The sequence below is a fragment of the Streptomyces sp. NPDC015139 genome (assembly GCF_043079785.1).
GTDB lineage: Bacteria > Actinomycetota > Actinomycetes > Streptomycetales > Streptomycetaceae > Streptomyces > Streptomyces albidocamelliae.
In genome coordinates, this window is the sequence record NZ_JBIBUW010000008.1 from 289,739 (window position 1) to 346,471 (window position 56,733).

General features: G+C 73.2%; 51 protein-coding genes, 1 tRNA gene and 1 pseudogene (1 of these 53 running past the window's edge). 26 read left to right on the forward strand and 27 right to left on the reverse strand.

Annotated elements, in window-relative coordinates:
• Positions 1-637, reverse strand: a 637-nt coding sequence (locus ACF08B_RS23450) for a HAMP domain-containing protein (protein ID WP_392319161.1), incomplete at its 3' end; no start/stop codon positions are given.
• Positions 638-1,199: 562 nt separating this feature from the next.
• Between ACF08B_RS23450 and ACF08B_RS23455 the strand changes: the two genes are divergently transcribed.
• A complete protein-coding gene (locus tag ACF08B_RS23455; protein ID WP_392319162.1) occupies positions 1,200-2,237 on the forward strand; it encodes a 4Fe-4S dicluster domain-containing protein in 1,038 nt (345 codons plus the stop codon).
• A gap of 179 nt (positions 2,238-2,416) precedes the next feature.
• On the forward strand, positions 2,417-3,319 hold the full coding sequence (gene nrfD, locus ACF08B_RS23460; protein WP_392319259.1) for an NrfD/PsrC family molybdoenzyme membrane anchor subunit: 903 nt from the start codon (positions 2,417-2,419) through the stop codon (positions 3,317-3,319).
• 77 nt (positions 3,320-3,396) lie between these two features.
• Here the strand turns inward: nrfD and ACF08B_RS23465 are convergent, their stop codons facing one another.
• Complete coding sequence (locus ACF08B_RS23465) at positions 3,397-4,137, reverse strand: haloacid dehalogenase type II (RefSeq protein WP_392319163.1); 741 nt, start codon at positions 4,135-4,137, stop codon at positions 3,397-3,399.
• Positions 4,138-4,347: 210 nt separating this feature from the next.
• On the opposite strand from ACF08B_RS23465, the gene fdh reads away from it, so the two are divergent.
• Positions 4,348-7,608, forward strand: coding sequence for a formate dehydrogenase (gene fdh, locus ACF08B_RS23470; RefSeq protein ID WP_392319164.1), 3,261 nt, complete (start codon positions 4,348-4,350; stop codon positions 7,606-7,608).
• A gap of 16 nt (positions 7,609-7,624) precedes the next feature.
• Here the strand turns inward: fdh and selD are convergent, their stop codons facing one another.
• A complete protein-coding gene (gene selD, locus ACF08B_RS23475) occupies positions 7,625-8,632 on the reverse strand; it encodes a selenide, water dikinase SelD (RefSeq protein ID WP_392319165.1) in 1,008 nt (335 codons plus the stop codon).
• A 34-nt stretch (positions 8,633-8,666) separates the two neighbouring features.
• On the opposite strand from selD, the gene ACF08B_RS23480 reads away from it, so the two are divergent.
• Positions 8,667-8,759, forward strand: a tRNA-Sec gene (locus tag ACF08B_RS23480).
• Between the two features lie 35 nt (positions 8,760-8,794).
• Here ACF08B_RS23480 and ACF08B_RS23485 read toward each other — a convergent pair.
• Both ACF08B_RS23485 and selA read right to left on the reverse strand, forming a co-directional pair.
• Positions 8,795-10,585 (reverse strand): annotated as a pseudogene (locus tag ACF08B_RS23485) (SelB C-terminal domain-containing protein); the annotation flags it as partial.
• 5 nt (positions 10,586-10,590) lie between these two features.
• The gene (selA, locus tag ACF08B_RS23490; protein WP_392319166.1) at positions 10,591-12,051 is read right to left on the reverse strand and encodes an L-seryl-tRNA(Sec) selenium transferase; all 1,461 of its coding nucleotides are present in this window, start codon (positions 12,049-12,051) and stop codon (positions 10,591-10,593) included.
• A 133-nt stretch (positions 12,052-12,184) separates the two neighbouring features.
• Between selA and ACF08B_RS23495 the strand changes: the two genes are divergently transcribed.
• A complete protein-coding gene (locus ACF08B_RS23495) occupies positions 12,185-12,544 on the forward strand; it encodes a hypothetical protein (protein WP_392319167.1) in 360 nt (119 codons plus the stop codon).
• Positions 12,545-12,577: 33 nt separating this feature from the next.
• Here ACF08B_RS23495 and ACF08B_RS23500 read toward each other — a convergent pair whose 3' ends face one another.
• The 4 genes from ACF08B_RS23500 to ACF08B_RS23515 form a co-directional block, all read right to left on the reverse strand.
• Positions 12,578-13,591, reverse strand: coding sequence for an MASE1 domain-containing protein (locus ACF08B_RS23500; protein WP_392319260.1), 1,014 nt, complete (start codon positions 13,589-13,591; stop codon positions 12,578-12,580).
• Between the two features lie 105 nt (positions 13,592-13,696).
• Entirely contained in the window at positions 13,697-14,524 is an 828-nt protein-coding gene (locus ACF08B_RS23505) for a PP2C family protein-serine/threonine phosphatase (protein WP_392319168.1), read from the reverse strand.
• A 119-nt stretch (positions 14,525-14,643) separates the two neighbouring features.
• On the reverse strand, positions 14,644-14,964 hold the full coding sequence (locus tag ACF08B_RS23510; RefSeq protein WP_392319169.1) for a hypothetical protein: 321 nt from the start codon (positions 14,962-14,964) through the stop codon (positions 14,644-14,646).
• Positions 14,965-15,093: 129 nt separating this feature from the next.
• Positions 15,094-16,320 carry a hypothetical protein gene (locus tag ACF08B_RS23515; RefSeq protein ID WP_392319170.1) on the reverse strand — a complete coding sequence of 409 codons (1,227 nt, stop codon included), beginning with the start codon at positions 16,318-16,320 and terminating at the stop codon, positions 15,094-15,096.
• A gap of 155 nt (positions 16,321-16,475) precedes the next feature.
• On the opposite strand from ACF08B_RS23515, the gene ACF08B_RS23520 reads away from it, so the two are divergent.
• Positions 16,476-17,921: a glyceraldehyde-3-phosphate dehydrogenase gene (locus ACF08B_RS23520; protein ID WP_123439009.1), complete on the forward strand. Its 1,446-nt coding sequence runs from the start codon at positions 16,476-16,478 to the stop codon at positions 17,919-17,921.
• 75 nt (positions 17,922-17,996) lie between these two features.
• On the opposite strand, the gene ACF08B_RS23525 is transcribed toward ACF08B_RS23520, so the two are convergent.
• Together ACF08B_RS23525 and ACF08B_RS23530 are read right to left on the reverse strand one after the other, a co-directional pair.
• The gene (locus ACF08B_RS23525) at positions 17,997-19,952 is read right to left on the reverse strand and encodes a collagenase (protein ID WP_392319171.1); all 1,956 of its coding nucleotides are present in this window, start codon (positions 19,950-19,952) and stop codon (positions 17,997-17,999) included.
• A 147-nt stretch (positions 19,953-20,099) separates the two neighbouring features.
• The gene (locus ACF08B_RS23530) at positions 20,100-21,053 is read right to left on the reverse strand and encodes a LysR family transcriptional regulator (RefSeq protein WP_392319172.1); all 954 of its coding nucleotides are present in this window, start codon (positions 21,051-21,053) and stop codon (positions 20,100-20,102) included.
• A 177-nt stretch (positions 21,054-21,230) separates the two neighbouring features.
• On the opposite strand from ACF08B_RS23530, the gene ACF08B_RS23535 reads away from it, so the two are divergent.
• Entirely contained in the window at positions 21,231-21,809 is a 579-nt protein-coding gene (locus ACF08B_RS23535) for a TetR/AcrR family transcriptional regulator (protein WP_392319173.1), read from the forward strand.
• Between the two features lie 23 nt (positions 21,810-21,832).
• Positions 21,833-22,999 carry a GDSL-type esterase/lipase family protein gene (locus tag ACF08B_RS23540; protein ID WP_392319174.1) on the forward strand — a complete coding sequence of 389 codons (1,167 nt, stop codon included), beginning with the start codon at positions 21,833-21,835 and terminating at the stop codon, positions 22,997-22,999.
• A 21-nt stretch (positions 23,000-23,020) separates the two neighbouring features.
• Here ACF08B_RS23540 and ACF08B_RS23545 read toward each other — a convergent pair whose 3' ends face one another.
• Together ACF08B_RS23545 and ACF08B_RS23550 are read right to left on the reverse strand one after the other, a co-directional pair.
• Complete coding sequence (locus ACF08B_RS23545) at positions 23,021-23,692, reverse strand: class F sortase (RefSeq protein WP_392319175.1); 672 nt, start codon at positions 23,690-23,692, stop codon at positions 23,021-23,023.
• A gap of 149 nt (positions 23,693-23,841) precedes the next feature.
• The gene (locus tag ACF08B_RS23550; protein WP_392319176.1) at positions 23,842-24,477 is read right to left on the reverse strand and encodes a hypothetical protein; all 636 of its coding nucleotides are present in this window, start codon (positions 24,475-24,477) and stop codon (positions 23,842-23,844) included.
• 417 nt (positions 24,478-24,894) lie between these two features.
• On the opposite strand from ACF08B_RS23550, the gene ACF08B_RS23555 reads away from it, so the two are divergent.
• A complete protein-coding gene (locus ACF08B_RS23555) occupies positions 24,895-25,773 on the forward strand; it encodes a hypothetical protein (protein ID WP_392319177.1) in 879 nt (292 codons plus the stop codon).
• A 75-nt stretch (positions 25,774-25,848) separates the two neighbouring features.
• Here the strand turns inward: ACF08B_RS23555 and ACF08B_RS23560 are convergent, their stop codons facing one another.
• Both ACF08B_RS23560 and ACF08B_RS23565 read right to left on the reverse strand, forming a co-directional pair.
• Complete coding sequence (locus ACF08B_RS23560; protein WP_392319178.1) at positions 25,849-27,060, reverse strand: cytochrome P450; 1,212 nt, start codon at positions 27,058-27,060, stop codon at positions 25,849-25,851.
• On the reverse strand, positions 27,057-27,767 hold the full coding sequence (locus ACF08B_RS23565) for a tRNA-dependent cyclodipeptide synthase (protein WP_392319179.1): 711 nt from the start codon (positions 27,765-27,767) through the stop codon (positions 27,057-27,059). The genes ACF08B_RS23560 and ACF08B_RS23565 overlap by 4 nt, the downstream gene beginning before the upstream one ends.
• Before the next feature lie 188 nt (positions 27,768-27,955).
• Between ACF08B_RS23565 and ACF08B_RS23570 the strand changes: the two genes are divergently transcribed.
• From ACF08B_RS23570 to ACF08B_RS23585, 4 genes are all read left to right on the forward strand, one after another.
• On the forward strand, positions 27,956-28,822 hold the full coding sequence (locus tag ACF08B_RS23570; RefSeq protein ID WP_392319180.1) for a fructosamine kinase family protein: 867 nt from the start codon (positions 27,956-27,958) through the stop codon (positions 28,820-28,822).
• 243 nt (positions 28,823-29,065) lie between these two features.
• A complete protein-coding gene (gene tgmA / locus ACF08B_RS23575) occupies positions 29,066-29,257 on the forward strand; it encodes a putative ATP-grasp-modified RiPP (RefSeq protein ID WP_392319181.1) in 192 nt (63 codons plus the stop codon).
• Positions 29,258-29,274: 17 nt separating this feature from the next.
• On the forward strand, positions 29,275-30,258 hold the full coding sequence (gene tgmB, locus ACF08B_RS23580; protein WP_392319182.1) for an ATP-grasp ribosomal peptide maturase: 984 nt from the start codon (positions 29,275-29,277) through the stop codon (positions 30,256-30,258).
• A 35-nt stretch (positions 30,259-30,293) separates the two neighbouring features.
• Positions 30,294-31,181: a Gfo/Idh/MocA family protein gene (locus tag ACF08B_RS23585; RefSeq protein ID WP_392319183.1), complete on the forward strand. Its 888-nt coding sequence runs from the start codon at positions 30,294-30,296 to the stop codon at positions 31,179-31,181.
• Positions 31,182-31,256: 75 nt separating this feature from the next.
• Here the strand turns inward: ACF08B_RS23585 and ACF08B_RS23590 are convergent, their stop codons facing one another.
• The gene (locus ACF08B_RS23590; protein WP_392319184.1) at positions 31,257-32,153 is read right to left on the reverse strand and encodes a GNAT family N-acetyltransferase; all 897 of its coding nucleotides are present in this window, start codon (positions 32,151-32,153) and stop codon (positions 31,257-31,259) included.
• A 241-nt stretch (positions 32,154-32,394) separates the two neighbouring features.
• Here ACF08B_RS23590 and ACF08B_RS23595 point away from each other — a divergent pair, with 241 nt between their 5' ends.
• Entirely contained in the window at positions 32,395-33,510 is a 1,116-nt protein-coding gene (locus ACF08B_RS23595) for a PP2C family protein-serine/threonine phosphatase (RefSeq protein ID WP_392319185.1), read from the forward strand.
• 27 nt (positions 33,511-33,537) lie between these two features.
• Here ACF08B_RS23595 and ACF08B_RS23600 read toward each other — a convergent pair whose 3' ends face one another.
• Together ACF08B_RS23600 and ACF08B_RS23605 are read right to left on the reverse strand one after the other, a co-directional pair.
• The gene (locus ACF08B_RS23600) at positions 33,538-33,978 is read right to left on the reverse strand and encodes an Lrp/AsnC family transcriptional regulator (protein ID WP_073894237.1); all 441 of its coding nucleotides are present in this window, start codon (positions 33,976-33,978) and stop codon (positions 33,538-33,540) included.
• A 40-nt stretch (positions 33,979-34,018) separates the two neighbouring features.
• On the reverse strand, positions 34,019-35,368 hold the full coding sequence (locus ACF08B_RS23605) for a transaminase (protein WP_392319186.1): 1,350 nt from the start codon (positions 35,366-35,368) through the stop codon (positions 34,019-34,021).
• Positions 35,369-35,707: 339 nt separating this feature from the next.
• On the opposite strand from ACF08B_RS23605, the gene ACF08B_RS23610 reads away from it, so the two are divergent.
• Positions 35,708-36,175 (forward strand): hypothetical protein, encoded by a 468-nt coding sequence (locus ACF08B_RS23610; RefSeq protein WP_392319187.1) that lies wholly within the window; start codon positions 35,708-35,710, stop codon positions 36,173-36,175.
• A gap of 45 nt (positions 36,176-36,220) precedes the next feature.
• Here the strand turns inward: ACF08B_RS23610 and ACF08B_RS23615 are convergent, their stop codons facing one another.
• A complete protein-coding gene (locus ACF08B_RS23615; protein ID WP_392319188.1) occupies positions 36,221-36,403 on the reverse strand; it encodes a hypothetical protein in 183 nt (60 codons plus the stop codon).
• 244 nt (positions 36,404-36,647) lie between these two features.
• On the opposite strand from ACF08B_RS23615, the gene ACF08B_RS23620 reads away from it, so the two are divergent.
• Positions 36,648-37,889, forward strand: coding sequence for a serine hydrolase domain-containing protein (locus ACF08B_RS23620; RefSeq protein WP_392319189.1), 1,242 nt, complete (start codon positions 36,648-36,650; stop codon positions 37,887-37,889).
• Positions 37,890-38,007: 118 nt separating this feature from the next.
• Complete coding sequence (locus ACF08B_RS23625; protein ID WP_392319190.1) at positions 38,008-39,240, forward strand: cytochrome P450; 1,233 nt, start codon at positions 38,008-38,010, stop codon at positions 39,238-39,240.
• Between the two features lie 137 nt (positions 39,241-39,377).
• Here the strand turns inward: ACF08B_RS23625 and ACF08B_RS23630 are convergent, their stop codons facing one another.
• Complete coding sequence (locus ACF08B_RS23630; protein WP_392319191.1) at positions 39,378-40,919, reverse strand: helix-turn-helix domain-containing protein; 1,542 nt, start codon at positions 40,917-40,919, stop codon at positions 39,378-39,380.
• 318 nt (positions 40,920-41,237) lie between these two features.
• Between ACF08B_RS23630 and ACF08B_RS23635 the strand changes: the two genes are divergently transcribed.
• From ACF08B_RS23635 to ACF08B_RS23645, 3 genes are all read left to right on the forward strand, one after another.
• Positions 41,238-41,858: an L-threonylcarbamoyladenylate synthase gene (locus tag ACF08B_RS23635; RefSeq protein ID WP_392319192.1), complete on the forward strand. Its 621-nt coding sequence runs from the start codon at positions 41,238-41,240 to the stop codon at positions 41,856-41,858.
• Between the two features lie 117 nt (positions 41,859-41,975).
• On the forward strand, positions 41,976-42,731 hold the full coding sequence (locus ACF08B_RS23640; protein WP_392319193.1) for a dienelactone hydrolase family protein: 756 nt from the start codon (positions 41,976-41,978) through the stop codon (positions 42,729-42,731).
• Between the two features lie 196 nt (positions 42,732-42,927).
• On the forward strand, positions 42,928-44,127 hold the full coding sequence (locus tag ACF08B_RS23645) for a glycoside hydrolase family 64 protein (protein ID WP_392319194.1): 1,200 nt from the start codon (positions 42,928-42,930) through the stop codon (positions 44,125-44,127).
• Positions 44,128-44,193: 66 nt separating this feature from the next.
• Here ACF08B_RS23645 and ACF08B_RS23650 read toward each other — a convergent pair whose 3' ends face one another.
• The 3 genes from ACF08B_RS23650 to ACF08B_RS23660 all read right to left on the reverse strand — a co-directional run bounded on the left by ACF08B_RS23650 (position 44,194) and on the right by ACF08B_RS23660 (position 47,833).
• Positions 44,194-46,512: a M4 family metallopeptidase gene (locus ACF08B_RS23650; RefSeq protein ID WP_392319261.1), complete on the reverse strand. Its 2,319-nt coding sequence runs from the start codon at positions 46,510-46,512 to the stop codon at positions 44,194-44,196.
• Between the two features lie 414 nt (positions 46,513-46,926).
• On the reverse strand, positions 46,927-47,346 hold the full coding sequence (locus tag ACF08B_RS23655; protein WP_392319195.1) for an SRPBCC family protein: 420 nt from the start codon (positions 47,344-47,346) through the stop codon (positions 46,927-46,929).
• Between the two features lie 34 nt (positions 47,347-47,380).
• Positions 47,381-47,833, reverse strand: a complete 453-nt coding sequence (locus ACF08B_RS23660; protein WP_392319196.1) for a MarR family winged helix-turn-helix transcriptional regulator — start codon at positions 47,831-47,833, stop codon at positions 47,381-47,383.
• Between the two features lie 166 nt (positions 47,834-47,999).
• Here ACF08B_RS23660 and ACF08B_RS23665 point away from each other — a divergent pair, with 166 nt between their 5' ends.
• Positions 48,000-49,229, forward strand: a complete 1,230-nt coding sequence (locus ACF08B_RS23665) for a low temperature requirement protein A (protein ID WP_392319262.1) — start codon at positions 48,000-48,002, stop codon at positions 49,227-49,229.
• 70 nt (positions 49,230-49,299) lie between these two features.
• Here the strand turns inward: ACF08B_RS23665 and ACF08B_RS23670 are convergent, their stop codons facing one another.
• The gene (locus tag ACF08B_RS23670; RefSeq protein WP_392319197.1) at positions 49,300-49,587 is read right to left on the reverse strand and encodes a DUF1905 domain-containing protein; all 288 of its coding nucleotides are present in this window, start codon (positions 49,585-49,587) and stop codon (positions 49,300-49,302) included.
• 172 nt (positions 49,588-49,759) lie between these two features.
• On the opposite strand from ACF08B_RS23670, the gene ACF08B_RS23675 reads away from it, so the two are divergent.
• Both ACF08B_RS23675 and ACF08B_RS23680 read left to right on the forward strand, forming a co-directional pair.
• On the forward strand, positions 49,760-51,262 hold the full coding sequence (locus ACF08B_RS23675) for a metallophosphoesterase family protein (protein WP_392319198.1): 1,503 nt from the start codon (positions 49,760-49,762) through the stop codon (positions 51,260-51,262).
• An 81-nt stretch (positions 51,263-51,343) separates the two neighbouring features.
• A complete protein-coding gene (locus ACF08B_RS23680) occupies positions 51,344-52,372 on the forward strand; it encodes an LLM class flavin-dependent oxidoreductase (protein ID WP_392319199.1) in 1,029 nt (342 codons plus the stop codon).
• A gap of 31 nt (positions 52,373-52,403) precedes the next feature.
• Here ACF08B_RS23680 and ACF08B_RS23685 read toward each other — a convergent pair whose 3' ends face one another.
• A complete protein-coding gene (locus ACF08B_RS23685; protein ID WP_392319200.1) occupies positions 52,404-53,378 on the reverse strand; it encodes a TauD/TfdA dioxygenase family protein in 975 nt (324 codons plus the stop codon).
• A gap of 115 nt (positions 53,379-53,493) precedes the next feature.
• On the reverse strand, positions 53,494-54,354 hold the full coding sequence (locus ACF08B_RS23690) for a helix-turn-helix domain-containing protein (protein ID WP_392319201.1): 861 nt from the start codon (positions 54,352-54,354) through the stop codon (positions 53,494-53,496).
• A gap of 148 nt (positions 54,355-54,502) precedes the next feature.
• Between ACF08B_RS23690 and ACF08B_RS23695 the strand changes: the two genes are divergently transcribed.
• The 3 genes from ACF08B_RS23695 to ACF08B_RS23705 all read left to right on the forward strand — a co-directional run bounded on the left by ACF08B_RS23695 (position 54,503) and on the right by ACF08B_RS23705 (position 56,594).
• Positions 54,503-55,366 (forward strand): oxidoreductase, encoded by an 864-nt coding sequence (locus ACF08B_RS23695; RefSeq protein ID WP_392319202.1) that lies wholly within the window; start codon positions 54,503-54,505, stop codon positions 55,364-55,366.
• A gap of 59 nt (positions 55,367-55,425) precedes the next feature.
• Positions 55,426-56,037 (forward strand): DNA polymerase ligase N-terminal domain-containing protein, encoded by a 612-nt coding sequence (locus ACF08B_RS23700; protein WP_392319203.1) that lies wholly within the window; start codon positions 55,426-55,428, stop codon positions 56,035-56,037.
• Between the two features lie 122 nt (positions 56,038-56,159).
• Positions 56,160-56,594, forward strand: coding sequence for a cupin domain-containing protein (locus ACF08B_RS23705; RefSeq protein WP_392319204.1), 435 nt, complete (start codon positions 56,160-56,162; stop codon positions 56,592-56,594).
• Here ACF08B_RS23705 and ACF08B_RS23710 read toward each other — a convergent pair whose 3' ends face one another.
• On the reverse strand, positions 56,595-56,733 hold the 3' end of the coding sequence (locus ACF08B_RS23710; RefSeq protein WP_392319205.1) for a SpoIIE family protein phosphatase. It continues 2,201 nt past the right edge of the window; 139 of the gene's 2,340 nt are visible here — the last part of the coding sequence; its start codon lies off the right edge, out of view; it ends in the stop codon at positions 56,595-56,597.

A 56,733-nucleotide genomic window follows, 5' to 3' on the forward strand; every position in this document is an offset into this window, starting at 1 on the left:
CCACCGCGGTGGTCACCTGGGCGACGTTGCGCACCTGCGCCGTCAGGTTCCCGGCCATGAAGTTCACCGAGTCCGTCAGGTCGCGCCAGACACCGGCGACCCCGGGCACCTGCGCCTGACCCCCCAGGCGGCCCTCGGTGCCCACCTCGCGCGCCACGCGGGTCACCTCGTCCGCGAACGCGGAGAGCTGGTCGACCATCGTGTTGACGGTCTCCTTCAGCTGAAGGATCTCGCCGCGTGCGGGAACGTCGATCTTCTGCGACAGGTCGCCCTTGGCCACGGCGGTGGCGACCTGGGCGATGTCACGGACCTGCGTGGTGAGGTTGCCCGCCATCGCGTTGACGGAATCGGTCAGATCGGCCCAGGTCCCGGAGACGCCCGGCACCTGCGCCTGGCCGCCGAGGGTCCCCTCGGTGCCCACTTCCCGGGCCACGCGGGTGACTTCGGAGGTGAACACCGACAGCTGGTCCACCATGCCGTTGAAGACGGTGGCGATGTCCCCCATCAGTCCGGTGGAGTCGTCCGGCAGTCGGGTGCCGAAGTCTCCGTCGCGCACCGCGGTCAGTCCCGCGAGCAGTCGTCTCAGTTCCTGGTCACCCGGGACAGCGTCGATCGTCCCGGTAGCCTTGCCGGCCATGCGCACCCTCGTTCCGCTCCCCAGGAGCCCTCGTGCCAAGGGCTCGGAACCATTGCCGGGCACGCGGCCTGACCCGGCTAGTGGTGTGTGCATTTCCGCAGTTCACGGATTTGCACGATGAGAAAAATACGTCGCAGGTTAACCCACCTTCACGTCCCTGGACAAAGCATTCGGCCAACCGTTGACGATCATGAAAATCGGCGGTCGGGACAGGCATGAGGGCCTGCCGACCGGGTACTCGCGAGGGTTTGCCCAGGACGACGGCGGTGGCGTCCTTCGCCGCCCCGGGCCGTACGGAGGGACCGGTCCGCGCCGGCCGCGTACACGGGCCCCGGCCCTGCCCGGGCACCGGGTAGCCGCCCCGCGCCGGACGCAAACGGCCCGGCCGTGCGGACCGCCGACCGCCCCGGTCGTTTCGGGCGCGCGGCGGTGGGGCACCCGTGCCAGGCTCGACGAGCGGGCACGAGGAGCGAGGGACCCGGCACCGGGCGGAGGGCGAGCGCACGGCGGCCGTGTCCGCCGAGCGGCGGTCGTCTCCCTTCGCGCCGGGAGGAGGCGCGGCATGAGCGGGACCACCAGGCACGGCACGAGCGGGGACGGGGCCCACCGCAATCAGCTGTACGGCCCGGAGCCGGACGTGGCCGGCGCGTCCGGCTATCCGGACGCTCCGGCGCGGATGGGATTCTTCACCGACACCTCGGTGTGCATCGGCTGCAAGGCGTGCGAGGTGGCGTGCAAGGAGTGGAACGCCGTCCCCGAGGACGGGCTCGAACTGACCGGCATGTCGTACGACAACACGCAGGGGCTCGGCGCCGACACCTGGCGGCACGTCGCCTTCATCGAGCAGCGCAAGCCGTTCGGCGGGCAGGAGCCGGGGGTGGCGCACGACGACGTCGACGTGTTCGCGGCGGCCTCCCGGCTCGGCACCGACGCCGCGTCACCCGGGCCGGGCGCCACCGCTCCCCCGCCGGACGAGGCTCCCCCGGGCGCTCCCGCCGGCGAGATCTCCCCCGTCTCCCCCGACGGCCGCACCGAGCTGCGCTGGCTGATGGCCTCGGACGTGTGCAAGCACTGCACGCACGCCGCCTGCCTGGACGTCTGCCCCACGGGTTCCCTGTTCCGCACCGAGTTCGGCACGGTCGTCGTGCAGGAGGACATCTGCAACGGCTGCGGGTACTGCGTGCCCGCCTGCCCCTACGGCGTCATCGACCAGCGCAAGGACGACGGCCGGGTGTGGAAGTGCACCCTGTGCTACGACCGGCTCGGCGTCGGCATGGAACCCGCCTGCGCCAAGGCCTGCCCGACGGAGTCCATCCAGTTCGGCCCGCTGGACGAACTCCGCGAGCGCGCGCGGGCCCGGGTGGGGCAGCTGCACGCGGCCGGTGTCACCGACGCCCGCCTCTACGGCGAGAGTCCGGACGACGGGGTCGGCGGCGACGGAGCGTTCTTCCTGCTGCTGGACGAGCCCGAGGTCTACGGGCTGCCCCCGGACCCGGTGGTCACCACCCGGGACCTGCCCGACATGTGGCGGCACGCCGCGCTGGCCGCCGTGTCGCTGACCGCGCTCGCCGTGGGCAGTTTCCTGAGGAGGCCGCGATGAGCCCCGAACCCGCGAGCGGCGCCGAGGAGCCCCGGCAGGGCCGCGACGACGCCACGACGACCGGATCCGATGTCACCCGTGAGGGTGTGCGGGGCGCGCGACCCGGTCGCGAGGCGCTCACCGGCGCGCAGGCGGGCCGGCGTGGGCGCCGGCGCGGTCGCGGGCGCGGTGAGCAGCCCATGGTCCCGGACGCCGCGTTCTCGTCGTACTACGGCAAACCCGTGCTGAACAAGCCGACGTGGAAACCGCTCGACATCGCCGGTTACCTGTACCTCGGCGGGCTGGCGGGCGCCTCGTCGCTGCTGGCGGCCGGGGGCCAGGTGACGGGGCGGCCGGGACTCGCCGCGCCCGCGAAACTCGGGGCGGCGGGGGCGATCTCCCTCTCGCTGGCGGCACTCGTGCACGACCTGGGCCGGCCGGCCCGCTTCCTGAACATGCTGCGGGTCTTCAAGCCCACCTCCCCCATGAGCGTCGGCTCCTGGGTGCTGAGCGGGTACGCACCGCTGGCCCTGACCGCCGCGGCCACGGAGGTGGCGGGCCGCTACCGGCTGCTGGGCTCGGCCGCCACGGCGGCGGCCGCCGTCCTCGGTCCGGCCGTGGCGACGTACACCGCGGTGCTGCTCTCGGACACGGCGGTGCCCTCCTGGCACGAGGGGTACCGGGAACTGCCGTACGTCTTCGCGGGATCCGCCGCCTCCGCGGCGGCCGGACTGGCCCTCGTGACGGCTCCGGCGGCCGAGGCGGGCCCCGCGCGCCGCCTGGCCGTCCTGGGCGCGGCCCTGGAGCTGGGCGCCTTCCGGACGATGAAGCGGCGCATGGGCCTGCTCGCCGAGCCCTTCGACCGGGGCAGGCCGCGCACCCTGCTGCGCGCGTCCGAGGCCCTGACGGCCGGCGGCGCGGCGCTGGCGCTGCTCTCCGGCACCCTGCGCGACCGCCGCCTCGCCGTGGCCGCGGGTGCCGCCCTGCTCACCGGCTCGGCGGCGCTGCGCTTCGGCGTCTTCCACGCGGGCGTGGCCTCGGCCGAGGACCCGAAGTACACGGTCGTACCGCAGCGGGAGCGGATGGAGGCGCGCGGCCGCTGACCCTCGGGGGGCGTTCCGTCGACCTTTCAGGGGCGTCCCCGTCCGACCCATCACGGGCGGCGCCCCCGTCCGACCCCTCAGCGGCGGTCCGCGTCCTCCCCGTCTCCGCCCGGGTCCAGGAGTCGCCGCTCGGCGTCGAGCCGGTGCGCGAGATCCGTCAGCCCGGTCGCCTCCAGGGCGGCGGGGAGCTGGGTCGCCGGGTAGGGCTGGGGGGTGCGCCGCAGCCAGGCGGTGGCGAGACCCGCCCGGGCGGCGCCGTCGATGTCCCAGGGGTGCACCGACACCAGGACCGCCTCGTCGGGCGGCACGCCGACGGTGTCGAGCGCGTGGGCGTAGGCCTCCCGCGCGGGCTTCCAGCGGCCGACGCCCTCGACGTCGAGGTGCGCCTCGAAGCAGTCGGTGAGGCCGGCCCGGTCCAGGACCGCACGGGTGGTGCCGGCCGAGCCGTTGGTCAGGGTCACCAGGCGGTATCCGGCGGTGCGCAGGGCGCGTACGCCGTCGGGCACGTCCGGGTGCAGGGGCAGCAGGGGAAGTCCCGCCAGGACGTGGTCGGCGGCCTGTTCGGGGTCGGTGCCCGTCCCCGCGCGGGCGGCGAGCGTCCGCAGCCCGTCGCGGGCCACTGCGGCGAAGGCCGCCTCGCCGCCGGCCAGGGTCAGCGCCACTCCGTCGCGCAGCACACCGGCGAACCAGGCCGGCAGCAGGTGGTCCGGCAGGCCGGCCTCCGCCAGGCGGGCGGCGAGCGGGGACAGATCGGTGAGCGTCTCGTTGACGTCGAGAACGAGCACGTGGGGACGGCCGTCACCGGGCAACGTGATCACCTCCACTCGGGTTCGGTGTCCGCGGGCGCGCCCGCTGGGTCCGTACGCCGGCGCGCCGCAGCGGCGGAGTCCCCCCGGACGGGCCGCCTCACACCTGCCGCGCCGGTTTGGCCCCTGGGGGACGGGGGTACTCCGCGGCTCGGCACGGCGAGTGACGCCGGGCCGGTGGGACCGCGGGACAATGTCGGGTACGGAGTGTGAGGAGCGGCCGTGGGCGTGCGCACCTGGATCGACTCCTGGCCGGTCTACCGCCAGCTGACGGGCACGGACCCGCTGGGCCGGGGGGCCGCCGCCAAGAGCGGGCACAGCGAGCGGCTGGAGCCCCGGGTGGCGACCGCCGACCGGGTGGTGAAGTCCGTCTGCCCGTACTGCGCGGTGGGCTGCGGCCAGAACGTGTACGTGCAGGACAAGCGGGTCACCCAGATCGAGGGCGACCCGGACTCGCCGATCTCGCGCGGCCGGCTGTGCCCCAAGGGTTCGGCGAGCCTACAGCTGACCACCGGGGACGCCCGCGAGCACCAGGTCCTCCACCGGCGCCCGCACGGCACCGAGTGGGAGCGGCTGGACCTCGACACCGCGATGGAGATGATCGCCGACCGGGTGATCGACGCCCGCCGGGCGGGCTGGGAGTGGGAGGTCGACGGGACCCGCACCCGGCGCACGCTCGGCATCGCCAGTCTCGGCGGGGCCACGCTGGACAACGAAGAGAACTACCTGATCAAGAAGCTGTTCACCGCCCTGGGAGCGATCCAGATCGAGAACCAGGCGCGTGTTTGACACTCCTCCACCGTTCCCGGTCTGGGAACCTCGTACGGCCGCGGCGGCGCGACCACCTTCCAGCAGGACCTGCAGAACGCGGACTGCATCGTCATCGAGGGCTCGAACATGGCCGAGTGCCATCCGGTCGGGTTCCAGTGGGTGATGGACGCCAAGGCGCGGGGCGCGAAGGTGATCCACGTCGATCCGCGGTTCACCCGCACCAGCGCGCTCGCCGATGTGCACGTGCCGCTGCGGGCGGGTTCGGACATCGCCTTCCTCGGCGGGATCGTCAACCACGTGCTGCGGGAGGAGAAGTACTTCCGCGACTACGTCGTGGCGTACACCAACGCCCCGGTGATCCTGCGGGAGGACTTCCGCGACACCGAGGACCTGGCCGGGGTCTTCTCCGGTCTGGACACCGAGAGCCGCTCGTACGACAACAGCAGCTGGCAGTACGAGGGCACCGAGATGCAGGCGGCCTCCGGTGAACGCGACCTGGAGTACGACAAGCGCACCGAGGCCGGCAGTTCGGTGACCGAGGCGGCACGCGGCGAGGCGCACGGCTCCGGCGGCGCGGTGATCGGCGAGGGCGAGCCGGAGCGGGACGAGACGCTGACCCACCCGCGCTGCGTGTTCCAGGTGCTCAAGCGGCACTTCGCCCGGTACACGCCGGAGATGGTCGAGCAGATCTGCGGGGTGCCGCAGGACCGGTTCCGCCAGGTGTGCGAACTGATCACGGAGAACTCCGGGCGTGAGCGGACCACCGCCTTCGCGTACGCGGTCGGCTGGACCCAGCACACGGTGGGCGTGCAGTACATCCGCACCGCCACCATCCTGCAGACCCTGCTCGGCAACATCGGCCGCCCCGGCGGCGGCATCCTCGCGCTGCGCGGACACGCCTCCATCCAGGGGTCCACGGACATCCCGACCCTGTTCAACCTGCTGCCGGGCTACATCCCGATGCCGCACGCCCACCAGCAGCAGGACCTTGAGGCCTTCATCGAGGCGGAGGCCGCGCACAAGGGCTACTGGGGCAACATGCGCGCGTACCTGGTGAGCCTGCTCAAGGCGTACTGGGGCGACGCGGCGACGGCCGAGAACGACTTCTGCTTCGACTACCTGCCGCGGCTGACCGGTTCGCACTCGACGTACGAGACGACGATGGCCCAGCTGGACGGCGTCTGCAAGGGCTACTTCCTGGTGGGCGAGAACCCCGCGGTGGGGAACGCCAACTCCAGGCTGATGCGGCTCGGCATGGCGAACCTGGACTGGCTGGTGGTCCGCGACTTCTCGCTGATCGAGTCGGCGACGTGGTGGAAGGACGGCCCGGAGATCGAGACCGGGGAGCTGCGCACGGAGGACATCGGCACCGAGGTGTTCTTCCTGCCGGTCGCCGCGCACACCGAGAAGGACGGCAGCTTCACCAACACCCAGCGGCTGCTCCAGTGGCATCACAAGGCGGTCGAGCCGCCGGGCGAGGCACGCAGCGACCTGTGGTTCTACTACCACCTCGGACGCCGGCTCCGGGAGAAGCTGGCCGGGTCCACCGACGAGATGGACCGGCCGCTGCTCGACCTGACGTGGGACTACCCGACCAAGGGGCCGCTCGCGGAGCCCGACGCCGAGGCCGTGCTCGCGGAGATCAACGGCCATGACGCGGAGGGCGGGCCGCTCTCCTCGTACGAGCAGCTGAAGCCGGACGGCTCGACGGCCTGCGGCTGCTGGATCTACTGCGGTGTCCACGCCGACGGCGTCAACCAGGCGGCCCGCCGCAAGCCGGGACGCGAGCAGGACTGGGTGGCGGCCGAGTGGGCGTGGGCCTGGCCGGCGAACCGGCGGATCCTGTACAACCGGGCCTCCGCCGACCCGCAGGGCCGGCCGTGGAGCGCGCGCAAGGCGCTGGTGTGGTGGGACGCCGACAGGGGCGAGTGGTCCGGGCACGACGTGCCCGACTTCAAGAAGGACAAGTCCCCGGACCACCGGCCGCCGGAGGGCGCCACCGGTCCGGACGCGCTGTCGGGCACGGACCCGTTCATCATGCAGGCGGACGGCAAGGCCTGGCTGTACGTGCCGTCCGGGCTCACCGACGGGCCCCTGCCGGCGCACTACGAGCCGCAGGACTCCCCGTTCCCGAACCTGCTGTACGACCAGCAGCGCAATCCGGTACGGCAGTTGCTGCCGTCGACGCCGGACAACCGCTACCAGCCGAGCGGTGACGAGCCCGGCTCACAGGTCTTCCCGTACGTGGCCACGACCTACCGGCTCACCGAGCACCACACGGCGGGCGGCATGTCCCGCTGGCAGCCGTATCTGGCGGAACTGCAACCGGAGTTCTTCTGCGAGGTGTCCCCGGAGCTGGCCGACGAGCGCGACCTCGCCCACACCGGGTGGGCGACGATCGTCAGCGCGCGGGGCGTGATCGAGGCACGGGTACTGGTCACCGACCGGATGGCGCCGCTGACCGTGCAGGGGCGCAGGCTGCACCAGGTGGGCCTGCCCTACCACTGGGGTCCGAACGGCTACAGCACCGGTGACGCGGCCAACGAGCTGCTGCACCTGTCCCTGGACCCGAACACCCACATCCAGGAGGCGAAGGCGTTCGCCGTGGACATCCGTCCGGGCCGCCGGCCGCGGGGTCCGGCCTCGCTGGAGCTGGTGCGGGCGTACCGGGCCCGGGCGGGCATCGACGAGCACACCGGGACCGAGGCGTGAGAGGGCCGGGCGGGTCTCAGCGCAGCACGACGGAGTGGGTTCCGCGCGGCACCAGTTCCCCCACGACCGGCGCTCCGGGCACCTCCCCGGCGACGAGGAGGCCGCCGGAGGTCTGCGCGTCGGCCAGCAGCAGCCGGATGTCCTCGTCGGCCGCGCCGAAGTCGGTGTGCGGCGCGACCCATTCGAGGTTGCGCCGGGTGCCGCCGCTGACGTAGCCGTCGCGTACGGCCTCCCGGGCACCGTCGAGGTAGGGCACGGCCGCGGTGTCGATCACGGCGGTGACGCCGGAGGCCCGGGCCAGCTTGTGCAGATGGCCGAGGAGGCCGAACCCGGTGATGTCCGTGGCGCAGTCGGCTCCGGCGTCCAGTGCCGCCTCGGACGCCTCCCGGTTGAGGGCCACCATGGTGGCGACGGCGTGCTCGAAGCGTTCACCGGTGGTCTTGTGGCGGTTGTTGAGCACGCCGAGGCCCAGCGGTTTGGTCAGGGACAGCGGCAGGCCGGGCCGGCCGGTGTCGTTGCGCAGCAGCCGCCGGGGGTCGGCGATGCCGGTGACGGCCATGCCGTACTTGGGTTCCGGGTCGTCGACGCTGTGCCCGCCGCCGACGTGGCAGCCCGCCTCGGTGGCGACGTCCAGTCCGCCGCGCAGCACCTCGCGGGCCAGGTCGAACGGGAGCCGGTCGCGCGGCCAGCCCAGCAGGTTGACGGCGAGCACGGGCCGGCCGCCCATGGCGTACACGTCGGACAGGGCGTTGGCGGCGGCGATGCGCCCCCAGTCGTAGGGATCGTCGACGACCGGGGTGAAGAAGTCGGCCGTGCAGACGACGGCCGTGCCGTGGTGCTCGACCACGGCCGCGTCGTCGCCGGTGGCGAGCCCGACGAGCAGCGGGGTGTCGCCGGCGGCGGCCGACGGCCGGCTGAGCCCGGCGACCACGTCCTCCAGTTCGCCGGGCGGGATCTTGCAGGCGCAGCCGCCGCCGTGGGCGAACTGCGTGAGGCGTACGGTTGCTTGGCGGGTCGGTGTCATACCGGTCTCCTGGGGCAGTAGCCTGACGAGCGGTGGAGGCGTGTGGGTGCCTGGTGGCCCTCCCGGTCTTCAAAACCGAGGTGCCCGAGGATCTCGGGCAGGCGGGTTCGATTCCCGTCCGCCTCCGTCCCCCGCCCCGGCCCGGCAGCGCCGCCGCTGCTCGTCGACGCGCTCCGTGCGGCCCCGGGCGTCCAGGAACTCCAGCAGCGGTACGGCCACCCGGCGGGTGGTGTCGAGCGCGCGCCGGGCCTCGCTGAGCGTGAACGGCTGGGGCAGGGCGCGCAGTACGGCGACGGCGTCCGCCTCCGCGCCGGGCAGCAGCACGATCCCCTCGGCGATCCGCAGCAGGCTGCCCGCGGTCACGGCGGCGGCCAGTGCCCTTCGGTCGAGCCCCAGTTCGGCGAGGCGGCCGGCCTCGGGTGCGCGGAACGGCGCCCGCGCCAGGTCCCGGCGTACGGCGTCGACGGCGGCGCGCACCGGCAGGGGCAGGGCGGGCCCGGGGCTGTCGGCGGGGTACAACCGGCCGTGGCGGGACCGGAGTCGGGGTGTCGTCCCGGCGAGGGCGTCGACCAGGGCGCGGTCGGGCAGGCCGAGCAGCCGGCGGGCCGCCTCGGTGGGCAGGCCGGGCTCCAGCGGGTGGGCGCGGGCGTGCCGTCCGGCCTCGGCGGCCAGCCGGTCCTTCAGGGTGTTCCAGTACGCCGCGTCGGCCAGCCAGTCCCCGGCGACGTCGACGACGGGGAACCGGTCCGCTCCGGTCCGTGGCCCGTTCCCGGGCGCGGGCGCGGGCGGTGGGACGCCCATCGCCCGGAGGTCGGCGCGCCGGATCAGTCTTCGGCGCCGCAGCTCGGCGGTGGCGTCGGGACGGCCGGTCATGCCGGCGAGTTCGGCCGCACGGGCGCGGCCGGCACCGCGCCGGGCCAGCCGGGGCGGCTGTACGTCGAGGACGGTGACGGCGCACGGTGTCCGGCTGCCGCCGGGTTCGCGCAGCACGGCGCGGTCGCCGACGCGCAGCGGCAGGCCCCGGCCGAGGGTGAGCCGGGCGGTGTCCTCGCCGAGCGGGCGCACGGTCACCGGAACGGCGGCGGTGCCGATGTGCAGGGTGAGGGACCGGGGCAGGTCGGCCGCCGGCTCACCGGTGATCCGTACGTCGATCACCTTGCTGTGCAGCCAGCGGTCCGGGGTGAGCAGCACCTGGCCGCGGCCCAGGGTGCCGTCGCCCTGACCGCGCACGTTGACGGCCACGCGGGCCACCCCGCTGACGGTCTCCAGGTCCTCGTGCAGACTCTGCAGCCCGCGCACCCGCAGCACGGCCGTGCCGTCCGCCGTGGTCAGCCGGTCGCCGACGCGCAGGGTGCCCGCGCCGAGCGTGCCGGTCACCACGGTGCCGTGACCGCGGACGGTGAAGGCCCGGTCGAGCCACAGGCGGACGTCGGCGCGCGGGTCGGCGGGCGGCAACTCCTCGGCGATCCGTGCCAGTTCGTGGCGCAGCTCGTCCAGCCCCGCACCGGTGACGGCGCTGACCGCGACGGACGGCACCTTGCCGAGGGAGGTCGCGGCCAGGCGTTCGACGGCGTCGGCGCGTACGGGTTCCGGGTCGGCGAGGTCGCTGCGGGTCACCGCGAGGACCGCGTGGCGCACACCGAGCGCGTCGAGGATCGCCAGGTGCTCCTGCGACTGGGGCTGCCAGCCCTGGTCGGCGGCGACCACGAACAGCACGGCGGGCACCGGGCCGACCCCGGCCAGCATGGTCGCGACGAACCGCTCGTGCCCGGGTACGTCCACGAAGGCGAGGTGTTCGCCGCCGGGGACGACCTGGGTCCACACGAAGCCCAGGTCGAGGGTGAGGCCGCGGCGGCGCTCCTCCGCGTACCGGTCGGGTTCCATGCCGGTGAGGGCCCGCACCAGGGCGGACTTGCCGTGGTCGACGTGCCCGGCGGTGGCGAGGACGCGCATCACGGTCACCTGCCTTCCGCGCCGGCCGGGGCCGACGGGCCGCCGTGCCCCGGGGCGGCCGACCGGACGGCCTCGGCGAGGCGTTCGTCGTCCTCCTCCGGCACCGCCCGGAGGTCCAGCAGGCAGCGGCCCGCCTCCAGGCGTCCGACGACCGGGACACGGACGGTGCGCAGCGCCTCGGCGTACGGCTCGGGCAGGGACAGTGCCGCGCTGGGCAGGGTGACACCGGGGGCGCCTCCCCCGCCGACGGTGGCACGGGAGCCGACGGCCAGGACGTCGATCCCGTCGGCGGCGAGGGTGCTCGCGAGCCGGTCGGCGCGGGCCGCCAGGCGTGCCGGGTCGGCGGTGAGGGCGAGGGCGGTCGGGGTGGGCGGGCCGGTGAGAGTGGCCTCCAGCGCGGCCAGGGTCAGCTTGTCGACGCGCAGGGCGCGGGCCAGCGGGTGCCGGGCGAGGGTGCGCACCAGGTCCGCGTCTCCGAGCAGGAGTCCGCACTGGGGGCCGCCGAGCAGTTTGTCGCCGCTCGCGGTGACGAGTGCGGCGCCGGCGCGCAGCTGGGTGTCGGCGTCCGGTTCCTCGGGCAGGCCGGGGTGCGGGGCGAGCAGCCCGGAGCCGATGTCGGCGACGACGGGGACACCGAGACCGGCGAGTTCGGCGACGTCGGCGGCCCGGGTGAAGCCGGTGATGCGGAAGTTGGACGGGTGCACCTTCAGCACGAACCCGGTGTCGGGGCCGATCGCGTCGGCGTAGTCGGCGGCCGTCGTCCGGTTGGTCGTGCCGACCTCGCGCAGTCGCGCGCCGGTGGACACGAGCAGGTCGGGCAGCCGGAAGCCGTCCCCGATCTCCACCATCTCGCCGCGGCTGACGACGATCTCCCGGCCGGCGGCGAGTGCGGTGGCGGCCAGCACGAGTGCGGCGGCTCCGTTGTTGACGACGTGCACGGCACCGGCGGACGGCACCCGCTCGTGCAGCGCGGCGAGCGCGGAGCGCCCGCGGCGCGCCCGCACACCGGTCGCCAGGTCGAGTTCCACGTCCGTGGGCCCGGCGGCCTCCTGGACGGCCTGCCGGGCGGCCGCCGACAGCGGGGCGCGGCCGAGGTTGGTGTGCAGCAGCACGCCGGTGGCGTTGAGCACCGGGCGCAGTCCGCCGGCCGTACCGGGCAGCAGGGCGAGGGCCGTCTCCGCCACCCGCTCCGGGGCGACGCCGCCCCGCCGGGCCTGGTCCTGCGCCTGCCTGACCGCGGCCTTGACCACACCCGCGCCGAGCCGCCGCACGGCCTCGGACAGCCGGGGGTCGCGCAGGAGCAGGTCGGTGCGCGGGACTCGGCGGCGGACGTCGCCGGTGCCGCCGGGCGGCCGTACGGTCTCCCCGGCGCTCCGGTCGTGCGTGACCGCCTCCTCGGCCGTCCTGGCCCTGTCCGCCCGTCCGTCCGCCGCACCCGCCGTGCGCGGTGCCGCCCGCTGTTCCATGCCGCCCCTGTTTCTCCGGTAGGGCCCGTGCCTGTACAGGCTCCGCCCATCGTCTCCCAGTGCCCCGGGCCGCACGATCGACACGCCGGGACGGGACGTTGGCCCCGGCGCCCGCCCGGGTACCCGCCGCCGCATGAGCGACCCCGAAGGAAACACGCAGGATCGCGGCCGCCGGCGGCCGGACGCGACGGACGACGAGCCGGCCGGGCGTGCCGGGGCCGAGCCGTCCTGCCCGCCGCTCCCGGAGCACCTGGACGGGCCGCCCCGGACCAGGCGCCACAGCGGCGGGGGCCAGGCCGTGGCGGACGTGCCGCCGGGGATTCCCGGTGGTTACGGAACGACCGGTGGGGGCCGGCCGGGCGCCGCCGGCCACGCCCGCCCGCCCCTCCCGGAGGTGCCGCCCGAGCCGCCCGTCCGCTCGGACCGGGACACCGGCGAGGCGGCCGTGGAGCCGGGAGACGACGACCGGCCGGTGGGCCGCCCGGACGCGTGAGCGGGCGAGGCCGGCGGACCGGCTCCGGCGCGCTCAGGGGGTTCCGGTGGGCGAGGGCCGGTCGTCGGTGTCGTCCTCGCCCGGCGGCTGCCGGGGTGGTGGGGCCTGGCCCGCGTTGAGGTGCTCCAGCACCTCGACCAGTTCCTGGCAGGCCTTCTCCACCGAGCGCCGGGTGTTGCGCTGCTCGGTGATCACGGCGGACAGGAGCAGCGCGGTCAGGGCCATCGCGCCGTTGAAGGCCTGCAACTGCACCATGACCTCGACGCGGGTCAGCCTCGCGAAGACCCCGACACCGTTGGTCGCGGCCACGGTGGCCACGACGGACGTCAGCAGCGCGCACAGGACGCTGCCCAGGAGCTGGAAGCGCAGGGCCGCCCAGATGAGCAGCGGGTAGACGATGAAGAGCAGGCTCATGGAACTGTAGGTGGCCAGCGGTACGAGCGCGCAGGCGGCGACGGCCAGCGCGGTGGCTTCCTTCCAGCGGCCGATCGGCGGCGGCCAGCGGACCCGGTACAGCATCAGCAGCAGCGGGGTGACGATCAGGACGCCCATCGCGTCGCCCACCCACCAGGCCAGCCAGACGAGCCAGAAGCTGTGCCCGGCCAGTCTGTTCGACAGGACCAGCAGTCCGACACCGAGGGTGGCGCTGATCATCATGGCGGCCAGGGCGGCCAGGAACACCAGTGAGAGGCCGTCGCGCAGCCTGCTCAGGTCGCTGCGGAAGCGTGCCCGGCGCAGCAGCAGCGCGGCGCACAGCGGCGCGGCGGTGTTGCCGACGAGGACGCCGAGCACTTCCGGGCTGGGGGTGGTGAGGGACAGGACGACGAAGAAGGCGCCGAGCATGATGCCGGGCCAGCAGCCCAGGCCGAAGACCAGCAGGGCGGCGACGGCGACGCCGGTCGGCGGGTAGATGGGGGTGACGACGGCGCCCTCGACGGACAGCTCGCGCAGCAGGCCGAGCCGGCCCGCCGCGAAGTAGCAGACCGCGACGGCCAGCACCTGGACGGCGTAGCCGCCCGGCCGGCGCGGTTCCTCGTCACCCACCACAGCAGCCATCTCACACCGGTGGCCCCGGGTCGGCGAGGCGAGAGGCGGCGCGGTGCGGCCGACGGCCGGACGGCGGCCCGGTCGCGCGGCGCCGTCCGGGCCGGCTCACGGGCCGCCCGGCGCGTCCAGGCCCACGACGAGCACGGCGGCGTCGTCCTCGTGTCCGACGCTCTCGGCGCCCTTGATGACCGCGCCGGCCAGCGCGTGGGCCTCCAGGCCGGCGACGGCCGCGATGCCCGCGAGGCGCATCACCGTGTCGAGGCCGTCCTCGACGTGCAGCGACGGCCCCTCCACCACTCCGTCGGTGACCAGGACGAACACCCCGCCGCCGGTCACCCGGTGCCGGGTCACCGGGTACCGCACGCCGTGCTGGACGCCGAGCGGCGGGCCGCCCTCGTCCTCGACGATGCCGGACTTGCCGTCCGCCGTGGCCCAGACGAAGGGGATGTGGCCGGCCCGGGCGCTCTCCAGCACGCCGCTGGCCGGGTCGAGCCGCATGAAGGTGCAGGTGGCGAAGAGATCGCTGCCGAGGGAGAGCAGCAGGTCGTTGGTGCGGGTCAGGAGTTCACCGGGCTCGCCCGCAACCGAGGCGAGGGCACGCAGCCCCGCCCTGACCTGGCCCATGAAGGCGGCGGCCTCGATGTTGTGTCCCTGGACGTCGCCGATGGAGAGCCCGATCCGGCCGTCGGGCATGGCGAAGGCGTCGTACCAGTCGCCGCCGACGTTGAGCCCGAGATTGGCGGGTGCGTACCGCACGGCGAGGTGCACGCCCGAGGCGCTGGGCAGGTCCCTGGGGAGCATGCCGCGCTGGAGGGCGATGGCCAGTTCGACCTGGGTGCGTTGCAGCTCCGCGCGCTGGCGCGCCTGGGCGGTGAGCGAGCCGAGTCTGACCAGCAGCTCGTCGCCGTCGTCCGGGGAGCGCTTGCGGGGCATCGATCACTTCCGGCGGGGCGGTGGCCGCGTCGGTCGGCCGCCCGCATGTTCGGCAAATGCCTAGATTTTACCCATTAAGGATGATCTCGCCGCAGGGGCGCCCCCCGGTGCGGCCCGGGTCAGCGGACCTCGGAGTCGATTCCGGTGATCACGGCGGGTCCCAGAGGTGCGCTTCCCTCGTCCAGGCCGGCGTCGCGCAGGGCGGAGTCCGCGACCCGGCGGGCCTCCTGCTCGGCGTGCGGGCCGGTGTCCGCGTCCACGGTCAGGCGGAGGGTGAAGGTGTTGTCCTCGTTGACGCTGAGCACGTCCAGGTCCTCGGCGCTGCCCATGCGGGTGCCGTGGGGGTCCGCGGGCCGGAGCGCCCGGGCGAGCCGGCCCCGGGTGTCGTCCGCGATCCCCGTGGTGAAGGTGCCGGGGACGCTGATCACGTAGGTCGTCATGACGATCCTTTCCTCGGGCCCCCCGCCTACCCCGATTCGCCGACTTCGCACCGTGGGCGCGGGCGGCCGGTCCGGGTGCGCGAGGGCGGACGGACAGCGAGCGCCTCACGGGCTCACCGCCTCACCGCCTCACAGCGGGGAGTGGGCGACCGCCACCACATAGGCGCCGTACAGCAGGGACACGGCGGCGAGGGCGCCGTAGACGAGCACCGCCGAGGCCCGGCGCAGCCGCCAGGTCCGGGCGAGGGCCCGCGCCATCGGGATGAGCAGGGGGAAGGCCGGCAGCAGAAAGCGGGGTTTGGACGAGAAGGAGCCCGCGCCGCCGGCCACCAGCAGGATGAGCACCCCCGCGAAGACCACCAGGCACAGCGGGGCGCGGTCCAGGCACAGCAGCCCGAACAGCAGGACCGCGGCGGCGACGATCAGGAGAGCCGCCGGGTAGACGACATGCCCGCCGTGCAGCAGCAGGGCCCGCAGGAAGCTCAGCGAGCCGGCGCCGAGGTCGAAGCGGGAGTCCCAGGCGCTCTGGACCTTCAGATAGCCGCCGAGCAGATCGCCCGAGCGGTCCCCGACCCACAGCACGTAGCCGAGCCAGCCCATCGGGGCCAGTGCCGCGCCGGCCCACAGGCTCGCCGGGACCCGGCCGCGCCGGCGCAGCGCCTCGTGGGCGGCGGCGAGGACGACGGCGACGGCCACGGCGAATCCGCTGGGCCGGGAGAGGCCCGCCAGCGCCGCGAGGGCGCCGGCCCACAGCCAGCGGCACTTGAGCACGCAGTACAGGGACCAGGCGGCGAGCGCGGCGAACAGCGACTCGGTGTAGGCGATGGTCAGCTCGACGGCATGGGGCAGGGCGGCCCACAGGGCGACCAGCGCGGTGGCGACACCACGGCCGTACAGGTGGTGCCCGACGGTGAAGACGCCGTGGGCGGCGACGCCCGCCGCGACCCAGCCGACGAGCATCGCCCCCTGGGCCGGGGTCAGCGGCAGGACGACGGTCGCCGCGCGGATGAGCGCCGGGTACAGGGGGAAGAACGCCCAGTCGCTCTGGACGGCGCCCTCGGGGGTGATCCAGATGAGCCGGCCGTAGCCGTGGGCGGCGATGTGCAGGTACCAGCGGGAGTCCCAGGAGTGCGCGAGGTTGCGGACGAGCGGGTGGCCCCTGAGGTCGTTCGTGAGGATCACCAGCAGGACCCCGGCGAGCCGGACGGCCGCGAACAGGGCGAGGGCCGGGAGCGCCCCCTCGGGAACCCCGCGCCGGGCCATCCGCGGCAGGGACGGGCGGCGGGCGGTACCGGACGGTGCGGCGGGCTCGGGCCGGGGTACGGAGGAGGTGCTCACGCCGTCGACCTTGGGCACGCCCGTGAGCGGGTGCAATCGCGACCCGGCTTTCTCGCCGAGTTCCACCCTGATTCAGGAACGGGCTCCGTGAGGGCCCCGAGGACGGGCCCCCGGAATGATCGAAACAGGGTGCGGTTAGCATATGAGCGCTGCCTAGCTCGAAAGATGGATCTGTGACTGTCAACGACGACTCGTTCACCAACTGGAAGATCCGCGAGGAGATCGCGGAGTCGATGATCCCGCTCATCGGGAAGCTGCACCGCGAGCAGGACGTAACCGTCCTGCTGCACAGCCGCTCCCTGGTGAACAAGTCGGTGGTCAGCATCCTCAAGACGCACCGCTTCGCCCGGCAGATCGCGGGCGCGGAGCTCTCGGTCACCGAGACCATGCCGTACCTGGAGGCCCTGACCGCCCTCGACCTCGGCCCCTCCCAGATCGACCTCGGCATGCTGGCCACCCTGCACCAGGCCGACGACCGCGGTCTGAGCGTGGCGGAGTTCACCGCCGAGGCCGTCGCCGGCGCCACCGGCGCCAACAAGATCGAGCGCCGCGAGCCGCGGGACGTCGTCCTGTACGGCTTCGGCCGCATCGGCCGGCTCGTCGCCCGCCTCCTGATCGAGAAGGCCGGCTCCGGCAACGGGCTGCGGCTGCGTGCCATCGTCGTGCGCGGCGGCGGTGCCCAGGACATCGTCAAGCGTGCCTCGCTGCTGCGCCGCGACTCCATCCACGGCCAGTTCCAGGGCACGATCACCGTGGACGAGGACAGCAGCACGATCGTCGCCAACGGCAACGAGATCAAGGTGATCTACGCCGACGACCCGTCGCACGTGGACTACACCGAGTACGGCATCCGCGACGCCATCCTCATCGACAACACCGGCAAGTGGCGCGACCGCGAGGGCCTGTCGAACCACCTGCGTCCCGGTATCGAGAAGGTCGTGCTGACCGCGCCGGGCAAGGGCGACGTCCCGAACATCGTGCACGGCGTCAACCACGACACCATCAAGCCGGACGAGCAGATCCTGTCCTGCGCCTCCTGCACCACCAACGCGATCGTCCCGCCGCTGAAGGCCATGGACGACGAGTACGGCGTGCTGCGCGGTCACGTGGAGACCGTCCACTCGTTCACCAACGACCAGAACCTGCTGGACAACTACCACAAGTCCGAGCGCCGGGGCCGTTCCGCGCCGCTCAACATGGTGATCACCGAGACCGGTGCCGCGTCGGCCGTCGCCAAGGCCCTGCCGGACCTGAAGGCGAAGATCAGCGGCAGCTCGATCCGCGTCCCGGTGCCGGACGTCTCGATCGCGATCCTCAACCTGCAGCTGGCCCGCGAGGCGACCCGTGAGGAGGTCCACGACTACCTGCGCGAGGTGTCGCTGACCTCCCCGCTCAAGCGACAGATCGACTTCATCACGGCGCCCGACGCGGTCTCCAGCGACTTCATCGGCTCGCGCCACGCCTCGATCGTGGACGCCGGCGCCCTCAAGGTCGACGGCGACAACGCGATCCTCTACCTCTGGTACGACAACGAGTTCGGCTACTCGTGCCAGGTCGTCCGGGTCGTCCAGCACGTCTCCGGCGTGGAGTACCCGACGTACCCGGCGACGGCGGTCTGATCCGCCCGCTGCGCGTACACGTACGGCCGCCGACCGGGGTTCCGGTCGGCGGCCGTTCGGTTGCGGGCGCGTGGGTCAGGCCGCGGCCGGCCCGGCGCAGGCGCCCGCGGCGCACGCCGTGAGCCACTGGTCGAAGTCGGCGTCGTAGCGGGTGCCGATGCCGTCGTGGTAGACGGCGTATCCGCCGGCGTAGTCACCGACGCGGAAGCGGGCGAGCATCCGCTGGACGTCGTCGGGATGCCGCTCCAGCATGTAGCGCACGGCGAGGTAGCCCCACGGATAGACGCGGGTGGTGTCGCTGTTGTCGTACGTGTTCTCGAACAAGGTGCTCAGCCGGTAGGTGTGCCGGCCGGCCTCCTGGACGGCCTGGTCGTCGGCGATGCCGCGGTAGCCGTAGGAGACGTACTCGGCGACGCCCTCGATCCACCACACGTCCGGCACCGATATCTGCCGGCCGAAGTCGCCCTTCATGTCGTCGCGGCCGTCGAGGAAGTGCGTGTACTCGTGGTTGAGGTTCCAGACGCGGGCCGGGAAGCCGTCGTCGTAGTCCTTCTGGTACATGATCGACATGGGCCGGTTGGCCGGGTCCGACGGGTCGCCGCCCAGCGTCATGCCGCCGTTGTCGGTGCTGATGCCGTACATCGCGCCGGCGTACATCTGGTAGTCCGCGCGGCTCGCGAACACCACGAGCCGGAGGGTGGAGGCGTACTGGCCGGGTATGGGACCGCCGGCCCGCACGACCGAGCGGAAGTAGGCGTCCTGGCGCAGCACACTGGCGCAGGCGGCGTCGAGGTCGGCGGCGGTCAGCGCCTGGGCGCGGACGCTGATGTCGCCGTCGCAACGGTGGGTGACGGGCAGGACGGCCTTGTCGAGCTTGTCGGGGAGGCCGCAGACGTCGTAGTAGGCGCAGTCGGCGGCGTCGTAGTAGGCGGCCTGCGTGGCCACCGCCACCCACAGCCCGGCCGTGGGACCGGTGATCGCCGTCCGCTCCAGCAGATCCTTGGCCAACGGGCCCGCCAGGTCCCGCAGTCCGGCGTGCTCGACGTAACGGGCCACGTTCATCCCGGCGTTGGAGTCCAGGAAGGCCAGACTCGTGCCGAGCTGGTCGGTGTTGGCCAGCGCGAAGTCGTACAGGGTGTCGATGACCCGCGGGTCGGCCTCGACCGCCTGGACGTACGCGGGGTTCCAGTTGCCGCGCCACAGGGGCGTGTAGACGTCGTTGACCGCCCTGACCATGCTGTCGAGCGGGTCGTAGGAGCTGTCGTAGTCGTCGAGCAGCCGCCGGTACACGTACAGGTAGCGGCCCTGCTGGTCGGCGCTGTCGGTGAGGACGACCGTCTCGCCCAGGATGTCGCCGTTGGCAGCGCTGACGTCACGGGAGCGGGGCCGGGCGAAGAAGGTGTCCAGGCCGGCCGTGACGGCGCCGGTGAGCCGGGAGGTGTACGGGCCCACGTCCGCGGGGTGGTTGAACTGCACGTAGTAGCCGGCCCGCAGGAACAGGACGAGTTGCTCCAGGCTGCCGGAGTTGTCACCGCGGTACCGCGCGGCCGTGCTCGTGTACGCGTTCGCCACGGTCAGCATCTGCGCCTGCCGGAACACGTCGTGCCCGCTGCTGCCGGTGACCGCGAAGAGGGTGTTGAGGCAGTCCGTCGTGGCGGCCTTCACGAAGGCGACGAGGGCAGGGCCGGTACGGCTGCCGAAGTCGGCCGGGGTGCAGGAGGCCGCCTTGACGCCGTGCCCCTTCGCCCGGGGTGCCGTCAGAGGTAAGGCCTGGGGCGGGAGTTGGGCCGGGCTCGGGCGCCGGGGCGGGGTGCCGGGTCGCTCGGAGGCGGGGGTGGTCGCACCGGCCGGTGACGGCTGGGCGACCGCGGTCCCGCCGGGTGCGGCGGCCGTGCGGGCGGGCGGCTGGGGGGCCGCCACGGCCGGGCCGGACAGCAGGCCGGCCACGGTGGCGCAGACGGCGACGGCCCCGGCCGCGCGTCTGGCCGTGCGACCGGGCCCGCTTCCGGGCAGCGCGAAGTGATGGCGCATCTGGGGTTCCTCCACGAAGGGGCGCGCCTCTGTGGGGTGTTGAGGCGTGTGAGGCACTGTCTCAGCGGACGGTCCACCCAACAATGGCGTGTGACATAGCACATGACACAGACCGCTCATAACATCGCGGCGCCCGCCGCCGTGCCGCTACGCCCCGGCCACGTTCCAGGTCCGCGAGGCCCACGTCCGCAGATGAGGCGCCTGCGCCACCAGATCGCGGTAGGCCGCCGTGGCGGACTGGAACACCGTCTCCACCACGTCTTCGGTGACACTGCCGGGCCGCCAGACCAGCACATAGCGGCACCACAACGGGGAGCCGGCCAGCGGCTTCACGACGACGTGCGGGATGGGCCGCAGCGTCGGCTGCACCAGCGACACCCCGAGCCCGTCGGCGATCATGCTCTGCAGCTGGGTCTGGTCGCCGAGGAACTCGTGCACGGTCACCGGGGTGAAGCCGGCGGCGGCGCAGGCGTCGTAGAACACCCCGGGCCAGCCGGCGCCGTCGTCCGGGGTCACGAACCATTCGTCGTCCGCCAGGTCGGCGAGCTGTACCTGGGCGCTCTGCCGGAGCCGGTGCCGGGACGGCAGCGCGACGAACGTCGGCTCGGTGACGATCCCCCGGTGCCGGACCCCGCCGGAGTGCCGCAGCTCCATGCCCGGATAGTCGGCGGCGATGGCGATGTCCGCGGCGCCCTCCTCCAGGAGTTCCACGATGCGGGAGGAGGCGTACACGCTGTGGACCGACAGGGACAGTTCCGGCAGCCGGGCACGGACGCGGGACAGGGTGCCGGAGAGCATCGGCGAGTTGGTCGCGGCCACGCGCAGGGTGCTGCGGGGCCGCTCGGCGGCCGGACGGTGACCGATGGCGTCGGCCCGGGCCAGCACGTCACGGGCCTGGGCCACCACCTCGGCGCCGTAGCGGGTCGGGCGCACGCCGCTCGTGCCGCGTTCGAAGAGCGGCTCGCCCAGGTGGCGCTCGATGCGGCGCAGCTGGGTGCTGACGGCGGGCTGCGAGTACCCGAGCTGTGCGGCGGCGCGGCCCACGCTGCCCGCGTCGGCGATCGCGCACAGCACCCGCAGATGCCGAAGCTCCAGCTCCATCCGTCCACTCCCCGTTTCCGTCCCGCACCGGTGCCCACTGCCTTCTCCGGCCGGGGTCGCGGCCGGCGAGGGAAGCGTTCCATTGTGCCCCCACCGGATCAAGTCGCAGGTCAGCCAACATTTGCCTACAGGCTTTAGGAAGCTGCATAATCTCTTACGTCAGAGGGGAGATCTCTTATGGTTCGCGTAGGCCTGACCACCGAACGTCTCGTCCGTGCGGGCGCCGAGCTGGCGGACGAGGTCGGATTCGACCAGGTGACCGTCTCCGCCCTGGCCCGGCGCTTCGACGTCAAGGTGGCCAGCCTGTACTCGCACCTGCGGAACTCCCAGGACCTCAGGACGCGGATCGCCCTGCTCGCGCTGGCGGAGCTGGCGGACCGCGCCGCCGACGCGCTCGCGGGCCGGGCCGGCAAGAACGCCCTCACCGCCTTCGCCGACGTCTACCGCGGCTACGCCCGCGAACACCCCGGCCGCTACGCGGCGGCCCGCCACCCGCTGGACGCGGAGGCGGCGGCCACGAGCGCGGGCGGCCGGCACGCGCAGATGACCCGGGCGATCCTGCGGGGCTACGACCTCTCCGAGCCGGACCAGACCCATGCGGTCCGGCTGCTCGGCAGCGTCTTCCACGGCTACGTCAGCCTGGAGAGCGCCGGCGGATTCAGCCACAGCGCCCCCGATTCGCAGGAGTCGTGGACCCGGATCCTCGACGCCCTCGACGCCCTGCTGCGCAACTGGCCGGGCGCCACCACACCCTGACCCACCGGACACAGGCACACACCATGCACACCACTCCCCTCACCCCCGAGCTCGTCCGCGGCGCCCTCGACCTGGAGCGCACCGCCCACGGACTGCTGCCGCACCGGCTGCCGGCCCGGGCCCGCGCCCAGTGCGCCGATCCGCAGCTGGCCCTGGCGGAGTCTCAGCCCTCCGGCGTCCGCCTCGCCTTCCGGACCCGCGCCACCGCCGTCGAGCTGGACACCCTGCCGACCAAGCGGGTGTACGCGGGCGCGCCGGCCCGCCCGGACGGCGTCTACGACCTGCTCGTGGACGGACGCGCGGCCGGCCGTGCCACGGTCACCGGTGGGAACACGCTCACGATCGACATGAGCACCGGCAGGGCCGAGCACCGCCCCGGCCCGGTCGCCACCGTGCGCTTCGCCGGGCTGTCCGACGCCGTCAAGGACGTCGAGATCTGGCTGCCGCACAACGAGACGACAGAACTGGTCGCACTGCGCACCGACGCGCCCGTGGAGCCCGTACCCGACCGGGGCCGGAAGGTGTGGCTGCATCACGGCAGCTCGATCAGCCACGGCTCCGACGCGGCGAGTCCCACCACCACCTGGCCGGCGCTCGCCGCGTCCCTCGGCGGCGTGGAACTGATCAACCTGGGGCTGGGCGGCAGCGCCCTGCTGGACCCGTTCACGGCCCGCGCGCTGCGCGACACCCCCGCCGACCTGATCAGCGTCAAGATCGGCATCAACGTGGTGAACACCGACCTGATGCGGCTGCGGGCCTTCGGCCCCGCCGTGCACGGCTTCCTCGATACCGTCAGGGAAGGGCACCCCGCAACTCCGCTGCTCGTCGTCTCGCCGATCCTGTGCCCCATCCACGAGGACACCCCGGGCCCGACCCTCCCCGACCTGTCCGCCCTGAGCGAGGGGCGGCTGCGGTTCCGGGCGGCGGGCGACCCGGCGGAGAGGGCCGCCGGGAAGCTCACCCTGGGCGTGATCCGGGAGGAGCTGTCCCGTGTCGTCCGCGAGCGCGCGGCCGACGACCCGTGGCTGCACCACCTCGACGGCCGTGAGCTGTACGGCGAGGCCGACTTCGCCGAGCTGCCGCTGCCCGACGACCTCCACCCGGACGCGGCGGCCCACCGCCGCATCGGCGAGCGGTTCGCGGACCGGGCCTTCGCCGCGGACGGCCCCTTCGCCGAACGGGCCGCCTGAGCCGCGGCCGGCCCGGCCGGCTCACACCAGGTGGGCGAAGACGACCAGGTTCTCGGTGTAGTCCCGCACGGAGTGGTCGTAGTCCCCGGAGCAGGTGATCAGCCGGACCTCGGAGCGCGAGGTGTCGGCGTAGACCCGCTTGCTGGGGAAGTCGTCCTTCGGGAAGTTCTCGGCGTCGTCCACCACGAACTCCGCCGTCCGTCCGTCGGCGCGGTCCACCGTGAACGTGTCGCCCTCCTCCAGCTCGTCGAGATTGGCGAAGACGGCCGCGGACGTCGTCGTGTCGACGTGTCCGGCGATGATCGCGGTGCCCTGCTCGCCGGGTGAGGCGCCCTTGGCGTACCAGCCCACGAGGTTGGTGTCGCCCGCGGGTGGGGGTTCGAGCTGGCCGGTGGGGCCGATCGACAGGGTCGTGAACGGAGCGTCCACCGCGATCTTGGGAATCAGCAGCCGGGTCGGGGCGGAGTGGGACAGGGCCTTGTCCGCATGACGCGGGTCGTCCTGCACGGCGGCCTTGGAGCCCTGGGCGCGGGGTGGTTCGGGCGTGTCGCCGGAGGAGCGGTGGCCGCCGAACACGCTGACGGCGAGCACGGCGATGACCACGCCCCAGAGGGCCAGCCGCCCACCGCGGCCGGCGTCCGGCTCGTCGGGTGCCGGTTCGGCGGGGTTCGGGGAGGACGGGTCTGCTGCCATCGGAAACCACCTCACTCGGGCACGGCAGCGCGGGGATCGGGGCGGGGAGGACGGGACGCCGCGGGCGGCGCGGAGGGGGTCTCAGGCGGCGCGGGCCGCCGGCACGGTGTCGCGCCGACGGCGTCCGCAGCCCCTGGGCTGCCGCCCCGTCAGGACGCCGGCTGAGCGGCCTTCTTGCGACGCAGCGCGTACATGCCGGTGGCCCCTACGGCCAGCACGGCCAGTCCTCCCGTGGTGACACCGGGCGTGGCGAGCGCGCCACCACCGGTGTGCATGCCACCACGCGGCTTGTCGTGGTCGCCACCGCCGCCACCGCCGCCACCGCCGCCGCCCCAGTCGTCCTTGTCGCGACCGCTGTCCTCGTCCCGGTCGCCCTTGTCTCCCTTGCCGCCCTTGTCTCCCTTGTCGCCCTTCTCTTCCTTGTCACCCTTGTCACCCTTGTCGCCCTTGTCGCGGTAGCTGTCGGGGTCGAAGCGGCTGTCGTCGCCGCCCGAGCCCCAGTCGTCGCTCGTCAGCACCGTGGCGAGCGCTCCGCCACCCGTGTGCATTCCGCCGCGCGGCTTGTCGTGATCACGGCCGCCGCCGTCCTCCTTGCTGTAGTCCTTGTCGTGGTCCCCGCCGGAGCCCTTGTCGTGGTCGTCGTCGGAGCCTTGCTCCTTGCTGTACGAGGAGTCGTCATGGCCTCCTTCGCCCCCGCCGTGGGAGGCGAACGCGGCGCCAGGGGTGGCCAGGGCCAGGGCGGCCGAAGCGGCCGCCGTGGCCAGGAGCATGCGGGCAGAGCGCATAGTGATGTCCTTCCGACGTGACCGGGCCAGCGGATACCTCATCAGCTGGATGGACCCGGCCTCGACATGAACCACCGTCAGCGAGGCCATCCGCTCGCACCATCCGAGCCGCCCAGCCGGGGGCACCGCACCACCCGTCTGACCCAGCGGCCGGGCCCTCGGGGCCCCCGTCCGGGCCAATCGTCCGGCGCGCCCGCCGGCCCACCGCCGGGCGGGCCCGAGCGCCGTGGAGCCCGCCACCACCCCTCCTTCCCGCCGGGGGGCCTGGGCGGGCCGGGTCGGGGGCGGGCCATGCGGCCAAACCGTCGGTCCGGCAACGCAGTTGGCCGCCGGTGGGCGCACCCCCCTTGTTATGACGGCCGTCATAACGCAGGCTGGTGCCGACAGCACGGCAGGGCGACGCGGTGGGAGGAAGCGGTGGCGGACGCGGGGGCGCGGGCCCTGTGGGAGCGCTACGAGCCGGTGCACGATCTCGTGTACTTCGCACCGGAGGCACGCCGGGCGGCGGACGCGCTCGGGATGCGCGGGTACTGGATGGGCTACTTCGCCCTGCGCGCGGCGCCGCTCGGCACGACTCCCCCGTCCGTGGTGACCAGCTGTTTCTACGTCTTCCACCCGGCTCGCGTGACACGGGCGCTGCCGGACGCCTGGGGGTACGCGGCTCCGGCGGACGTGCTGGCGGCCCGGTGGGAGGCCATGGACGCGGCGATGACGGGCCTGTTCGGGCCGGCGGCCGTCGGCTCCCCGGAGTTCGCCGAGGCGGCGGACCTCGCGTGGGAGGCCGCGGCGGGAGCGGACACCGCCGGCAGGGTGCTGGCCGCGGCCAATCAGGCGCTGGAGCGCCCGGACCGGGTCACCGCCCGGCTGTGGCAGGCCGTCACCACCCTGCGCGAGCACCGGGGGGACGGGCATGTCGCGGCACTGGTGAGCCGGGGGCTCGGCCCTGTCGACGCCATGGTGCTCAAGGCGGCGGCCGGCGAGTCCGACGGGCCGTTCCTGCGCGAGACGCGGAAGTGGGAGCAGGCCGACTGGGCGGCTGCCGAGGCACGGCAGCGGGACCGGGGCCATCTCGCGGCGGACGGCACGCTCACCCCGGCCGGGGCCGCCCTGCGCGCGGAGGTGGAGGCGCTGACCGACGCGGCGGCCGAAGGCCCGTGGACCGGGCTCGGGGCCGACCGCACCGCACGCCTCGCCGCTCTGCTGGAGCCCCTGGCCCGTGCGGTCGAGGACGCGGAGCTGCTGCCGGCCGGCAACCCCGTGGGCCTGACCCGGAGGTCGGACGCCGCCCGGCGCTGACGGCCGGCTCCGCCGTCGGCGGCCCCGCCCGGGGTGCCGGGCCGGGGACGCCGTGGGGAGGCAGGGCCTCGCGGGTTACCAGATCACCGGCAGCCGCTCGGGGATGCGCTTCATGAACCCGGTGCGCCAGACGAGCTGTCCGGACGGCACGGCGAGCGCGAGGTCGGGCAGCCGCTCGAGGAGGACCTCCAGGGCGATGCGGGCGTGGGTGCGGCCGAGTCCGGTCGCGGGACAGTAGTGGGCTCCGCCGCCGAAGGCGAGGTGGTCGGCGGTGTTGTCACGGTGCAGGTCGAAGCGGTGCGGGTCGGGGAACTTCGCCGGGTCGAGGTTGGCGCCCTCGACGAGGACCAGGACGAGTTCGCCGCGCTTCACCTCGACGTCCCCGAGCCTCGTGTCCTGAAGGGCGAGGCGGGGCAGCGCGTCGCCGATGGAGAGGTTGACGCGCAGCAGCTCCTCCACGCCCGGGCCGATCAGGTCGGGGCGGTCCCGCAGGAGGTCCCGGGCGATGGGGTGGGTGAGCAGGTACACCAGGGCCATGGCGAGGAAGCCCGAGGTGGAGATGACACCGGCGCCGAACAGGGTGACGCCGACGGTGGCCAGCATCTCGTCGGACAGGTGCGCGTAGTCGGGGTCGTGGCGCAGGGCGGCCAGTTCGCCCATCAGACCGTGCGTGGACGGGTCGTCGAGCAGGGCCGTCATCCGGGCGATGTCCCGGTCCCAGTTGATCCCGGCGCCGGTGACCGGGCACGCGGAGTTCATGAAGGCGATGTCGAGGCTGCGCAGGAAGGCCGGGGCCTCGCCCTGCGGGATGCCGAGGAGGAGGCAGTGCATCCCCGCCGAGTACGGCTCGCAGAACGCCGCGCGCAGATCGGCCGTCGGCCCGGCGGCGACCAGGGTGTCGACCAGTCGGTGCGCCTCGCCGCGCAGCCACTCCACCAGGCCGGGCGCCTTCGGGTTGAGCGCCTTCATCACCGCGCGCCGCAGCCCGGCGCCGGTGATGTTGCCCATGTTGTTCACGACCTCGGGGGGGATGGTGAGCGCGTACTGCCGCGGCACCCCGGGCGCGGAGGTGTCCTTGAGGGAGAAGCGGTCGTCCTTGAGGACCTGGTGGCACAGCTCGTACGACGACACGAGCCAGGCCTCGTCGCCGGCGATGGTCCGCACCCGCCGTACGGGGGCGGTGGCGCGCAGCTCCTCCACCTCGGCGGGCACGCGGGTGCCGTCCCAGGAGAAGGGGAAGTCGAGCAGGGGCGGGTGGTCGGCGCGGACGCCGGGGGCGGCGGTCATGCCGCGGCTCCTTCCAGGACGGCGGGGGTGACGACGGCGTGGCCCTGGTTGCGGGAGGCGCGCAGGCCGGCACCGCGGGAGTACAGGAGCTCGGCCATCGGCAGCAGCTGGTGGTAGCAGTTGAGCGAGGAGGGCACGTCGAGGATGGCCGGGGTGTCCAGGAACAGCGGCGCCTCCGCGCACACGTACTCCAGGCACACGGCCCGCAGGCGTTCGGTCGGCTCCTCGCCACGCGCGGCGAGGAAACGATTCACCAGGGCGTCGCAGACGGCCCGGAAGGCTCCGTCGGAGGCCAGTCGCGCCGTCAGCTGCCGGTGGATCTCCTGGTAGGCGGGGTTGGTGCGGAACTCCGACATCGCATGCCAGTCCAGTCGCCGCCCCTCGGGGTCGGCCGCCGACACCGCCTCGCGCACCTTGGCGCGTACGCCGCGCAGGTTCTTCACCGCCTTGCGGCGGGCCTCGTCGGGTGGATAGCCGGAGGCCTCGTACATCTCGGCCACGTACAGGTCGGTGTAGACGAAGTCGACCTTCTCGAAGCGGTCCAGTCCCCAGCCGGCGAGATCGTGCAGGCGCCGGGCCGAGAAGTAGCTGTTGCCCGGGGACACACCGATCACCGCGTGCGCACCCTCGTCGAGGATGATCTCGCAGTGAGAGGTGTAGGGCTGGACTTCGAATACGTCGGCCATCAGCACGGATGCTGTGGTCACGGGGAAGATCCTCCGCCGCGCGCAAGTCCCTGCGGGGCCCGGTGCCCCTGGTGTGGCGTCGCGGCGCCCTCACGCTAGCCGTACCGGATCAGCACGGGTAGTTACTGCCGGGGTTTGGCCGGAAACAGTCGTAGTAACGGTCCAAGTGCCGGGCGCAGGGCGTGACTTCCGGGCCGTACTCTGGGGCCGTGACCCAGGGGTACGAGGGACCAGGAGAGGCGGCGGCCCGGCTCACCGGCCGCCCGGTGGTCGCCGGCGGGACGGCGTCCGGATCGCCCGCCGAAGTGACGCTTGAGGGCGGGACTCCGGTGATGATCAAACACAGCGACGCGCCCGGAGCCGTTCGCGCCGAGGTGGCCGGGCTGCGCTGGCTGGCCGCCGCGGACGCGGTCGGGGTGCCCGCGGTACTCGGTCACGACGAGCGCTGGATGGTGACCGAGCGGGTGCCCACGGGGCCCGCCGATCCCGGAGCGGCGATGCGTTTCGGCCAAGCACTGGCCGCCCTGCACGCGGCCGGCGCGGCCCGTTTCGGGACGCCCCCGCCCGGCGGCCCGGAGAACGCCTACATCGGCCTCGCCCCCATGCGCAATGTGCCGGGGACGGACTGGCCGGCCTGGTACGCCGAGCACCGGGTCCTGCCGTACGTGCGCGGCGCGGTCGACCGCGGCACGCTGCGTCCGGCCGAGGCGACGGTGTTCGAGCGGGTCTGCGAGCGGCTGCCGGACCTGGCGGGGCCCGCCGAGCCGCCCGCCCGGCTGCACGGCGACCTGTGGAACGGGAACGTGCTGTGGGGCGCGGACGGATCGGTCCGGCTCATCGACCCGGCCGCGCACGGCGGGCACCGGGAGACCGACCTGGCCATGCTCCGGCTGTTCGGCTGTCCCCACCTCGAGCGGGTGCTCGCCGGCTACGAGGAGGCGGCGCCACCGGCCGAGGGCTGGCGGGAGCGGGTCGGCATGCACCAGCTCTTCCCGCTGCTGGTGCACGCGGTGCTGTTCGGGCGCGGATACGCGGAACAGGCCCTGGAGGCCGCCCGGGACGCGCTCGCGAGGTGACCCGCGGGGAGCAGGGGCCACCGCCTCACCGACTGTGACATACAACACTCCGTCACCAACGACCCGTCGGCCATGCACCGTCGCGCACCCGCCGGGCACCGTCGCAACCGGCCGACGTTCCGTTGTCTCCTTGCTTGCGGGACCCTTGCCGGGCCGCCCCCGGGGCGACGATCACGCAGCGTAAGGAAACCAATCACCCGTTCGAATCGTATAAGGACGTGAAAGCCGAATCAGGGAGAGAACATGCAACCGTTCACGCTCAACTACGCGCGGCCCGCTGTGGAGTTGGACGTCACCACTCCGTATGCGTACGACTCCGGACTGCAGTTGAACCTCCTCCCGGACGGTCGGATAGCCGCCACCGACCACGCCACCCTGAGAGCTCTCGGAACCACGACGTCGACCGCCGGTTCCAAGACGCACTTCGACGACTGAACCGCGGGCCCTGGAAGATGACCGTGCTCATCCTGACCAGTGAAGAGGACGTGACGGCGGACATGGTGGTCCTCCGGCTGGGCGAGGCGGGCGTGCCCGTCGTCCGGCTCGACCCCGCCGATCTCACCAACGGGGTCGCGCTGTCGGGCGAGTACGTGCGGGGCGCCTGCCGTGGGCATCTGTCCGTGGGCGGGCGCCTGGTGAGCATGAACGGCCTGCGCTCCGTCTGGGTGCGCAGGCCCGGTGACGCGGCCGCCCGCGCGCCCCAGCCGTCCGCCTGGCTGACGGAGGAGTCCTCGCAGGCGCTGTACGGCATGCTGCGCGCCACCGGGGCGCGCTGGATGAACCATCCGGACGCCGCCCGCCGCGCCCGCCACAAGCCCTGGCAACTGCATCTCGCCCAGCGCAGCAACCTCGCCGTGCCGGCCACCCTGATCACGACGTTCCCGCAGGCCGCGCGGGAGTTCGCGGAGCGCTTCCCGGACCTGGTGGTCAAACCCGTCTCCGGCGCCCATCCGCAGGAGCCGCCGCGTGCGGTGCCCACCAGCCGGGTCGCGCCGGACGCCGACTTCACGGCGGTCGCCTACGGACCGACACTGCTCCAGCGGCGGGTTCCCAAACGGGCGGACGTCCGGCTCACGGCCGTGGGCGGCACGCTGCTCGCCGCGCGCAAGCCGACCGACCCGGACGCCCATCCCGACGACGTGGACGTCCGCTTCGCGCCGTCGGCCTCCCCCTGGCTGCCCGTGGACGTGCCCCCACGTGTGGCGGACGGCGTACTGCGCTATCTGAGGGAGGCCGAACTGGCCTACGGTGCCTTCGACTTCGCCGAGGACGCCGACGGGATCTGGTGGTTCCTGGAGTGCAACCAGTCCGGCCAGTTCGGATTCGTCGAGATGGACACCGGACAGCCGATCGCCGCCACCATCGCCGAGTGGCTGGCCGGTCAGGAGGACGCGGGCCGCACGTGTGCGGACGGCGAGCGGAGCACAGCATCCTGAGGGTGCGGGGAACGGTTCGGAGAGAGGATCACGACATGCGCATCGGACTGCTGGGAACGGGCCCGTGGGCCCGGGCGGCGTACGCCCCCGCCCTGGCCGGGCACACCGGCCTTGAGTTCGCGGGAGTGTGGGGGCGCCGGCCGGAGGCGGCCACCGAGCTCGCGGAGCAGTACGACGTCGCCGCCTATGCCGACGTGGACGCCCTGCTGGCCGACGTGGACGCGGTGGCGGTCGCTCTGCCGCCGTCCGTGCAACCGGAGTTGGCGGTGCGCGCGGCACGGGCCGGCCGGCATCTGCTGCTGGACAAGCCGTTGGCGCTGTCCATGGCCGGGGCCCGGGAGGTGGCGGAGGCGGCGGAGCGGGCCGGTGTGGCGTCGGTGGTGTTCTTCACCGCTCGCTTCCAGAAGGAGCCGGATGCCTGGATAGAGGAACAGGCCGCCGAGGCGGGCTGGTTCACGGCGCGGGCCCAGTGGCTCGGAGCGGTGTTCACCACCGACAGCCCGTTCGCCGCCTCGCCCTGGCGGCGGGAGAAGGGCGCGCTGTGGGACGTCGGCCCGCACGCCCTGTCCGTGCTGCTCCCCGTACTCGGCGACGTACGCCAGGTCGTGGCGGCGGTGCACGGCCCCGCGGACACCGTGCACCTGGTGCTCGACCATGCCACGGGTGCGTCGAGCACCCTGACGCTGAGTCTGACGGCGCCGCCCGCCGCGGCCGGTGCCGACGTGGAGCTGCGGGGGGAGGCGGGGGTGTCGCTCATGCCGGGCAGCTCCGAGGGTGCGGTCCCCGCGCTGTCGCGGGCCGCGGACGCGCTGGTGACGGCCGCGCGCACGGGACGTCCGCACGCCTGTGACGCCTCGTTCGGCCTCCGCGTCACCGAGATCCTGTCGGCGGCGGAGGCCCGGCTGGCCGAGGGTGCCGACTAGGCCGGTGCGCCCGCCGTACCTCCCCACCTCCCCGCCGTGCGGTGCCGGGGCACGGGCCCCGGCACCCCGGTCCGGTCAGCCGCGCTCGGCCCAGAAGTTGACGCGCTCCCGTACGACCGGGTAGCCGGCCCTGGTGAAGTGCGCGGCCATGGGGAGGTTGCCCTGGTCGGTGGCGGCGGCGATGAACTCGGCGCCGTGTCCGGTCAGGAAGTGGGTGCACTCGGCGAGCAGGTCGAAGGCGTAGCCATGGCCGCGCTGTTCGGGTACGACGCCGATGAAGCCGACGCACGGCCCGGAGGGGTTGCGGGCGGGGATGTGGAGGCCGACCGGCTCGCCGCCGGGTGTGCGGGCGATCTGCCACCAGTCGCGCGGTGAGGCCATCCAGTGGAAGACGTCGAGTTCCTCCCGCGCGGCCTGGTCCACCCCGCCCTCGGCGATGGCGCGCAGGGCGTGCGCGTCCAGGGTCTCGGAGTGGATGCGGCGCAGCAGGTCGAGGAAGACGGTGTCGTCCGGCTCCCCGCCGAAGACCAGGCGTCCGGGGCGCTCGGGCAGCCCCCGCTCCGGCGTCCAGCGGTAGAGGAAGCGCTCCACCAGCGGTGCGTAGCCGCCCATGCGGGCGGCGGTGGCGCGGGTGTCCACGGCGGCCCGCAGCAGCGGGTCGTCGCGCCAGCCGGCGGGCAGGTCGAGATCCATCTCGTCGGGGTGCCAGGGCGCGGTCCGCAGGAGCTCGGCCCCTGCGTCCTCCTCGCCCTCGGCGACGTCGAACCAGTTGATCAGCAGCGGTTCGGTGTCCTCGGGCCGGCCCCACCAGGCGGCGCGGGCCACGGTGCGGCCCTCGCGGACGGCGATGCGGCGCCAGTCGGCGCGGTAGCGGGTCCGCCGGTGCTTCTCACGGAAGGCCAGCGGGTCGGGCATGGTGTCGAACAGGTGGGCACTGCTCTCGTCGAGCGTGCGGACGACCAGGTCGGTCACGGATCCTCCGGGATGCTTCTGCGAAGTGGCGCGCTCCCGGTCAGGCGTGGCACACCCGGACGACGGGGAGGGGGGAGCGCGGAATGACTGTGGCCATGACGCTCGCCTCCTTCCGTCCGTCTCGGGCGTGCGGTCAGACGGTAGGCGGGCCGCGGCCGGGGTGTCCACCGCTTTTCGGCGGTGCCCGTCCCGGCCCGCCGGCAGGGAGGCCGCGGCCCGGTCGGCGGCGTAGTTTGGGGATGTGAGTGCGGTGCGCGGCAGCTCCTCTCCCCGGGACCAGGAGGATCGCGGCTGGCTGCGCGGCGCGCCGCCGCCGTGGTGGGTCCGGGCGCTGCCGCTGCTGCTCCTCGCCGGTGTCACCGCGGCCGCGCTGGTGAGTCCGCACGCGAGCGATCTCGGTTTCCTGCTGGGGGCCATCCCGCCGATCGCGGTCCTCTCGTACGGCCCGGTGGCGACCGCGTTCCTCGGTGTGGCGGTGGTCCTGGTGCTGCACCTTCCGGGCACCCATCTGAACCGCCCGGGCGAGACCGATCTGCTGACCGTCGCCTTCGTGGCCGCGCTGAGTGTGTTCGTCTCCTATGTGCGCAGTCGCCGGGACGCCCAGCTGGACACCGAGCGGACGATCGCCGAGGCCGTGCAACGCGCCGTCATGCCCCCGCTGCCGGAGCGGGTCGGGAGCGTCGGCTGTACGGGCTTCTACCGGACCGCGCAGGACGGGACGCTGGTGGGCGGTGACTTCTTCGACGTGCGGGAGGGGCCGAAAGGGGTCCGTGCGGTGATGGGGGACGTGCAGGGGCACGGGCTGGCGGCGGTGTCGACGGTGGTCTCGCTGCTCGGGGCGTTCCGGGAGGCCGCGCTCGACCAGCCGGACCTCCGGTCGGTGGCGTGGCGGATGGACCGCAGGCTGGCGGTGGACTCGGCGGGTGTGCGGCACGCGGAGCTGTTCGCGACCGGGGTGCTGCTGGAGTTCTCGCCCGACGCGCGGACCGTGCGGGTGGTGACCTGCGGCCATCCGACGCCGGTTCTGCTGCGCGAGGGGAAGGCCGTGGAGGTGACCGTCCCGCCCTGTCCGCCGCTGGGGCTGGGGCTGCTCGGCGACGACCCGCCGAAGGAGGTCACCCTGGCCCTCGGTCCGGGCGACCGGCTGGTCCTGGCCTCCGACGGGGTGTGGGAGGCCCGGGACGCGGGTGACTCCTTCTATCCGCTGCCCGAGCGGCTGGCCGCGCTGGCGGGTACGGCGTCCACGGCGTCCGCCCAGCTGCCCGCGGCGGTCTGGCGGGACCTGCTGGCACTGGGCTACGAGGTCCGGGACGACGCCACCATGCTGGTGCTGGTGCCCCTGCCACAGGTCACCTGACCCGGCCCGGACTCCGGTCCCGGACGGTCAGCCCACGTCCCACAGGAAGCGGTGGGTGTGGATGCCGAAGTAGGGGAAGGACTCGATCTCGCGGACGCCGTCGATCGGGCGGACCACGTCGTTGACGAAGTCCAGCAGTGCCTTCGGGCCGGGGGCCACGACCTCGGCGAACAGGTCGAATCCGCCCGAGGTCAGCACCGAGTAGACGACCTCGGGGCGCTCGGCGAGGGCGTCGGCGACCGTGCGGGGGTCGCCGTCGGCCCGGATGCCGAGCAGCGCCATCGCCTGGCCGCCCATGGCCATCGGATCGGTGACGCCGACCACCTGCACGGCCCGGGAGTCGAGCAGGCGTTGCAGGCGCTGCCGGGCCGCCGAGGCGGACAGGCCGACCTTCGGTCCGAGGTCGGCGTAGGCGATCCGGCCGTCGGTCTGCAGCTCGCGCAGGATGGCCCGGTCGATCTCGTCCACGCGTCTCCTTCCGTGTCGTCCCGCGCGGCGGCCGCGCGGTTCAGCCGTTCAGTTCGTCGAGGGCGGCGGCGAAGACCGCGGTGTGGGTGTCGACGTCCGCTTCGGTGGTGTCGGGGCACATCAGCGCCATGTTGTGGAACGGGGTGAGCAGGATGCCCCGGTTGGCCAGGTACAGGTGCAGGAAGTCCTCCAGCTCCGGGTCGGAGGCCGCCGCGGACTCGGTGCCGGTGCGGGGGGCCGGTGCGGTGAAACGGTACTCGGTACGGGCGCCGAGCCGGCTGACGGACCAGGGCAGCCGATGCGCCTCGACACCGGCCCGGACTCCCGCCTCGAAGCGCTCGGAGAGCTTGGTCATCCGGGCGAACGCCGCGTCGGTGAGCACGTGTTCCAGCGTGGCCCGGGTCGCCGCGACCGACAGCGCGTTGCCCGCCAGGGTGCCGCCGACGCCGCCCATGTCGACGAGGTCCAGGTCCGCGCGGGCCAGCAGCCGCTCGGCCAGTTCGGCGGAGAGGCCGTAGGCGCCGGCGGGGATGCCGCCGCCGATCGCCTTGCCGATGGTCAGCAGGTCGGGTTCGAGGTCCCACTCGGCCGTGCAGCCGCCGGGGCCGGCGGAGAAGGTGTGGGTCTCGTCGTTGATGAGCAGCGTGCCGTACCGCCTGGTCAGCTCGCGGACACCGGCGAGGTAGCCGGGTTCGGGCAGCACGATGCCGATGTTGGTCAGTGCGGGCTCCATGAGGACCGCGGCGACGTCGCCGTGGGCCAGCTCGCGCTCCAGTCCGGCGAGGTCGTTGAACTCGCTGACCCGGCTGGTCAGCGTCACGTCGCAGGGCGCGCCGACGTTGCCCTCGCGGGCGGTGCCGTCGCCGTCCGGGCCGACGACGATCAGCGACTCGTCCACGCTGCCGTGGTAGCAGTAGCTGTTCACCAGGACCTTCGGCCGGCCGGTGACGGCCCGCGCGAGCCGGATCGCCCAGCGGTTGGCGTCGGTCGCGGTGAGGGAGAAACTCCAGCGCGCCAGGCCGAAGCGCCGGGTCAGCTCGGCGCCGACCCACTCGGCGTCCTCCGTGGGCAGCATGGCGGTGGCCCCGCCGAGTTCCGCGAAGCGCCGTTGCACCGCCTCGGTGACCGGCGCGGGCGAATGGCCGGCCATCGCACCCGTGTCGCCGAGGCAGAAGTCGACGTACTCGTGCCCGTCCACGTCCGTCACCCGTGCGCCGCGCGCCCCGGCCAGATAGCGCGGGAAGGCGCCGGCGGTCTTGTTCATCCAGGTCATCGGCACCCGGCCGAAGAGGTGGTCGGCCCGCGCGTAGGCCTCACGCGAGCGCGGGTTGCGGCGCTCGGCCTCGGCGCTCTCGCGGGCCAGGAGGGCGTGCAGTCGCGTGCGGTCCATGAAGTACCTCGCTGGAGGAGACGGCGAATGACCCGACTGTACGACTGAATCGGCGAAGATCTCAAGAGTGGACGATCGAATCCGCTGTTTATACGACCGAATCAATTGCGCTCGGCGAACGGACCATCGAAAGGGTGACGGATCCCCCCTGGCTCGACTGACGAACCCTCGGGCGGAGTTCGAACGCGTCGGCTCAAACGCCAGGCCGCGCCACCCCTTCCGCCACGTAGAAATATCTACGAGCATGCATATGCCGGGTTGCTGTGCAGGCGCACGATGTGCCCGGCACCGCCGCTCCCTGCGCCCAGAGCGGGTGAGCGAGGACTTCCGGAGCAGTGCATGACGAACACGATGTGGATGCGGGGCATCGAGTGGCTGGCCGCGGCGGCGGCCGACCCGCGCGCCTGCAAGTGGGAGTGGGACCACGGGGAGGGCATCGCGCTGCTGGAGGCGGGCCGCTTCTGGGACGTGCTCAGCGTTCCCGAGCGACTGGGGCTGCTCACCCTGGACCTGCTGTGGCGGCCCGAGCTGCCGGTGCCGGGACCGACCCTGGTGGACACCGCGGCGGGCCGGGTCGGCTTCCTCGTCCCGCCGGACCCGTCGGCGAGCTGGGTGGGCGCGGGCCTGCGCTACGCGGGCAAGGGATCCTGGGTCGCCGTCCCGCCGCCGTACCGGCCGGCCCGCTTCCTCGAATGGCTGGTGCCGCCCGACGGCACCGGCGCGCTGCACTCGCCCGGCACCCTGGAGGACGCCCTCAGACAGGCCAACGCCACCCTGACCGTCCTCACACCGGTGCACGGGCAGTAGCACCGGCGGGACGAGCGCGTTCGTCCGCGGGACGCGCGTCCGGGGTCAGGACGGGGACGGACGCGGCGGGTCCGGCTCGGTGGGGACGGCGCGTCCCTGTGCCCGCCACTCCGCGACCAGCCGGTCGTAGATCGGCTCCCCCGTCCCGTCCGTGCGACGGTTCCGGTCCACCCGACGGCCCGGGATGTCGGCCCGCTGCGGGCGGTCCGTCCGTTCCAAGCGGTTCATGCCGGGGCAACGCGCACGGGCGGCCCCCGGTACGCCCCGCCCCGGGGCCTCACCGGGTCGGGTGAGGCCATCGCCCGAACGGGACCTTCCGCCTGTCGGACAAGCATCCCGCTCGGCGCGCACGGGCGCGGGCACCCGCTCCGACGGGCGCGGCGGGAGGGCCGCTCCTATCCTTGTGTGACGGTTCGGGCCCCTGACGTCCCGCTCACCGCACGTTCGCGTCCCACGTGCTTGGAGTCAGCCCATGTCGCATCGATCCGCACACCTGCTCAGGGGGACCCTGGTCGCCGTGACGGCGGCGACGCTGCTGGCGCCGACCGCCGCCGGCGCCGTACCGGCCGCCCCGCCCGCCGTGTCCACCGCGGGCTCGCCGGCACCGTCCCCCTCCGGACCCGACGTCCGCGCCCTCACCCCCGCGGTGGCACGCCAACTCGACACCTCGGTGGAGCGGGTGATGCGCGAGGCGAACGTCCCCGGAGTCACCGTCGGCATCTGGACGCCGGGGCAGCCCGACTACGTCCGCTCGTTCGGGGTCGCCGACAAGGCGAGCGGCCGCAAGATGACACCGGACCTGTTCATGCGCATCGGCAGCGAGACCAAGACGTTCACCGTGACCGCGCTGCTGCAGCTGGCGGAGCAGGGCAAGGTCGGCCTGGACGACCCGATCGGCACATACGTCGACGGCGTGCCGAACGGCGACCGGATCACGCTGCGGCAACTGGCCGGCATGCGCAGCGGATTGTTCAACTACACCGAGGACGACGACTTCTTCAAGGCCCTGACGTCCGACCCGCAACGCCCCTTCACCCCGCAGCAGCTGCTCGACTACGCGTTCCGGCATCCGGTGCTCTTCGAGCCGGGGCAGAAGTTCTTCTACTCCAACACCAACCTGATCCTGCTCGGGCTGGTCGTCGAGAAGGAGAGCGGTCAGCGGCTCGGGGACTACTTCACGCAGCACATCCTCGGCCCGGCCGGCATGAAGGACACCGTCTTCCCGACGGGCAATGAGTTCCCCGCGCCGCACGCACAGGGCTACACCGACCAGACGGCCGACGGGAAGGTGGCCGAGACCGCCGGCTGGAACCCGTCCTGGGGCTGGGCGGCCGGCGCGATGATCTCCACCCTGGACGACCTGCACACCTGGGCGCCGACGGTCGCCACCGGGCAACTGCCCGACGGCAGGCGGATGATCAGCCCCGCGATGCAGAAGCAGCGGCTCGTCACGCCGGCGACCCCGATCCCGGGCGCCGGGTACGGACTGGGCATCTTCGACGTGCAGGGCTGGATCGGGCACAACGGCTCCCTGCCGGGCTACGAGTCCCTGACCATCTACCTGCCGTCGACGCGGACGAGCGTCGTGGTGCTCCTCAACACCGACATCGGCCACGACGACGAGGAACCCAGCACCCTGGTCGGCCGGGCGATCACCCAAATCATCTCTCCGCAGCACGTCTTCGACCTGCCGGCCCAGCCTTCGGCCAGGTGAGGTGACAACTCGGCCAGTTCGGCGGCCGAACCGGCCCGCGGCATGGGCGCGAGGGGTGACGGCACGGTGTACTGGGCGGCGAGCGCCTCACGAGATGCCGACCCGTCTGGAGACCGTCGTGACCGTGAACGACCGCCTCGCCCTCGACCCCTTCGGCAGCGACATCGTGGCCGAGAGCGCGCGACTGCGCGCCCTCGGCCCGGTCGTACCGGTCGAGTTGCCCGGCGGGATCCCCGCCTGGGCACCCACCGGCTACGACGCCCTCCGGGAACTCGTCCTCGACCCGCGGGTCAGCAAGGACGCCCGTCGGCACTGGCGGCTGTGGCCGGAGCTGGGCCGGCATCCGTCCTGGAGCTGGATGGCCACCTGGGTGGGTGTGGTCAACATGCTGTCCACCTACGGTCCGGACCACGCCCGGCTGCGCAAGCTGGTGGCGCCGAGCTTCACGCACCGGCGCACCGAGGCGATGCGGCCACGCGTGGCCGCCCTGACCGGCGAGTTGCTGGACGCCCTGGAGCATGCGGGTGACGGCGGCGGCACCGTGGACCTGCGAGCCGGCCTCGCGCATCCGCTGCCGATGCGCATGATCTGCGAACTGCTCGGTGTGCCGGAGGAGTTGTGGACCGATGCGGTGCGGCTGATCGCCGACATCATGGACACCTCCGACATGAGTCCGGAACACGCCGCGTCCGTACAGGAGCGGATCGGTACGGTGCTGGGGGCGCTGATCGCGTACCGGCGCGCGCGTCCCGGCGACGACATCACGACGGAACTGATCGCGGTCCGCGACGACGACGGGGACCGGCTCACCGACGAGGAGCTGCTGCACACGCTGCTGCTGGTGGTCGGGGCCGGGTTCGAGACGACCGTCAACCTCATCGGCAACGCGGTGGTCGCGCTGCTTTCCGACCCGGCGCAGCTCACGGCGGTGCGCTCCGGAGCGGTCGGCTGGGACGCGGTGGTCGACGAGACGCTGCGGGTGCATCCGTCCATCGCGGCGCTCCCGTTGCGCTTCGCGGTCGACGATCTGCCGGTGGGGGACGTGACCATCCCGGCCGGGGACGCGATCATCACGACGTACGCGGCGGCGGGCCTGGACCCCGCACGGTACGGCGAGGACGCGGCGGTGTTCGACGCGGCGCGGGAGGCCGGGGAGCATCTGGCGTTCGGGATCGGGGTGCACCGCTGCATCGGGGCTCCGCTGGCCCGGCTGGAGGCGCTGACGGCGCTGCCGGCTCTCTTCTCCCGCTTCCCGGGGCTGCGCCTGGCGGTCGGCCCCGGCGATCTGCGGCGCGTTCCGTCGTTCATCGCGCACGGCTGGCAGGAGATCCCGGCCCGGCTCGGGCAATGAGCGGGGCGCGGCGACGGGTCGGAGCGCGGGGCCGCGACCGGTCCCCCGTTCCGGTCGTGCCCCGCGGAATGCCGAAGGTACGTGTGGTGCCACGCCGGGGGTAGCGCACCGGTGCACGGGTGCGTCCCGCGCGGCACTCACCGGTGCACAGGCGCGTCCGGTTGTTCCGGGTTCGCCGGGCCCAGGCGGGGCGTGGCAACCTCACCGGTGATCAGGAACGCGAGGACGACCTCGTGAAGGTCGGTGCCGCCGGTCAGCAGCCGGCGTTCCAGGACGGGTTCGGCGGCCCTGACGTGTTCCCGTACGGTCTGCGCGTGCACGCCGAGAGCCCGGGCGGCGCTCTCGGCGTTCGCGTCGGCGTCGATCCAGGCGCGCAGGGTTCCGCGCAGATCCCGGCCGTCCCCGTCGAGGCGGCCGAGGAGGGACCCGGCCCAGTCGCGGAGCGCGCCGGTGCCGAGCAGGTCCGGAAGGCGGACGGGTTCCCGCGGGTGGGGTGCGGCGCCGCCGGGGTCGTACGGGCCGTGTGCCGCCTCGGTGTTGAGCGCGAACTGGGCGAGGGCCCGGACGGCCGGGGCGGAGACGTCGGCGCCGATGAGCGCCGCGACCCGGTCGATGCGGGCGCGGACGGTGTTGCGGCTGACGCCGAGCACCTTGGCCGTGCTCACAGCGGTGAACTCCAGGCCGAGGCGGGTGGTGGCGACGAGTTCGGCGCGCACATGGTGCGGCAGCGTGTCGAGCGGGCGCAGCAGAGCCGCGGACCAGGCCCGCAGGACGGCGGGGTCCATGAGCCGCTCGGGGCGGGTGCGTTCGGCGTAGACGGCGGACCGGGCGGGGTGGAAGCGGGCCACCGCGAGGGCGGTGACGGCCTGTGTGTAGGCGGTGGCGGTCAGGGCGAGGCGCTGCCGGGTGCTGCCGCCGAGGAAGGTACCCGGCCGGTCGGCGACCAGGAACCGCAGCCGCTCCTCCACCTCGCCCGACGGGCCGACGACGATGACGTGCCCGTCCATCGCGGGGCAGCGCACGACGAGGGCCAGGCCGTCGGTGGCGTCGACGCACGCGTCGGCCAGCGCGTCGCGTGCGGCGGCGGCACCCTCGATGACGTAGACGCGGGCGGTGTCCTCCTCCAGCAGGCCGGGCCACAGACCGGCGGCGACCCGGCGGGCGGAGACGGTGTCCTCCACCATGAGCAGCTGCAGGATGGCCAGCCGAAGGTCGGCCGTGACCCGCCGCAGCCGGTAGCCGGTGTCCGACAGCTCCCGTTCCCGCAGGAGCAGTTCCAGCACTCCGGCGGTGTGGCCGAGGATCTCGGCGGTGTGCCGGTCGAAGGGATCGGCCCGGGCCACGACGAGAACCGCTCCCGCGGCCGAGCCCGGCCGGGGATGCGGAATGCCGACCAGGCGGACATGGCGCGCCCCGTCCTCCAGGGCCGCGGCGGAGACCCGGCCGGTCGCGACGTCGGCGGCCACGGGGGCGTCGAGCGGTATCCGCTCCCCCGCGAGCAGACCGCCGGCCGCGTCCTGGAGGCAGACCGAGGCGTGGGTCGTCCGGGCGAGCCAGGCGACGAGCCGGCGGAGGTCGCGTCCGGCGGGCCGCAGATGGCCGAGCAACTCCTCCGCCCAGTCGCCGTCACCGCCGTGGCGCTGCGGGGACACCTGGCCCCCCTCCGATCGGCCGGCCACGTGCCGTTCTCCTTCGTCTCCGCGTTGACCTGGGCATACGTCTCAGGACGTTACCCGACCGTGCGGGTGCCCATGCGGGCCGGAGGCAGACATGGCTCCGCCGGCGGCCCGGGGGGGAGTGGGCTCGCCGGCGGAGACGCCGCGCCCGGGCGGGGGGACTGCTCCGGGCGACTCTTCCGTCGGTTGCCCCGCAATCCACGGCGTACACACGGGGATTCGGGAAAATTTCGCAGGGCCGTGCGGACGCCGCTCCCGGGGTACGGCGACCGGGCACCGGCCCTGCGCGTGCGACGGCCGGGAACGGCATAAGCTCGGTGAATGGCGAAGTACTTCGACGTGCACCCCGAGAACCCCCAGCCGCGCAGCATCGCCCAGATCGCCGACGCGGTCCGGTCGGAGGCGCTCATCGCGTATCCGACCGACTCCTGCTACGCCCTGGGCTGCCGGCTGGGCAGCCGGGACGGCATGGACCGGATCCGCTCCATCCGCCATCTCGACGACCGGCACCACTTCACGCTGATGTGCCGCGACTTCGCGCAGCTCGGCCAGTTCGTCCGCGTGGACAACGACGTGTTCCGGGCGGTGAAGGCCTCCACACCGGGCAGTTACACCTTCATCCTGCCGGCCACCCGCGAGGTGCCGCGCAAGCTGATGCACCCCAAGAAGAAGACCGTGGGCGTGCGCATCCCGGACCATGTGGTCACCCAGGCGCTGCTGGCGGAGCTGGGCGAACCGCTGCTGTCCAGCACGCTGCTGCTGCCGGACGAGGAGGAGCCGATGACCCAGGGCTGGGAGATCAAGGACCGGCTCGACCACGCGGTGGACGCGGTCGTCGACTCCGGCGACTGCGGTACGGAGCCGACGACGGTGGTCGACTTCTCCAGTGGGGAGGCGGAGATCGTCCGGCGGGGGGCGGGAGACACGACCCGCTTCGAGTGAGGACACGGCGCACCGGCCGCGGCAGTCGTGATCTTGCGTGACAGCATGGGCCGTAGCCGCGGCGTCGCGGACACCACCGCCGCCCGCCGCCCGTTTGCGAGGGAGAGCCTTCTCACCATGTCCGATGTCCAGGGAACCGCCGTCGACGTCCCCACCGAGGACGGTGTCGCCGACGCCTATCTCGTCCACCCCGCCGACGGGCTGCCCCGCCCGGCCGTGCTGCTCTACCAGGACGCGTACGGCCTGCGCCCGCATCTGCGGTCGATGGCCGACCGGCTCGCCGGCGCCGGATACACCGTGCTGGTTCCGAACGTGTTCTACCGCCTGGGCCGGGCCCCGGTCGTCGAGCTTCCCGACTTCATCGACCCGGCCGCGGATCCGCGTATCTGGGAGCGGCTCGGCCCGGTCGTGGCCTCACTGACGCCCGATCTGGTGGAGCGGGACGCGGCCGCCTACCTGCACTGGCTGGCCGCCAGCCCGCTCGCCGCCGACGGCCCGGTGGCGCTGACGGGATACTGCATGGGCGCCCGGCTAGTCCTGTGGACGGCGGCCGCGCACCCGGACCGGGTCGCGGCGGGGGCCGGATTCCACGGCGGACGGCTCGCCACCGACGATCCGGGCAGCCCGCATCTGGGCGCCCCGGCCATCACCGCGGAGCTGTACTTCGGGCACGCCGACCACGATCCGTCGCTGCCGCCGGAGCAGATCGCCCGGTTCGAGGAGGCCCTGACGGCGGCCGGGGTACGGCACACCTGCGAGGTCTACCCGGGTGCTCCGCACGGCTACACGCAGGCGGACACGAGCGCCTACCAGCGCGAGGGGGACGAACGGCACTGGGCGGCACTCCTCGGCCTGCTGGCGCGCACCTTCTGACACGGGGGCCCCGACCTGCCGGGGACGGGCCCGCCGTCACCGCCCCGCACCGGCTCCCGACGTCCGCCGCACGGCGGGCGCCGGGCCGATCCCGTCGACATCATTGACATGGACGCGTCCTCGCACGACGCTGAGAGCGCTCTCACGCAGGTACGGACCAAGTCCGTACGACCCCGACCCCACACGGAGGTGGAGAGTGCCTCACCGGCTCACACGTCCCGCGCTGCCCCTGGCGGCCGCGGCGGCCCTCGTCGGCGGACTGCTCGCGCTCGGCGCGACGGACCGCGCGGACGCCGCCGTACCGGACACCGTCCCCCTGAAGATCACCAACAACTCCGGCCGCTCCGACCCGGTCTACGTCTACGACCTCGGCACCCAGCTGTCCTCCGGCAGGCAGGGCTGGGCCGACGCGAACGGCACCTTCCACGCCTGGCCGGCAGGCGGCAACCCGCCGACCCCCGCACCGGACGCGGCGATCCCCGGACCGGCCGCCGGACAGTCCAGGACCATTCGCATCCCCAAGTTCTCCGGCCGGATCTACTTCTCCTACGGCCGCAAGCTCGACTTCAGACTGACCACCGGCGGGCTGGTGCAGCCGGCCGTGCAGAACCCCTCCGACCCCAACCGGGACATCCTCTTCAACTGGTCGGAGTACACGCTCAACGACGCCGGGCTGTGGCTCAACAGCACCCAGGTGGACATGTTCTCGGCGCCCTACGCGGTCGGGGTGCAGCGGGCGGACGGCAGCACCGCCGGCACCGGACACCTCAAGTCGGGCGGCTACACGGGTGTCCTCAACGCCCTGCGCGGGCAGTCGGGCGGCTGGGGCAGGCTGATCCAGACGCGTTCCGACGGAACCGTGCTGCGCGCGCTCTCCCCGCTGTACGGCGTGGAGACCGGCGCGCTGTCGGCGAACGTCATGGACGACTACGTGGGCCGGGTCTGGCAGAAGTACACGACCTCGACGCTGACCGTCACCCCGTTCACCGACCAGCCGACCACCAAGTACTACGGCCGGGTCTCGGGCAACGTCATGAACTTCACCAACTCCTCCGGAGCGGTCGTCACCAGCTTCCAGAAGCCCGACGCGGACAGCGTCTTCGGCTGCCACAAGCTGCTCGACGCACCCAACGATAACGTCCGCGGGCCCATCTCCCGGACGCTGTGCGCCGGTTTCAACCGCTCCACCCTGCTGGTCAACCCCAACCAGCCGGACACCACGACCGCGAACTTCTACAAGGACGCGGTGACCAACCACTACGCGCGCGCCGTTCACGCGCAGATGGCGGACGGCAAGGCGTACGCGTTCGCCTTCGACGACGTCGGCAACCAGGAGTCCCTGGTACACGACGGCAATCCGCAGCAGGCGTATCTGACGCTGGATCCGCTGAGCTGACACGGCAAGGGTCCCGCACCCCGTCGAACGGGGTGCGGGACCGCTGTCGTACGGATCGGTCCGTCGTCAGCCGGTGGTCAGGGACGTGTCGTCGACCACGAAGCTGGTCTGCAGCGAGGAGTCCTCCACGCCGTTGAACTTCAGCGTGACCGTCGAGCCCGCCAGCGAGGACAGGTCGAAGGACTTCTGGCTGTAACCCGAGGCCTTGTTGAGGTTCGAGTAGGTGGCCAGGGTCTTGGAACCGGCGGTCACCGTCAGCTTGTCGTACTGGGTGCTGCTGGTGGTCTCCGCGGTGTCGATGTGCAGGTAGAAGGTCAGGGTCGCCTTGCAGCCCGCGGGGATGGTCACCGACTGGGACACGGAGTCGGTGTGCGAGGAGCCGTAGCCGTCCAGCCAGGCCTTGTAGGACCCGCTGTGGGACGCCTCACCGCTGTCGGTGGTGATGACACCGCTGGTGGCGGTCCAGCTCGTGCTGCCCGACTCGAAGCCCGGGTTCTTCAGCAGCTGGGTGGAGGTGCATCCGCCGCCGGTCGTGCTGACGGTCCAGCTGAAGCTCGCGGTGCCGGTCGCGCCGGTGGAGTCGGTGACCGTGACCGTGGTGCTGGACGAGCCCGCCGCGCTGGGCGTGCCGGTGATCAGGCCGGTCGAGCTGTTGATCGACAGCCCGGACGGCAGCCCGGAGGCACTGTAGGTCAGCGCGCCGCTGTTGGTGCTGGTCGCCTGGATCTGCAGGCTCACCGCCGTGCCGACGGTCGAGGACTGGCTGCCCGGGTTGGTCACCGTGACACCGTTGGCCGGCGGGTTGATGTGCCCGCCGACGTTGATGCCGGCGAACGCGTTGCCCACTCCGGCGTACTGGGTGGAGTTGGTGCCGTACAGGGCGGCCGCCGCGTTGAGGGCGGCGGTGCGCGCGCCCGCGTAGTTGGTGGTGGACGTCATGTACGTCGTCAGCGCCTTGTACCAGATCTGCAGGGCCGCGGCCCGGCCGATCCCGGTGACGGCGACGCCGTCGGAGGTCGTGCTGTTGTAGGTCACGCCGTTGATGACCTTGGTGCCGCTGCCCTCGGACAGCAGGTAGAACATGTGGTTCGCCGGGCCCGAGGAGTAGTGCACGTCCAGGTTGCCGACGCCGGAGTACCAGCTGTCCGCCGAACCGCCGTCCTTGCTCGGCTTGTCCATGTAGCGCAGCGGCGTGCCGTCACCGTTGATGTCGATCTTCTCGCCGATGAGGTAGTCGCCGACGTCGGTGCTGTTGTTGGCGTAGAACTCCACACCGGTGCCGAAGATGTCGGAGGTCGCCTCGTTCAGGCCGCCGGACTCACCGGTGTAGTTGAGGTTGGCGGTCGCCGAGGTGACGCCGTGGCTCATCTCGTGGCCGGCGACGTCGAGCGAGGTCAGCGGGTCCGCGTTGGCGGAGCCGTCGCCGTAGGTCATGCAGAAGCAGCTGTCGTCCCAGAACGCGTTCACGTACGAGTTGCCGTAGTGGACACGGGAGTAGGCGGCGACGCCGTCGTTGCGGATGCCGCTGCGGCCGAAGGTGTTCTTGTAGAAGTCCCAGGTGGTCGCGGCACCGTAGTGCGCGTCGGCGCCGGCCGTGGCCGCGTTCGAGGTGGTGCCGTTGCCCCAGGTGTCGCTGGTCTGGGAGAACAGCGTGCCCGTGCCGGACGTGCCGTGGTTGAGGTTGTACGTCTTGTGACCGCCGCGCGCCCCGTCGGTGAGCGTGTAGTTCGAGCCCGACTGCGTCGTGGTCAGCGACACCTGGCCGCTGTACTGGGTGTTGCCGGTACCCGTCTTGACCGCCTGGTAGCGGTGGAGTTCGGCACCCGTGACGGCGTCCGTGACGACGTGCAGCTGGCTGGGCGTGCCGTCGTCCTGGAAGCCGCCGATCACGGTCTCCCAGGCGAGCTTCGGGGTGCCGGTGCCGGCCCAGATCACCTTGCGGGCGCTGTCGGTGGTGGCCTTCTCGGCGTCGAGGGCCTTGGCGGCCTTCAGGGCCTTGGTCTCGGCCGCGGACTTGGTGAAGGTCGCGGACGTACTCGCGACCTTGATGGCCCGCTTGTTGGCGAAGGTGGTGCTCACGGTTCCCGAGGCCTGCGAGGCGGGCGGGGTGTGCACGACGAGGTCGCCGCCGAGGACCGGCAGGCCGGCGTACGTGCGCTCGTACCGGGTGTGCAGGGTGCCGTCGTTGTCCTTGACGACGTCCTTGACGACCAGCTTCTCCTTCGCGCCGAGCCCGAGAGTGCGGGCGGTCGTGGAGGTCTTCTGCTGGGCGTTCTTGACCAGTGCCTGGTGCTGAGCCGGAGAGAGCTTGGCCTCGAGGCCGCCGGTGCGCAGCGGGGTGGGGTGGGGGGCGGCCGGCGTGGCGGACGCGGGGACCGCCTGCATGCCGAGGGCGAGGAAGGCCGCGGTGGAGAGCAGGGCGGCTCCGACCGTGGCCCGCTTGTGACCTCTGTGGGGAAGGGGTCTGTGGGGAGAGCGTCTCACTCGTACTCCTCCTGCTGCGGCCGCGGGGTGGCGGCCGGTGACAGACCGGGCAGACGGGTCTGCTGCCCGGGCGAGCTGAGCTGTGCGGGACCGTGATCCGTGCGCACACCATGGAAGTGCGATGTGCTGGGGGGAGAATTCCAGCTTTGACTCGCGCATGTCAGTCACGCCGGGGGCATTCAAGGGTTTTCCCTATACCGGGCGGCGCGGAGGGGGCGGTTCCAGGTCCCCGCGGGGGTTTTCACCCCATGGCGGCGCCCGCGACGCAGGAGGAGTCGTCGCGGGGCCGCCGCTGGTTCTGGAGGTGACGGAAAATCAGGTGGTCACCTCCAGCTCCCTCTTCAGCGCCGCCATCTCCTTGTCGACGAGCGCGATCTGCTGGTCGAAGTAGTCGTCGGTGAAGCCCGGGGGCTGGAAGAACGTGATCATGAACTCGCTCCCCTCGCCGTTGGGCACCACGCGGGCCGGCACGCTCCAGGCGGCCTCCCGGTCCACGTAGTCGTGATCGAGCAGACCCGTGGCGGCCTCGCCCCGGACGCGCAGCCGGGCCGGGCCGCGCGGGGTGTCCATCAGCCACCAGTCGGGATCGGCCGTCGGCTCGATGGCCTGGACGTTGACGACGGCCCAGCGGGGCCAGTTGGCCGGGTCCGCGACGAACGCGAACACCTCGGCGGGCGGCCGGGCGATGGAGACGGTCTTGGTGGTCGAACGGGTGATGTGGAGCTGGGAGTTCATCGTCTTCCTCCTCGGAAGCGTGGTGTGTGACGGGTCAGGTGCCGGCGCCGGTGCCGTTCTCGGCGGCCTCGACGAGCTCGCGGATCCAGGTCTGCATGCGGTCCCGCTGGGCCGGATCGAGGTCGCCGAAGAAGTGGGCGTCGTTGCGGTCGGCGATCTCCACCAGCCGCGGGACGAGGTCCCGGCCCGCCGGGGTGAGGACCAGGAGCAGGCTCCGGCGCGAGGCCGGGTCCGGCTCGCGGGCCATCAGCCCCTTGCCGATGAGCCGGTCCACCAGGCGGGACACGGCCCCGGAGTCGATGTCGATGTACCGGGCGACCTCCCGTGTCGTCGAGGCGTCGCCCCGGTGGACGGTGATGAGCACCGTCCACTGCGCCACGGTGACGTCATGGGCGGCGAGCTCGCGCTCGAAGCGTCCGTGCACCTCGTCGGAGAGGCGGCGCAGCCAGTAGCCGAGATGGTCCTGAAGACCGCTGGTCGATGTCACACGTCCATATTTGTTGTCACGACATCAATTGTCAAGACACCATCGCTTCCGCGATGCCGTTTCGTGTGACCCGAGGGGCCGCCGAGGCGGCATCATGCTGCGCATGAGCGGAACGAAGCGGACCGGCGGTCCCGGTGGCGGCAGACTGGCCCACAGCCGAGTGCCCATGAGCGGCCGTGATCCGGAACAGCCCGGCCGGGTCTCGTCACCTCTGGAGCTGTTGTTCGACCTCACGTTCGTGGTCGCGGTGGGCACCGCGGCGTCGAACTACGCCGAGATGATCGCCGAGGGGCGGCCCGGCAAGGCGCTCACCGCGTTCGTGCTGGCCATGTTCGCGATCAGCGTCGCGTGGATCAGCTTCAGCTGGTTCGCCTCGGCCTTCGACACCGACGACTGGCACTACCGGTGCCTGACCATGCTCCAGATGATCGGGGTCGTGGTGTTCTCCCTGGGGCTCCCGGCGATGTTCGACTCGATCAAGGAGGGCGGTCACCTCGAACTGCGGGCGATGGTGATCGGGTACGTCGTGATGCGGGTCGCCATGGTGCTCCAGTGGTGGCGGGCGTCCCGGGAGTCGCCTCCGTTCCACCTGGTCGGCACGGCGAACATCCGCTGGACGGTCCTGGCGCAGGCCGGCTGGGTGGTGGTGGGCTTCGCGGAGCTGCCACTGGCCGTCACCTTCGTGGCGTTCGCCCTGCTCGGGGCGGTCGAGCTGCTGCTGCCGGTGTTCAGCCAGGGCGGCGCCGGGGGCACCCCCTGGCATCCGCACCATGTCGCGGAGCGGTACGGCCTGTTCGCGATCATCACCCTCGGCGAAGGCGTCGTCGGCACGGTCGCCTCCTCCGGTGACCTCCTCGGCGGTGCCGGCGGGACGCACTGGACCGGGAACGCGATCGCCGTCGTCGTGGCGGGCGTGGGTCTCACCTTCGGCATGTGGTGGGTGTACTTCGCCGTGCCCTTCGGCGACCTCCTCGTGCACCGCCGCAGTCGCGGATACGTCTTCGGCTACGGCCACATCCCGGTGTTCCTCGGGATCGCGGGAGCGGGTGCGGGACTCCATGTGGCCGGACTGCACCTGGAGCACCACGCCGAGATCGGCGGCGTCGCCGTGATCCTGTCACTGGCCCTGCCGGTCGGCCTCTTCCTGCTCATGGTCTACCTGCTGCACACGCTGCTGCTCTCCGCGACGGACCGCTTCCACCTGCTGCTGATCTCCCTCACGCTCGGAGTGCTGGCCGGCGCCGTGCTGCTCGCCGCGGCTGGCGCGCCGACGGCGGTGTGCCTGCTGGTGGTGATGCTCGCGCCCTTCGTCACGGTGGTCGGGTACGAGACGGTCGGCCACCGGCACCAGCGGGAGATGCTGAAGGCTCTCGCCGCGCGCCCCCGGAGCGCCTGAGGGCAGCCGGCCGGTGCCGGGCGGGCCGGGGCGTTCCCGGTCGCGGGGCGGTTCGCCGACGACCGGGGGGTCACAGCCGTACGGTCATCTCCACGGCCACGTCGTCGCCGACCGCGAGGCCCTGCGGGGTGCGCACGGCGTTCTTGAGCGGCAGCAGATAGCCGTCGTCCTTCGGGAAGAGCGACGTGGTGAACGTGATGGCGCCGATGCGTGCCTCGACGGGGATGACCCCCCAGCCGTACGTGGCCATGGCGGCCACCTCCCGGATGTCGGCGGCCTCCGGGTCGGGGACGGCGACGAAGTAGTACGGCGACGGACCCCGCCACTCGATCACCGGTCCAGCGAAGGCGAGTTCCACAGATCCGCTCCGTTCCTCGACGGGGCCCTGCCGGCCCGAGGGCCCGGCCTCCCGAGGAGCCGGGCCGCGCGCTCAGCGTACCCCGGCGCGGAACCCCCCTGGCCGTCACGGAGGTTGACGTACCGGGGCCCCGCATACCCCTGGTGACCGGCGCGTTGTTACGGTGCAGCGCGTGTCTGACTCCTCACGCGATACCGCCCAGGGCGCCGGCTGGGGCGCGGCCGAGCGCGGCGCCTACCAGCATCTGATGCCGGACCACGTCGAGAAGCTGTCGTGGCTGAACCCGAGAACCCTGTGGGCCGCCCGCAACGGCGTGCTGGCCTCCTGGTTCGGCGATCCGACCGGGCACACCCGCGGCCGCTGGGTGGCACGGCGGCAGGCGGCGGGCACTCCCGCCGACAAGGTGATCCGCCGCGAGGTCCCGGACCGGTTCTCCTTCATGGTCCTCGGGGACACCGGCGAGGGCGACGACTCCCAGTACGCCGTCGTGCCCGGTTTCCTGAAGACCGGTCAGGACACCGAGTTCGCGGTGATCGCCAGCGACGTCATCTACCCGGTGGGCGCCGCGGGCGACTACGGCGACAAGTTCTTCCGGCCGTACCAGGGCTATCCGGCGCCGATGTACGCGATTCCGGGCAACCACGACTGGTACGAGGACCTCGGCGCCTTCATGCGTGTCTTCTGCGCCGACACCCCGCCGCTCGGCGCCGAGCCCCGCCCCCGCCCGCTCACCCGCGCCTGGTGGCGCGACCTGCTCTGGCACCGGCCCGGCCCCACGGACGAGCAACGCCTCGCCGCCGCACGGGCGCTGCGGCCGGCGCCCGCCCAACAGGCCGAGCAGCCCGGCCCGTACTGGGCGATCGACGCCGGTCCGGTCCGGATCGTCGGCATCGACACCGGTCTGCTCGGCACCATCGACGCCGAACAGGGCGCCTGGCTGCGGGAGGTGTCCCGGGGGTCGAAGGCGAAGATCCTGATCACCGGGTCGCCGCTGTACGTCGACGGCGAGCACCACCCCTGCGCCATCGAAGGCGGCGGTTTCGTCGACGACATCGTCCGGGACCCCGAGCACCACTACGTGGCCGCGATCGGCGGCGACATCCACAACTACCAGCGGTACCCGGTCGACGTGGCCGGCCGCACCGTCCAGTACGTGGTGGCGGGCGGCGGCGGCGCGTTCATGCACGCCACGCACACCATCCCGCGGGTGTCGGTGGCAGGAGTCACCGAACGCGACTTCCGCTGCTACCCGCTGCGCGGCGACTCCCTGTCGTTCTACAGCCGCCTGTACGGCCGGCGGCTGCGGCTGCGCCGCTTCTTCACGCTCACCGAGGACGAGGCCACGGCGGTCGTCTCCGAGCGCCTCGGCATCGAGCCGGGCCGCGCGCCCGGAGCCGGCGCCCGGATCACCCGGCGCACCCGGCTGGTCGCGGGCCTGCTCGGCACCGGGAGCCGCCCCGAGCGCAGGTCACGGTTCCGGCTGCCGGTGCGGAAGATCTACACGCAGCTGTTCTCGCCGTCCTCCACCACCTACAGCCCGCCGTTCTTCAAGTGCTTCCTGCGCCTGGACGTCAGCGCCGACGCGATCCGGCTGCGCTGCTTCGCCGCGACCGGCAACCGTGCCCAGGAGCTCGATCCGCCGGTCGAGGACGAGGTGACGATCCCGCTGAACTGATCGCAGGGCAACGATCACACGGCTGTCACACTCGCCTGCCACAATCGCGGCAGAACCGACGTACGACCGCTGGAGGAGCCCGTGCCGACCGCCTCTCGCCCGCTGCGCAGGCTGGGCTTCCTCACGATCGGCCTGTTCGACCCGGCGGACCCGGCCCGCGGCCACGAGTCCACGCTGGAGATCATCGAGCTGGGCGAGCGGCTCGGATTCGACAGCGCCTGGGTCCGCCACCGGCATCTGCAGTACGGCATCTCGTCCCCGGTCGCCGTCCTCGCCGCGGCCTCGCAGCGCACCCGCCGCATCGAGCTGGGCACGGCGGTGACACCGCTCGGCTGGGAGAACCCGCTGCGCCTGGCCGAGGACCTGGCCACCGTCGACATCCTGTCCGGCGGCCGGCTGAACCCGGGCGTCAGCGTGGGCCCGCCGACCCACTACGAGCAGGTCCGGGAGGCCCTGTACCCGGACACCTCCGACACGGAGGACTTCGGCTACGAGCGGGTGCGGCGGCTGCTGGACCTGGTGCGCGGCGAGCCGGCCACCGGCTTCAGCGGTGCGGTGGGCTTCGAGACGTTCTCCGACGTCGTGCAGCCGCACTCCCCCGGCCTCGGCCGGCGGCTCTGGTACGGCGGCGGCAGCCCGGGCTCGGCACGCTGGGCGGGCGATCACGGAATGAACCTCCTGACCAGCAGCGTCGTCAAGGCCGAGGGCACGGACACACCGGCGGACTTCGCCGCGATCCAGCTGTCCCACATCCGCGAGTTCCGGGCCCGCCATCCCGACGGCGAGGCGGCCCGGGTGTCCCAGGGCCTGGTGGTGATCCCCACCGACTCGGCGACGCCGGAGCAGCGGGCCAAGTACGCCGCGTACGCGGACCGGCGTCTGCCGCGCACGACCGCCCCGCAGGGCCCGGCGCGCCTGCTGTTCGCCCCGGACCTGGTGGGCACCTCGGCGGAACTCGCGGAGCGGCTGCAATCGCACGCCGCCTTCCGCGAGGTCGACGAGGTGGCGTTCGCGCTGCCGTTCAGCTTCGAGCACGAGGACTACGCGCAGATCCTCACGGACATGGCGACGGAGCTGGGCCCGGCCCTGGGATGGCGGCCGGGGGGCTGAGCCGCGCCGGCCTCCGCCTCGGGGCCGGGGTTCACCAGATGCCGGGCGCGGTCCCCGTGACCGGTTCGGACGGCTTGCCGTCCACCCCCACCGGCACGTCCCCGGCGAGCATCACCCGGTGCATGACCCGGGGGAGGCCGAGGTGGGCGTTGTCGCTCGGGGCCAGGTGGATGGTGGCCCGGTTGTCCCAGAAGGCGACGCTGCCGGGCTCCCAGCGGAAGCGGACCGTGTACTCGGGCCGCACCGCCTGTTCCAGCAGCATCTCCAGCAGCGCGGCGCTCTCGGGACGGGAGACGTCCACGATCTGCTCCAGGTAGTAGCCGTTGACGAACAGCACCCGCTCGCCCGTCTCCGGGTGCACCCGCACCAGCGGATGCACGGACGCGACCTGGTGGTCCAGGAGGTGCCGGAGGTACGCGTCGTCGCCGGGCCGTGCCTGGTAGCCGACGCCGAGACGGTGCTCGGCGCGCAGCCCGTCCACGAAGGCGCGCACCGGCGCCGACAGACCGGCGTAGGCGGCGGCCAGGTTCGCCCAGGTGGTGTCGCCGCCGTACGGCGGGACCGTCTCGGCGCGTAGGACGGTCGCGGCCGGCGGGTCCATCCGGGCGCCGTGGTCGCAGTGCCAGCCGCGCAGCAGGGTGTGCCGCCGCCGCTGGAGCCACTCTTCGTGCTCCATGCCGAACCGGCCGCCCAGCTCCAGCCGGTCCGCGGTGGTCTCGACCGCGGGGAAGCCCGCGGGTGAGGCGCTCCCCCGCCGGCCGAGGACGACCGGTTCCCCGAACCGGCGGGCGAAGGCGACGTGCCCGGCGTGGTCCAGCTCCTGCCCGCGGAAGAAGACCACCTTCCAGCGCAGCACGGCCCGCCGGATCAGGTCCACCACGGCGTCGTCGAGGGGTCCGGCCAGGTCGACCCCGGTGATCTCGGCCCCGATGTGCCCGGCGACCGGACTCACCTCCACCCCCGCGACCCGTTCCGTGTGGTCCTCGGTGGCCCTGTGCGTCGTCATGCGCGCTCCGATGCTCGTCCGTACCGGCTCCCCGAAGATCGTGGCACCTTCGGCCCCCGGACGGCGAACACCCGTACGGCCCGTGTCCGGAACGCGGCCGTGCCGCGGCGGTGGGCTACTGTCCGTCGACGCGTTCCTGCGCACTGCCGGCCGCGGGCGCGCCGAGGCTGCCGAGGATGTCCAGCAGTTCGGCGCTGCGGCTGCCGGGCTCGGCGTGGAAGACGACGAGGGTGAGCCCGTCGGCGCCCTCCACGGACAGCTTGTCCGAGTGCAGGTCGAGGTCGCCGACCTGCGGGTGGGTCAGCCGGCTCACCCGGCCGCGCCGGGGCCGCACCTCGTGGCGGGCCCACAGGACGCGGAAACGTTCGCTGCGCAGCGACAGCTCGCCGACCAGGTCGCGCAGGCGCGGGTCGTCCGCGTCCGCCCCGGCCCCCGAGCGCAGGGCGGCCACGCCCTCCGCGGTGAGGTCCTCCCAGTCCCGGCGCAGCGCGCGCTCGGCGGGGTCGAGGAAGACGGCCCGCAACAGGTTGACGCCGGGCCGGTAGTTGGGGGTGATCGCGGTGGCCAGGGCGTTCGCGGCCAGGCAGTCGGTGTAGCGGTTCTGGAGGTAGGCGGGGGTGCGCGGCCAGCCGTCGATCAGTTGCAGGAGGCTGGCCGGGACCCGTGGCGTCCGGCGCCCGGGCCGTGCGGCCGACGCGGGCCGTTCCCGGGCGAGCCCGACGAGGTGGGCGGTGGCGTCGGCGTCCAGCCGCAGCACCCGGGCGACGGCCTCCAGCACCTGCACGGACGGGTTGCGGTCGCGGCCCTGCTCCAGCCTGAGGTAGTAGTCGGAACTGATGCCGGACAGCATCGCGACCTCCTCGCGGCGCAGTCCCGGCACCCGGCGCAGGCCGCCGCCGGGGAGCCCCACGTCCTCGGGCCGCACCAGTGCCCGGCGGGCGCGCAGGAACTCACCGAGCGCGTTCGAACCGTCCATGGCACCACCGTACGGGCGCCCGGCCGCCGGTGACCGGCCCTGTCACTCCCAGGATCGCGGGGGTACTGCCGCCCCGTTCACGGCGGGCGCAGGGTGGAGGTGGGGCGACCGGGAGGGCCGGTGGCCCGGAGAACATGAGAGGTACGACATGACTGCACAGCTCGGCGGCACCGTCACCCCGGCCGGGGGACCGACCCTGACCCGGATGGGCTACGGCGCCATGCAGCTGGCCGGACCGCACGTCTTCGGCCCGCCGAAGGACCGGGGCCGGGCGGTCGCGGTGCTGCGCGCTGCGGTGGAGGCGGGCATCACCCACATCGACACGGCGGACTTCTACGGCCCCGTGGTGGTCAACGAGATCATCAGGGAGGCCCTGCACCCCTACCCGGACGGGCTGCACCTGGTCACCAAGGTCGGTGCCCGGCGCGGCGCCGACGGCGGCTGGATCATGTCCCGGCACCCCGAGGACCTGAAGGCGCAGGTGTACGACAACCTGCGGCACCTCGGCGTGGAGACGCTGGACGTGGTCAATCTGCGGCTGGGCGACGTCGACGTCCCGAACGAGGACTCCGTCGTCGAGCAGTTCGGAGCGCTGGCCGAGCTGCGCGAGCGGGGGCTGATCCGGCACCTGGGGCTGAGCGCGGCCTCCGTGGCGCAGCTGGCCGAGGCCCGGGCGATCGCGCCGGTGGTGACCGTGCAGAACCTGTACAACCTGGCGAACCGGCGGGACGAGGCCCTGCTGCGGCGCACCGCGGCCGAGGGCATCGGCTTCGTGCCGTACTTCCCGCTCGGCGGCTTCACGCCCCTGCAGTCCGAGACGCTGGCCAAGGTGGCGGCCCGTCTGGAGGCCTCGCCGCAGCAGGTCGCGCTGGCGTGGCTGCTGCGCCGGTCGCCGAACATCGCGCTCATTCCCGGCACCTCCTCCGTCGCGCACCTGCGGGAGAACATCGCCGCGGCGGCCCTGGTACTGCCGGACGACGCGGTGGCCGAGCTGGACGGCATCGCGGGCTGAACGCGCCCCGCCCGGGGTACCCGGGGCGCGTGAGGACCCACGCACGGAAGGAGCCGCACGTGGCGGCGGAGGACCGGCTGCGGACGTATCGCGGCAAGCGCGACTTCGAGCGGACCCGCGAACCCTCGGGCCGGGCCGGCCGGGCCGGCGCGGACGAGCCCCGGTTCGTGGTCCAGATACACGACGCGCGGCGGATGCACTTCGACTTCCGGCTCCAGGTCGACGACGTCCTGAAGTCCTGGTCCGTCCCCAAGGGCCCGTCCGGCGACCCCGCGGACAAGCGGCTGGCCGTACCCACCGAGGACCATCCGCTGGACTACGAGGACTTCGAGGGTGTGATCCCCGTGGGCGAGTACGGCGGCGGCACGGTGATCGTGTGGGACAACGGGACCTACGAGCCCCTCAGCCACGACCGGCGCGGGCGGGCGGTGGACTTCGCCGAGTCCCTGGCACGCGGGCACGCCACCTTCCGGCTGCACGGGACGAAGCTGCACGGCGAGTACGCCCTCACCCGCTTCCGCGGCGGCGCGGACGAGGAGGAGGCCTGGCTGCTGGTGCGCAAGGGACCGGCGCGGCCGGCCGGGCACGGCACCCCGGATCCACGGCGGGCCCGCTCGGTGCGCACGGGACGCACGCTCGCCCAGGTCGCGGCGGCCGCCGGCGAGGAGTGAGGTTCGCGCCACGGGCGCGGCCGGCCGGCGGCTGAATCCGGATCATCGGGTTCCGGCCACAACACGCCTACGCGGCCTCTATGTTCGCGGCGACACCCGCTCGCGTCCCCGGAGGCTCCCGCATGCGCATCGCACTCCGCACGGCCGTCGTCGGCATGCTCACCGCCGTCACCACCCTCACCTGCGGCACCGCCGGGGCGACCCCTCCGGGGCCCGGGGTGACGGCGAGGCTTCTCGCCCGGTACACCGTCGGCGGCACCGACTACACCCTGCGGGAGATCACTGTCCCGCCCGGTCAGAGCACCGGCTGGCACTACCACGACGGCCCGCTGTACGGCGTGGTGAAGCAGGGCACCCTGAGCCACTTCGACTCCGGCTGCGCCTCGGACGGCGTGTACCGCGCGGGCGCCTCGATAAAGGAGCCGGCCGGGCCGGGCAACGTCCACATAGGCCGCAATCTGGGGGACGTCCCGGTCGTCCTCGACGTGCTCTACGTGCTGCCGCACGGCGCCCCGTTCTCGGAGGACGCGCCGAACCCGGGCTGCTCGTTCCAGTGATCAGGTGCCCGGCAGCGGCTGTTCCGCCCAGATGGTCTTGCCGCTGCCCGTCTGCCTGCTGCCCCAGCGCTGGGTGAGCTGGGCGACCAGCAGCAGTCCCCGGCCGCCCTCGTCGTAGACGTGTGCCCGGCGCAGGTGC

Coding starts and splice junctions, on each gene's coding strand:
- ACF08B_RS23455 (WP_392319162.1), top strand. CDS start 1,200: ATGAGCGGGACCACCAGGCACGGCACGAGCGGGGACGGGGCCCACCGC.
- nrfD (WP_392319259.1), top strand. CDS start 2,417: ATGGTCCCGGACGCCGCGTTCTCGTCGTACTACGGCAAACCCGTGCTG.
- selD (WP_392319165.1), bottom strand. CDS start 8,632: ATGACACCGACCCGCCAAGCAACCGTACGCCTCACGCAGTTCGCCCAC.
- selA (WP_392319166.1), bottom strand. CDS start 12,051: ATGGAACAGCGGGCGGCACCGCGCACGGCGGGTGCGGCGGACGGACGG.
- ACF08B_RS23495 (WP_392319167.1), top strand. CDS start 12,185: ATGAGCGACCCCGAAGGAAACACGCAGGATCGCGGCCGCCGGCGGCCG.
- ACF08B_RS23505 (WP_392319168.1), bottom strand. CDS start 14,524: ATGCCCCGCAAGCGCTCCCCGGACGACGGCGACGAGCTGCTGGTCAGA.
- ACF08B_RS23510 (WP_392319169.1), bottom strand. CDS start 14,964: ATGACGACCTACGTGATCAGCGTCCCCGGCACCTTCACCACGGGGATC.
- ACF08B_RS23525 (WP_392319171.1), bottom strand. CDS start 19,952: ATGCGCCATCACTTCGCGCTGCCCGGAAGCGGGCCCGGTCGCACGGCC.
- ACF08B_RS23530 (WP_392319172.1), bottom strand. CDS start 21,053: ATGGAGCTGGAGCTTCGGCATCTGCGGGTGCTGTGCGCGATCGCCGAC.
- ACF08B_RS23535 (WP_392319173.1), top strand. CDS start 21,231: ATGGTTCGCGTAGGCCTGACCACCGAACGTCTCGTCCGTGCGGGCGCC.
- ACF08B_RS23540 (WP_392319174.1), top strand. CDS start 21,833: ATGCACACCACTCCCCTCACCCCCGAGCTCGTCCGCGGCGCCCTCGAC.
- ACF08B_RS23545 (WP_392319175.1), bottom strand. CDS start 23,692: ATGGCAGCAGACCCGTCCTCCCCGAACCCCGCCGAACCGGCACCCGAC.
- ACF08B_RS23550 (WP_392319176.1), bottom strand. CDS start 24,477: ATGCGCTCTGCCCGCATGCTCCTGGCCACGGCGGCCGCTTCGGCCGCC.
- ACF08B_RS23560 (WP_392319178.1), bottom strand. CDS start 27,060: ATGACCGCCGCCCCCGGCGTCCGCGCCGACCACCCGCCCCTGCTCGAC.
- tgmA (WP_392319181.1), top strand. CDS start 29,066: ATGCAACCGTTCACGCTCAACTACGCGCGGCCCGCTGTGGAGTTGGAC.
- tgmB (WP_392319182.1), top strand. CDS start 29,275: ATGACCGTGCTCATCCTGACCAGTGAAGAGGACGTGACGGCGGACATG.
- ACF08B_RS23585 (WP_392319183.1), top strand. CDS start 30,294: ATGCGCATCGGACTGCTGGGAACGGGCCCGTGGGCCCGGGCGGCGTAC.
- ACF08B_RS23605 (WP_392319186.1), bottom strand. CDS start 35,368: ATGGACCGCACGCGACTGCACGCCCTCCTGGCCCGCGAGAGCGCCGAG.
- ACF08B_RS23610 (WP_392319187.1), top strand. CDS start 35,708: ATGACGAACACGATGTGGATGCGGGGCATCGAGTGGCTGGCCGCGGCG.
- ACF08B_RS23615 (WP_392319188.1), bottom strand. CDS start 36,403: ATGAACCGCTTGGAACGGACGGACCGCCCGCAGCGGGCCGACATCCCG.
- ACF08B_RS23620 (WP_392319189.1), top strand. CDS start 36,648: ATGTCGCATCGATCCGCACACCTGCTCAGGGGGACCCTGGTCGCCGTG.
- ACF08B_RS23635 (WP_392319192.1), top strand. CDS start 41,238: ATGGCGAAGTACTTCGACGTGCACCCCGAGAACCCCCAGCCGCGCAGC.
- ACF08B_RS23640 (WP_392319193.1), top strand. CDS start 41,976: ATGTCCGATGTCCAGGGAACCGCCGTCGACGTCCCCACCGAGGACGGT.
- ACF08B_RS23650 (WP_392319261.1), bottom strand. CDS start 46,512: ATGCAGGCGGTCCCCGCGTCCGCCACGCCGGCCGCCCCCCACCCCACC.
- ACF08B_RS23655 (WP_392319195.1), bottom strand. CDS start 47,346: ATGAACTCCCAGCTCCACATCACCCGTTCGACCACCAAGACCGTCTCC.
- ACF08B_RS23665 (WP_392319262.1), top strand. CDS start 48,000: ATGAGCGGCCGTGATCCGGAACAGCCCGGCCGGGTCTCGTCACCTCTG.
- ACF08B_RS23685 (WP_392319200.1), bottom strand. CDS start 53,378: ATGACGACGCACAGGGCCACCGAGGACCACACGGAACGGGTCGCGGGG.
- ACF08B_RS23690 (WP_392319201.1), bottom strand. CDS start 54,354: ATGGACGGTTCGAACGCGCTCGGTGAGTTCCTGCGCGCCCGCCGGGCA.
- ACF08B_RS23695 (WP_392319202.1), top strand. CDS start 54,503: ATGACTGCACAGCTCGGCGGCACCGTCACCCCGGCCGGGGGACCGACC.
- ACF08B_RS23705 (WP_392319204.1), top strand. CDS start 56,160: ATGCGCATCGCACTCCGCACGGCCGTCGTCGGCATGCTCACCGCCGTC.